Below are 41,243 nucleotides of genomic sequence, written 5' to 3'. Positions count from 1 at the left end.
ATCAAGATCATTTTTACCATCAAGCTTATCCATTAATTTCTGCTTATCTTGCTGAATATCAGCCATTTCTTTATCAACTTTATTAATGACTTTCTCCTTACCTTGTGCATCTTCAATTTGGTGATTATAGGCTTTCATTTCACCTTTATCTGTCGTACAACCTGCGAGAAGTACTGCCGAAGCTAGGATGGCACTCATACCATATCTTAATTTCATTATGTTTACTTCCTCCTTTTTTATCAGTGTAATCGTAAAAAATTTTTCTTGCAAAAGCAACTAGAATACTGTATCTTGTCGCGTCAAATTTGGTATAGTGGATAATTAAGGAAGGTGTATGACTAATGTTAACTATGAAAGATATCATTAAAGATGGACATCCTACATTACGTGAGAAAGCGAAAGAAGTTGAACTCCCATTATCAGATGAGGAACGTGAAACGCTACAAGCAATGCGCACGTTCTTGATTAACAGTCAAGATGAGGAAACTGCGAAGAAATATGGCTTACGCTCAGGCGTTGGTTTAGCTGCGCCTCAAATCAATCTCTCTAAAAGAATGATTGCAGTTTATTTACCTGATGACGGTAACGGTAAATCCTATGATTTAATGTTAGTTAATCCTAAGATTATGAGTCACAGCGTTCAAGAAGCTTATCTGCCAACTGGTGAAGGGTGTCTCAGTGTAGATAAAGATATTCCAGGATTAGTCCATCGTAATTACCGCATCAAAGTTAAAGCGTATGATATCGATGGAAACGAGTTGAAATTGCGCCTCAAAGGCTACCCAGCTATCGTAGTACAACATGAAATCGATCATCTTAACGGTGTGATGTTCTACGATCATATCGACGATGATCATCCACTCACACCTCATGAGGGTGCGATCGAAGCATAAAATGACAAAACAACGCGCTAAAGAGGACTATAATAGCCTCCTTAGCGCGTCTTTCATATTGATACGTTATTTCTCTCTTATTAAACTGGCATTACATAAAAACGTCACGTCGCTCACTATAAGGAATATGTAATTCTACTAATTTCTGCTTAATTGCTTCCATATCCTCTAATTCAATAAATTCAGGATCATGATGATGCTTAACTGCATACTGATTTCCATGAATATTGTCGACCACTTCATCATATTCGAAAAACATGATGACCTGTTGTTCTCTCACTTCAAATATAATTTTTTGCAACAGTTTATCCTTGCGCCCTTTTTCCCATTCGATGTCCTCGATCAGTTGTTTCAAAGTTGCCATTATAATCCCCTTCTTTCTCAGGATACCAATTATAGGAATAGTCTTATCATAGCGGATACGCTCGTCCATTTACAAGCAATCTTCTACGCGAACGACTATGTTCGGTCGTTGGGTATATGTAGAAATTGTCATTCCATCATTTCCTCTTTGCATTTTAAAATAAGTGTTCAAAACCTTGTAGTGTATGGGTTTCGGAGAATTTTACAGAAACGAGTTGTAATATTCTGAACATTAGTGTAATATAACTTTAATAATATACGCTTGAACAATAGGGGTATGTTCACTCATAAACAAAGTATATTATTCACTCTAAAGTGACTGTGGAGAAAAACAATGGCAAAACATCTAAGAAGAGAACTGAGCAACCGTCATATCCAACTCATTGCGATTGGCGGTGCTATCGGGACAGGGTTGTTCTTTGGATCAGGGAACACCATTGCTAAAGCAGGTCCCTCAATACTCTTTACGTACATGATTGTAGGATTTTTCTTATTCTTATTTATGCGAGCAATGGGAGAAATGTTACTCGCTAAGACAGGTTTCAATACGTTCACAGATATTGCACATGAATATTTAGGACCATTCGTAGGATTTGTGGTCGGTTGGTCATATTGGATGTCGTGGGTCATCACAGTTATGGGTGATTTAACGGCTATCGCACAGTATATCAATTACTTCAATCCCAATATACCGAACTGGCTGACGTGTTTCTCTGTATTAATATTTTTACTCGTACTTAACTTATCAAGTACGAAGATCTTCGGAGAACTCGAATTCTGGTTCTCGATTATCAAGGTTGTGACTATCCTTGCCTTAATCGTTGTAGGAATAGTGTTAGTGGCGTTGGCATTCAAGACGCCAACGGGTGCACACGCTTCCTTCTCTAACCTATACTCACATGGCGGCATGTTCCCACATGGTATGAGCGGCTTCTTGATGTCATTCGAAATGGCGGTTTACGCGTTTATGGGTATCGAATTCATCGGTATCACAGCGGGTGAGACGAAAGATCCTGAGAAGACGTTACCACGTGCTATTAACAGCGTACCGCTGCGTATCATTATTTTTTACGTCGGTGCCCTCGCTGTCATTATGATGGTAGTACCTTGGACGCAAATTAATCCTGAGAACAGTCCGTTCGTTTCATTATTTGCATTGGCAGGTGTGCCTTTTGCAGCACTACTTATCAACTCAGTAGTCTTAACAGCTGCTGCTTCATCTGCTAACAGTGGTATTTTTACGAATAGCCGTATCCTATTTAGTCTAGGAGATAAGCAACAAGCACCTAAGATGATGGTCGCTTTGTCGAAACGCGGCATCCCTCAGAATGCGCTCATCGTGACATGTATCTTGATTTCAATCACGGTGATTCTAAACTTCATCATTCCTGATGGTGAGAAGGTCTTTGTTTATATCAGCTCTGTCGTTACATCCATCACGATTGTAGTATGGGCGCTCATCGTTTGTGCTTATATTAGTTATGTGAAAAAGGATAAAGCTTTGCATCAAGCAAGTAAGTTCAAATTACCAGGCGGTGTCTTCGCTGCTTACTCAGTAATCATCTTCTTTATCTTTATCGCGATTATCTTGCTATTCGATCCTGAAACGCTGATTGGCTTTATCTTATCGCCAGTATGGTACAGTGGTGTTGCTATCGCTTACTACTTCCATAAGCGTGCACTTTCTAAAGATCCCGATCGGTTGGCAAAACTATAAGTTGCAAGGCTGAGTATAACAGTAGATTTGAAATAATGATTTAAGCTATGAAGCGCTCGAACATGATGAGTTACTTCATAGCTTTTTTAAAATGCGAAAGAGGCTACTTCAAGTTTGCAACTTGTTCTTTATTAAAGTATGAAGTAACACAGACACCTCCATGTTACCGTGTCTTCTAAGGAGAATTCTCTGTCCTATTGCGAACATAACCCCTCCTTTTTTAATTTCGACTCCTCCTAACTCAAACAGCTCTATAAATCATAGATTTCTGTTCTACTCTCCCTCCTATTAAAATAAAACTGCTTTATTTATTTATTCACATAATGTAAAATAAGAACTAACTGAAATTGAGATGAGTAACTCAAACACTTACGCTTTTGCACAGATAGCATCACTCATTTTATCTATCTTAAATGATGATTAATGATATACGATAAATGCATCTATTTATATCAGTTGCAAAGCATCACGAGTTTATAGCTCATTTCACTACGAACGACATCAATTATCCCTGGAAACATACTGGGCAGAAAGCTGGTATGTTCTCTTTCTTTTTAGTAACATTACCTATTTTGATAGAAATAAGTTCAATTTATTTCGTACCAAGTATTCAACCAGGGAGTTAACTTTAATTATTTTTAAAAATATAAACAAGTAATATATAGGAGGAACTGTAACAAATGGCAGTATTTAAAGTATTCTTTCAACATAATCGCAATGAAGTAATCGTACGTGAAAATACACAAACGATTTATGTTGAAGCGCAAACAGAAGAACAAGTTAGACGTTATTTGAAAGATCGTAATTACAATATCGAATTTATCACTAAATTAGAGGGCGCACATTTAGATTACGAGAAACAATCTGAAGATTTCAATGTGGAGCAAGCTGAATAATGAAGCAAATTCACAATAATGAAGTTGCGGTATACGCACTTGGTGGCTTAGGTGAAATTGGTAAGAATACCTATGCCGTCGAATACAAAGATGAGATTGTCATCATTGATGCGGGAATTAAATTCCCGGATGACAACCTTCTCGGTATCGACTATGTGATCCCTGACTATACTTATCTTGAACAGAACGAAGATAAGATTGTCGGTTGTTTCATCACACACGGACACGAAGACCATATAGGTGGTGTGCCCTATTTACTTAAACAAATTAATGTACCTATTTATGGTGGTCCACTCGCTCTCGGTTTAATCCGCAACAAACTTGAAGAGCATCATTTATTACGCACGACGTCTCTCAACGAGATTGATGAGGATAGTGTGATTAAATCTAAGCATTTTGAAATTTCATTCTACCTCACTACGCACAGTATTCCTGAGGCTTACGGTGTGATTGTTAATACACCTGAAGGTAATATCGTTCACACAGGTGACTTTAAATTTGATTTCACTCCAGTAGGCGAACCTGCGAATATGGCTAAAATGGCTAAATTAGGTGAAAAAGGCGTACTTTGTTTGATGTCCGACTCAACCAACTCTCTCGTTCCAGATTTTACACTTAGTGAAAGAGAAGTTGGGCAAAACGTTGATAAAATTTTCAGAAACTGCACAGGACGTATCATCTTTGCAACGTTTGCATCGAATATTTATCGTGTGCAACAAGCGGTTGAAGCAGCGATTAAATATGATCGTAAAATCGTGACGTTCGGTCGCTCTATGGAAAATAATATCAAGATTGGTATGGAACTCGGTTACATTAAAGCACCGCCAGAAACATTTATTGAACCGAATAAGATTAATAGCGTGCCGAAGCATCAGTTGCTCATCCTTTGTACAGGATCTCAGGGTGAACCGATGGCGGCGCTCTCAAGAATCGCGAATGGTACACACAAACAGATTAAGATCATTCCTGAAGATACTGTTGTGTTTAGCTCTTCACCTATCCCAGGTAATACGAAGAGTATCAACCGTACAATCAATGCGCTTTATCGCGCAGGTGCTGAAGTGATTCATAACAAAGTATCGAATATCCACACATCTGGTCACGGTTCTAAAGTCGACCAACAATTGATGTTACGTTTACTCAGACCGAAATTCTTCTTACCTATTCACGGTGAATATCGTATGTTGAAAGCTCATAGTCAAACAGGTATTGATTGTGGTGTGGATCCGGACAATGTCTTTATCTTTGAGATTGGTGACGTACTTGCGCTCACTCACGATTCTGCTCGTTACGCTGGTCGCATTCCATCAGGCAATGTGCTTGTCGATGGTAGCGGTATTGGCGATATTGGTAATGTCGTGATCAGAGACCGTAAGTTACTATCAGAAGAAGGTCTGGTCATTGTAGTCGTAAGTATTGATTTCAATACCAATCGTCTGCTTTCTGGTCCAGATATTATCTCTCGTGGTTTCGTTTACATGCGTGAGTCAGGTCAACTCATTTACGATGCACAGAAGAAGATTAAGACCGATGTCATTGGCAAGTTGAATCAGAACAAAGATATTCAATGGCACCAAATCAAATCATCTATCATTGAAACGTTACAGCCTTATCTTTACGATAAGACAGCACGTAAACCGATGATTCTTCCGGTGATTATGAAAGTGAACGAACATCAATCAGGTTCTCATCATCACAAGAAAACGTTCAAACCTTCTTACAAAGGTTTCCGTAAAGGTAAAAATAAAAAACAAGATAAATCATAGTGAAAAAAGGTCGCAAACCCATTCGAGAGTTTGCGACCTTTTACATGATATAACTTAACCTCTAACGACTTTCTTCTCGAAGCGACTCAAATCATTGTCGTGACCAATCATGATTAAGATATCTCCAAATTCAATACTAATATTCGGATCCGGCGAAACGATAATATCACGTCCACGTTTAATCGCTATGATACTAATACCATATTGTGCACGAATATCCATATCGATGATGGACTGACCTGCCATCTTCTCGCTCGCTTTAATTTCAACGATGGAATGTTCATCCGCAAGTTCAAGATAGTCTAAGACACTTGCGCTCGCCACGTTATGCGCGATACGTCGTCCCATATCACGTTCAGGATGAACGACAGTATCTGCACCAATTTTATTAAGAATCTTCGCATGATAATCATTCTGCGCCTTCGCAGTGACCTTCTTCACACCAAGCTCTTTCAATATCAAGGTAGTTAACGTACTAGATTGAATGTTCTCCCCTATTGCGACGATGACGTGATCAAAGTTACGAATCCCTAAACTTTTCATCACCGCTTCGTCAGTCGTATCCGCGACCACTGCATGTGTAGCAATATCGCTATATTCGTTGACGCGATTCTCGTTGAAATCAATCGCCATAACATCCATATCTAAAGCATTCAGTTCTCGGACGATACTGCCACCGAAACGTCCAAGACCGATAACGACGTACTCTTTATCCATAAGTTGCCTCCATAATAAATAAGATGAGAATGATTTATCTGTGAGTATTCTAACGTCATTAGCGTATAGTAAAACACATCATATTTCAATCATTCTCACCTTAAAAGTTCAAATTCTATTTTTTACCTTTCACATAACCTTTATCGAAAATAAACAAACGCATCAAGAATAAAAGTGATGGCAAGAGTAGCAAGAAACCAGCTATAAACGCAATGATTAAGGCTAATGCCATGCTACCGTTGGCTGCACCATGTTCTATGCTAACGTATGGATAAAGAATGTAAGGCATTTTACTCAATCCATAACCAAGGAAAGCAAAGAACACTTGTAAGATGACCATGATAAAGGCAAAGCCATGCGCAACTTTAAAGAGCGCAAGTAACATCGCGATGACGAAACATATTAAGCTTAACGCAAACATCCACCAATAATCTTGCACTGCGGTTAAGAAGTGAGAATGGTTCTGAATTCTTAATGTTAAAAGTACGAATAAAGACATCGCAATCATCGGTGGTCCCCAGAAGATGAACCAATATCTCACAAGTTTATACGCCTTCCAATCCTCTGCCTTGGCTGCATAATACGTTAGGAACCCTGCTGAAATGTAAAGCACGGTAAGTACAGCGAGAAAGACGACAGCCCATGAGAACGGACTTAAAAAGAGTTCTGTCCAATCTAAATCAATATGATGCGCATACTCGTGAATATAGCCCCCTTCTGATACGGTGAAAGCAACCGACAGAGAAGCTGGTATAAATAAACCCGCTAAGCCATAGAGGGCAAGCCACGGTAATTTCGTGTCAGGACCATAGTTCTCAAAGGCGTAGAAACCGCCGCGAATCGATAATAGAATGAGCGAAATAGACGCTGGTACGAGTAGAACGGTGCCCATATATTTCGCTGTATCTGGAAAGAACCCAACTATTCCGACGAAGAAGAAGACGAAGAAGACGTTTGTCACTTCCCAGACCGGATTTAAATAGCGCGCAATCAGGTGATTAATACGTTTATCTTGATGTGTAATCTTCGCATGCAACGTAAAGAATCCTGCTCCATAATCTATTGAACCGATGATGATATAGCAGAATAAGAATAGCGATAAGACTAATATTCCTACGTGTGCGTAATCCATTAGTGGTCACCTCTTTCTGAGGAAAGTTCGTCGATCTCTTTGTAAGCAGGTTTGTTTCTGAACATGCGTATGAGCACGTAAGACGCCGTAACGAGAAGGACTAAATAAAGTAATCCAAACAGAATCGTTACTAACGTGAGTCCACCTGCTTGTGTAGCTGCCTGTGCTACTTTCATATAACCTCTAATTATCCATGGCTGACGTCCCTGTTCAGTTAAGAACCAACCAAACTCAATCGCTAAGAGTGCAGCTGGCCCAGTTAGTATCGCTGCATAAAGCAATGGTTTCTTGAAAGTCCATCGACGTAACCGTTTAAAGATCATCGTAATAATAAATACGGCTGACACAATAAAGCAGAATACGCCCATTGCGACCATCAAGTCAAAGTAGTAATGGACAATCATCGGTGGAAGTTCACTTGCTTTAAAGTCATTTAAACCTTTGACTTTCGTATTGACGTTATTGTCGGCTAAGAAGCTCAGCAACCCTGGTATTTTAACTGCGCCTGAAACTTCCTGTTTATCTTCATCCAACACCCCGAAGAACACGAGGTCAGACTTACTTTGTGTATCAAAGTGCCATTCATACGCAGCAAGTTTCTCCGGTTGTTCTTGATGTAGGAATTTCGCTGACATATCTCCAGCAAGCATTGAACCTAACGTGAAGATCAAACCGAGAATCATCGTTAATTTCAAGGCTTTCTTATGATAAGCAGCATCTTTTTTAAATTTATTCTTTAACAGTTTGAAAGCAGCAATCGTTGCGAGCACGAAAGCCATCGTCATCAAGGCCGTTGCGACGACGTGGAATGATCTCACTAAGAACGAATCATTAAACATCGCAGCCCACGGTTCGACGTTAATCATTCTGCCATTCTTCATTTCAAATCCTGCGGGTGTATTCATGAAGGAGTTAACTGAGGTGATAAACAATGCTGAGAAGGAACCACCTAGTATCACTGGGATACTAATAATGAGATGGGTCCATTGACTTTTGAAACGATCCCATGTGTAGAGGTAAATACTCAAGAAGATCGCTTCAAAGAAGAATGCGAACGTCTCCATAAAGAGTGGTAATGCGATGACGTGTCCACCAATCTTCATAAAGGACGGCCATAAAAGAGAAAGTTGCAAGCCTATAATCGTACCTGTGACAACACCTACGGCAACGGTAATCGTGTAGCCTTTCACCCACCGTTTCGCTAAAGTTAAATATTCAGGATCTTTCTTCTTAATCCCTAGAAATTCAGCGATAGCAAACATGAGTGGCATACCTACACCAATCGTTGCAAATATAATATGAACTGCTAACGTCATTCCTGTGAGAAAACGTGCAATTTCAACTGAATCCATAATATCACCTATATTTATATAAATATCATTGAGTTCTTACTCATGATTCTGTTAAATTATAAATCGACTACTATGCTAAATGAAATCATTTTGTTCATAAATTAAATGACAAATCTTTGACAACGCGCGGTTCAGACTACTTTCGTCTGTTCAGTGATTATGCTAATCTGTAATTATTCTACGCTTAAAAGGAGTATCACTATGAGTGAAATTGTTATTTATACCCAAGATGATTGTCCACCTTGCACATTTGTTAAAAATTACTTAACTGAACATAACATTGATTATACTGAGAAAAATATTAATCACGGTCCATATCGTAATGAGATGATCGATTATGATGCATTTGCGACACCATTTATTCTGTTAAATGGAGAGCCTATGTATTCTGTAGATATAGATAAAATCAATCACGCGTTTGGCATTGAGTAGAAGATTCAACCTCTGTTCGACAGAAATGAATATACTTATGTTATTCCTGATTATAAATGGAGCTAAACGTTGAAAAGTTTCAAAGCGGTTGATACTTTACTTGTTTTTAAATGTTTCATCCTCCCTTGCCAAACGAAACATCATTATCTCACTAAAAAAGAGCTTAAGTTGAATCTCTACACATTCAACTTAAGCTCTTGTTATATCAATCATAGTAATTGGAAATGTCTATTTTGTATAAGATTGAACTAAATCTTCTACTTCATCAGCAGAAACACAATCAATCGCACGATTAGCGAGTTCACGCATTTCGTTCTGACTTAATCCTTTGATTTGGCGACGTGCTTTGAGTACGGATGTCGCACTCATAGAGAATTCATCTAAGCCGAGACCGAGTAATACTGGAATAGCAGTAGCATCGCCAGCCATTTCCCCACACATACCTGTCCATTTACCTTCTTGATGTGAAGCATCAATAACTTGTTTAACAAGGCGCAAGATAGATGGATTATATGGTTGGTAGAGATAAGATACACGTTCTGACATGCGGTCAGCTGCCATCGTATATTGAATCAAGTCGTTCGTACCGATACTGAAGAAGTCTACTTCTTTCGCAAAGACGTCTGCTAAAGCGGCTGTAGCTGGAATTTCTACCATGATACCTAGTTCGATATCCTCAGCCACTTCTACGCCTTCTTTAATTAACTTCTCTTTTTCTTCATTTAAAAGTGCTTTCGCATCTCGGAACTCTTGAACTGTTGCAACCATTGGGAACATGATGCTCAACTTACCATACGTGGACGCACGTAATAACGCACGAAGTTGAGGTCTGAATATTTCAGGTTCGTTCAGACATAGACGAATGGCTCTATAACCTAAGAATGGATTCATTTCTTCAGGCAGATTTAAATAAGGTAACTCTTTATCTCCGCCGATATCCAACGTACGAACAACGACACGTTTTCCATCCATTTCTTGTAATACAGATTTATACGCTTCAAATTGTTCATCTTCTGAAGGCATTTCGTCTCTACCCATATATAAGAATTCTGTACGGTATAAGCCAATACCTTCAGCACCATTGTCCATTACACCATCAAGATCTTTAGGTGTACCAATGTTTGCCGCAAGCTCAACGTTTACGCCATCTACTGTAGTAGTTTCTTCGTCGCGTAATTTCTTAAGTTCTTCTTTATCTTTAAAGAAACGTTCACGCTTATTCTGATAAGCAATAACTTCGTCTTCTGTCGGATTGATAATGACTTCACCAGTTAAACCGTCTACGATAATCATATCACCTTGTTGTACTTCTTCAGTGATTGATTTCGTACCTACGACTGAAGCAATTTCTAAAGAACGACTCATAATTGCAGAGTGTGACGTTCTTCCACCGATATTCGTAACGAAACCTTGGACGAAGTCTTTGTTTAATTGAGCTGTATCAGAAGGTGTTAAGTCATTACCGATGATAACTACATTCTCATCAATCATACTTGGATTAGGTAATGTCACACCAAGAATGTGCGCTAAGACACGTTTAGATACGTCTCGAACGTCTGCGGCACGCTCTTTCATATATTCGTTGTCCATAGATTCAAAGATTGTTACAAATTGTGAAGTCACATCTGTCAATGCCGTCGGTGCATTCACTTGTTCGTTAGAAATCTTCTCCTCTACGGGTTTAATAATTTCTGGGTCGTCCAGAATGAGTAAATGCGCGTCAAATATCGCTGCTTTATCAGGACCAATATTTGCTTCAGCATTATTTCGAATCTTAGTTAATTCAACTTTAGAAGTATCGATAGCGTTTCGAAACTTGTTGATTTCTGCATCAACATCTGCAACCTTATCGCGTTCAAAGGATAAGTCTGGTTCAACGAGTAAATATGCTCTTGCAATTGCGACGCCGTCTGAAGCCGCAATTCCGTTCATACGTTGTGACATATTATTCTGTTAAACCTTCTTTAGATAAGATTTCAGTGATTGCTTCGATTGCGTCCGCTTCGTCGCTACCATCAGCATAGATTGTAATTTCAGCATCTTTGCCTACACCTAAGCTCATAACACCCATGATTGATTTAAGGTTAACTTTCTTACCGTTGTATTCTAATTGAATATCTGAATCGAATTTTGAAGCTGTTTGTACAAGCATTGTAGCTGGACGTGCATGAATACCTGTTTCGTCAATAATTACATATGATTTTTGTTCCATAATATGATGTCTCCTTCGTATAGTTAGAATCGTTCAGTTTAATTAAACTTTCTTAGCCTTATAACTAAACATTACCAAAATTGATATTGAAATTCAATTTGTTAAACCCTAGCTACGATAATATTTGTAGCACTTTTGACTATTTTATGAAACGGGTTCCATTACCATAGAGATTTGATGACACTTTCACATTTTTTCATATGATCTTCGCCGACTTTTTTCATAAAGTAAAAGCTAATTGAAGCTGAGATCGCTTGACCTACTACTGGGAACCATTTCGTTTGTTTCGCCGCTGCACGTTTGGCTACATCACGAATGACGACTTTCAAGATGGCGTTAGACACCTTTTTACCGATAAATTGGCTACCTTGAATCGCCGCAGCAGAGAAGATACGTTGTTTCGTGTCATCGCCTAGAGAATTCACTTGTTTGTGGTCTAAACCATACAATTTGTTTAAATCTTCGATGATATCGCGCATTAATTTAATATCTACGCCGAAGTCTAAGCCAGGAATCGGCACGACACTCATTCCAGAAGAAAGTAGAGATTTCTTCTTCACTAATGACATCGCACGACGATGACGTTCCTTTAACTCTGCTTTCGTAGTAGGAATATTGCTTTTCTCTTTAATCTCTTCAATATTGAGAACTTTATTTCCAATCTTACTAGTGACATCGTTTGTAATCTTATTAGTAAAACTCATGATCATCGCTCCTCATAGTTAATTATTCACAAGACTACATACCCGATTCAACACAATTTATTTAAGTTGGACGAAAATTGCTTTCAAATACTTAGATGGTTTGTAATGTGGATGTGTCTTAAAGTCTTTAGGTAAGCCCATCACTTCAGCAAACTCAAAGTCCACGCCTGCATTATTTAAAGTCTGTTTAATCACTGATTTAAATTGTTTCTTCGTAAACTCACTGTGATTTGTACATAAGAGTAACGTTCCTTGAGGGGCAACAATATTCAGCGCACCTTCGATTAATTTGTCGTAGTCTTTCTGAACTGAGAATGTTTTCTTTTTATTACGCGCAAAGCTTGGCGGATCAATAACGATAGTGTCATACGTGATGCCGTGACGTTCAGCATAGCGGTAATAATCAAAGGTATCCATGACATAGATGTACTGCGTTTCAGGATCGATGCCGTTAATGCCGAAATTCTCTTCAGTGAGCTCGCGTGAACGATTAGCGAGATCCACACTTGTCGTCGTCTTAGCTTCGTTCGCTGCCACTACTGAAAATGCACCTGTGTAACTAAAGAGATTCAACACATCACGTTGTGACGCAAAGTGATCACGGAGCTTCTTACGCACATCTTTCTGGTCAAGGAAGAGTCCTGTCATCATGCCATCATCAAGATTGACGTTATAGAATGTGAAGTTCTCCTCAATGATAATAGGAAATTCCGGCGCATCGCCTTCAACAAAGCCACCTTCATGAGTGTGGTTAGGGAAGCGCATCTTCTCGTAAATAGACGTGTAATCAAACACTTGTCGAATCGCTTGTAGAATTAAATATCTAAATTTGTAAATCCCTTTCGAATACCATTGAATCAGCAAGTGGCCATCGTAATTATCGATGGTTAAACCACCGACACCGTCTCCCTCTGCATTAAAGAGGCGGAATGCATTCGTCCCTTCAATATGATAGAAATAATCTCTTTCTGCTTGCGCTTCTTCAAATAAATTCACGAAGAATGAGGCATTAATATCTTCTGTTTGATCGTAACTCAATACCCAGCCAAGCCCTTTATGTTGATGACCAACGTAGGCCGTGGCAATATAACTTCCAGCGTCTGTCACAAGTTGAAAGATGTCCACCTCTTTCAAATGATCGTGTGCATAGAGATCCGCTTGATCTATTAACGGATAGTGATTTAAATACTTCTTCTCTTTACCTTTATTCAATGTCGCTGTCTTCATCTCTGACACTTACATCCTTTCTATTTATGCACTGTTATTGTGTGATTACTTTAGATTTCAATTCAACAATATCATATTCTACGTTCACATAGTTTATCATTCTTTGGTGAGCTTATCCTATGATTTTTCATATTCTTACTCGTTACTTCTATCCTCTCCTATTCCCCACTGGAATTCAATTCTCTCTTTAAAGTTGCAATGTTGTAGGAGAGACTTTAACAGTTTTTAAAAAAGCAGATACAGAAACCGAGTTGATTTCCATATCTGCTACTCATACTCAATTTTAATTTTTAAAATTAACAACTTACTTCGAATCTAAAGATTCCATTCTCTCTTTATCATTACGATCAGGTTCACGTAACTTAATCACGAAAGCGACGATAACTGCGATGAGCATAATGAACAGAATTGGCGTGATGAATGTTGAGAATAATTGACCGTGAATCATGATATTCGCAAACTCTGTAAATAACTTGAAGAAGAGTATGCTAATAATAAATAGATGTAAATAATAGAATCGATTTTTAAAGTAATTGGTTAGCGTCAGTAAGACGTAAACAACCATAATTAACATCAGTAAGAATAAAGTTATCCATTCAATAACGTATTGCGTTTGTGATAACTCCCAATTTCCTGACATAAACAGTGAACTTCTGTTGTGCAATTCGATGAGTGTAAAGAAGAGCATAATGCCTGCACAAATCAATTCAATATATAATGATTTCAACCATTTCGGTTTGCGCATCCATTTAGGTACATCGTCTTCTTGAATATCGATACGTTGTTTCCATTTATCCACGAATTGATCTTTCTTGTTACGCATTTTTTCAATATCCATGCTACGACGTGTCTTGTGTGTAATCTCAGTCGTTTTATCTTGTAAATGTTTAATACGTTCTTTCGTTTGGTTCGTCACTGACTCTTTGTTAGTTCTTGATAATTCTGGTTCTTCTTCACCTAACTCTTGCTTAGTTAATGGAAGAGAACGACGTAAGAATAAGAAGTTCCAAATTGCCATCTGACCGAGTAACCACATGACTAAGAAGAACGCATTCACACTTAGAATGTCGATCGGAATAATATCATTGTTATCTACACGGCCGTATAGCACCACTTGCGTGATAAGATAAGAAATACCGTAACTAAAGATAATCCATAAATAGTGATATTTACGATGATTAGGATTTAAATCGTCTTTATAAACGATATAACCGATATGAATGATAAATGGAATCACAAAGATAATCGCAAAGAAACTATAAACTTGTGTCATTAAGACGAGTGTAATGATAAAGAATAATATTCCAATTACTAAGAAGAACACTGAAATATCGTAGTCATAAGATGTTGTTCTAAATAACAGAATACCTATACCGATAACTAACAAACCGAACAGGATGATGATAATCGCACTGACGATTGGAAAGTTACCAATAAACGTACTCATGACTCGGATAATTTCGGCAAAGAATGCGTTAATAAAGTCCCATACATTATGTATGTGTAAATTAATCTTATCTTTCCCATTAAGCATGTGAATGAAAGATAAATTGAGTAATATAATAACACCTATTAACAGTGCGACTGCACCGATAATATAGCTGTATATAATTTCGGCGTGTTTTTTAAGGAAAGACATTCATTTCACCTCAAAACAATTATATATGAACATATCCATGTTGTCTCTATATCGTGCAAGAAATAGGTCTAGAGACCGAAATTTCTTACACTTTTTCTCACTTATAAATGTGTAACCGACATTGCGCATTTCAGTATGTAAAAACACTGACAATGAGTGACGACGGTAACAGTACTTCGTCACATCCATTTATAAATTGAGTTTCTTTTCTATAAACAAGCTAAGTTGCGAGTTGAAATCGCACTACACGCTAATTATGTAGTAATGAATAAAGTGCACAAGCCAATAAGTAGTTGGTCTTGCGCCCCACCTTTCACAGTTACATATGACCTCTTCGTTCGAATGTGAGATAAGTATGTAAATTATAACGCACGCGACCTATCAACACAACTTACTTCTTCTATTTCCATTTCACCCGTTAAAGAAACAGATTTTACAACATAATTGTGTATAAATCATTTAAAACGGGTATAATACTAATGGTAAGAATAATCAACAAAGGAGTCTGATTCCTATGACAAGTGAAGATAAGAACAAACAAGCAGCTGAACAAGCTAAAGAACAAGAAGAACAGTTAAAGGATAAGAAAGAACAAGCTGAAGATAACGTTAAAGAAACAAAACAAAACGTCCAAGATTCTTTAGATTAATATCCAAACATCGTTCAAATTCTACACATTTTATTCGTAAGATAAACACTAACCCTATAATTACTAGTCGCAAAGCACACGTCATGTACCTCTTATTTCATGTGGCGTGTGCTATTTTAATGTAATTATACCACTTAACGAAGTGCCCACACCTCACTTCTCTCACATATCTCAAGAAAGCCTTGACAATCGTTCTCAACCAGTCTACATTAGAATTAAATTACAAATCAATCTAACGCACTAGGGGTGTTATGTTATAACTGAGATGAGGTAGAACCTCAAACCCTTTGAACCTGATCTAGATGATACTAGCGTAGGAAAGTGAGCGATTACTATTATGTTAAGCTCTGCCTTTAATGGCATGGCAGAGCCTTCATCCAATGTTTATTTCTTTCTGTTTGTTTTTCGCGCAACTTCTAGATGAGGTTGTGCGTTTTTTATTGGGAGGAAATAGATATGACAAGAGCTTCAAGAGGTTTAAAGCTATCCGACATACTCGTCACAGTCTTAATCGCAGTGGTCTTTGCGATTATTTATAACGTTTGGCATTTCGTGTATGATTTTTCTAAAATATCTGGTTTACATGTGGAAGAAATCGTCTACGGCATGTGGTTTATGGCAGCAGTGGTTGCCTATCTCATCATTCCTAAACCCGGAATCGCAATTCTAGCAGAGTTTGCAGCAGGTGCTGGTGAAACAATCGTTATGGGTCGCTTTGATGTCCCTACGATGATTTACGGTTTACTCCAAGGTGTCGCATGTGAGTTTATCTTCCTCATCTTCCGCTACAAGTCTCGTTCAGCTGCAGTAGCTATGCTTGCTGGATTAATGGCTGCGATTATTACCTTGCCACTCGACTTCGCGTATGGCTACCTTAATGAGTTATCAGGTTGGAACTTAACACTGTACATTGTCTTCAGATTAATCGGTGGTCTGTTAGTCGCCGGTTTACTTTCATACTACATCATCAAAGCGCTAGATCAGACCGGAGTGACCAAACTCTTCAGACCTGCATCTAAAAAAGATTACGATAACTTGTAAGGAGACGATACTGTGCTATCGACTAAAAATTTACGTCTGAAGTACCCGAATGGTGAACATAAGATCTTCGACGGCCTCGATTTAACAATTCATGACAAAGAGAAAGTACTCTTACTCGGCCCCTCTGGGGCGGGTAAGAGTACCTTATTAAATGTGTTAAGTGGCATCGTTCCTGAATTAATTGAACTACCGATGAAATATGATGAGTTACATATTGATGCGCACTGCGGCATGATCTTCCAAGATCCTGATACGCAGTTCTGTATGCCGAAAGTGAAAGAAGAGTTGGGCTTTATTCTTGAGAATCGCCAAGTTCCACGCTCAGAAATGGATCAAGCGATTCAGCGTGCTTTAGATTCAGTGGGTCTCAATGTGGATCCCGACCAGTACGTGAATCAACTCAGTGGTGGTATGAAACAGAAATTAGCGATCGCAGAAACATTGCTACAACAAGCCGAAACCCTTTTCCTAGATGAGCCAACAGCCATGCTTGATACAGAAGCTACAGCTGAGTTGTGGAGCAAGATCAAAGATTTCTGGGAAGATCAAACTGTCGTGATTGTGGAGCACAAGGTTGAGCATATTTGGGAACATATCGACCGTGTAATCCTCCTCAATTACAACGCAGAAATTATCGCTGATGACAAACCAGAAGCGATACTCGCTCAACACGAGGAGCTGTTAACTGAGTACGGGGTATGGCATCCAAACGCGTGGGATTATGCACCTCAAGCACAGGATACATCCTCCACCACTACCGAACCTGTCTTTAGTTATCAAGATGGTGCTATTCGTCGCGGTAACAAAACACTGATTGCGCTCGACGCGTTTAACGTTTCCTTAGGTGAGTGGATTACAATTACAGGTAAAAATGGTACCGGTAAAACGACATTACTCGAATCGATGATGCAGTTGATCAAATATGATGGCAAGATGACCTATAACGGGCATTACTTAAAGAAGATCAAAGATGCAGCGCAACATATGTATCTAGTATATCAAAATCCAGAACTGCAGTTTATTACCCAATCCGTATATGATGAAATCTTTATTCAGTTTAGTCAAAAAGATAATAAACAAGCACAACAACAGACAGAAGACATGTTACGTTTACTCAATTTGGAACGCGTGCAGAACCAACATCCATTCGAATTGTCTATGGGGCAAAAGCGTCGTCTGAGTGTGGCAACTGCGCTAAGTTCGCCAGCAGACATCATCATGTTGGACGAACCTACCTTTGGATTGGATAGCCATAATACCTTTAACTTAATCCAACTCTTCCAAGAACGTGTAGCTCAAGGTCAGACGATTATCATGATTACCCATGATCCAGAAATTATTGCACGTTACCCCTCTCGACAAATTCACGTCGAAGATCAACAGTTACATGAAGTAAGAAAGACGGGTGATATGCATGTTTGAAGCATGGAAAGTACGCAATACCTTTGTCCATGACGTCAACGTAATTACGAAGATTGTGATGGCGATACTCTTATTCGTCTTCGTGATCTTTATACACCAATTCGATATCATGATTTATACAACAATACTGATGTTTCTGTTCTTAGTCTTGTTTAACGGAGTGCAGTTTAAAGTTGTTGGTATCTTTACGTTCTTCGCTATCTTATTTGCAATCATTTCATCTTTATCGATGATTTTCTACGGCGAAGGTACCCATACACTGTTCAAATTAGGATTTATCCATATCACGCGTGAAAGTTTCATTCGAGGCATTCACTTATCGTTACGTCTATTAACGGTCTCTTCTATGGGGATACTGATTTCATTAACATCTGAAATCGTTATGATCTTCTATAGTATGATGCAACACTTGAAAGTGAAACCGAAATTCGCCTATGCGTTTATGGCAGCCATTCGTATGGTACCAATAATGATTACATCATTTATCCAATTGCGTCATTCGCTCAAGATGCGTTATCAAGTTATTGATGCACATCACTATCGTGGGCTTAAACGTTTGAAACATTTGTTTATCCCATTACTCAGTCAGAACATCCGCCGTGCACATCAACTTTCTGTCGCGATGGAGAAGAAAGGTTTCCAAGATGGTCCACGAACGTATTACTACAAAGCACCATTTTCATACAAAGATCTCGTGTTTATCGTCGTGACCATAGCACTACTCGCCATCAGTTGCTACCTTGCTCATGTGCTACCACTGACAGGTATTCCTGATGTGCGTAGCCACAATTTCTAGCTAATTGTCTTACGTTTTGTAAAATGCAAACTGATGTTGCAATAAGAAAGCAGGATTGCTTGATAACAGCACTTATTGATAAGCAACACCAATTGTTAAAAATGTATTGCCTTAATTAATAGACTTCACGAAGATACGCGTGCTTCATTACAGCGTAAAAACCCCGCTCCATACTTGATATGGAACGGGGTTGTATTATGTCTCATTATAACTTTAACGTACAACTGCTATATTTAATCGCTACATTAGCTTAGCGTAACGCCTTGTCACTAATATCACTACGATAGAATAAAGCATCGTTAGCTACGGGTGCTACTGCTTCATAAGCAGCTTTCTTCGCTTCAGCAATATCTTTGCCTTCTCCTAAAGCCAGGATGACACGACCACCTGAAGTGACGAAGTGGTCGCCTTCTTTTTTCAAACCACTAACGAAATATCTACCTTCATCTAAAGTAAAGCCAGAGACTTCTTTACCTTTCTCATAACTACCAGGATAGCCTTTAGATGCAAGCATCACACCGACAACAGCTTGATCTTTCCACTTGAAGTGAATCGGTTGTTTCGCATCTAAGTCGAGGATGTGTTGCATCAAGTCACTTTCCATGCGTGTGAGTAAGACTTGCGCTTCAGGATCGCCGAAACGAGCATTAAATTCAATGACTTTCGGACCTTCTTTCGTGAGAATGGCACCGATGTACAATAGCCCGAAGAAATGATACCCTTCTTGCTCCATCGCTTGAACAATAGGTTGTGCAATTTTACGATTCGTTTCTTCGTTTACATCTGAGCTGACATGTGGCACAGGACAGTATGCCCCCATTCCGCCAGTGTTCGGACCTTGATCATTATCGAACGCACGTTTATGATCTTGCGCAATGCAATCGAATGGCACGGCATAGTCACCATTAACGAAAGTCATCAATGAGAATTCTTCACCCTCAAGGAAAGTCTCGAAAACTACAGTTTCGTCGTCAGTAGGATATAATTTTTCAACTGCATCTACTGCTTCTTCGTAATTCTCTGCAATAATAACACCTTTTCCTGCTGCAAGACCATCTTTCTTTAATACCACTGGGTAGTCGCAAGATTGAATATATTCCTGCGCTTCTGCCTTGCTAGAAATTTCACGATAGTCAGCCGTTGGAATATCGTACTTAGCCATCAATTTCTTCGCAAACGATTTAGAGCCTTCAATTTGCGCTGCAGCTTGAGTTGGACCAAAGACTTTAATATCTACGTCTAACAAGCGATCTGCTAACCCTTCAGTCAATGGCTGTTCCGGACCTACAACGACCCATTCAATACCCTGTTGTTGCGCGAAATTAACGATGTCATCATGTGCATTTTCAGCAATATCAGTGTGAACTTCAGCGACTTGAGCCATCGCGTCACTGCCTGGAATCGCATGAACTTCGTCAACGAGTGGCGATTGATTTAACTTATGTGCAAGTACATGTTCACGCCCACCTGCACCAATCACTAACACTTTCATCTTTCTACCTCCTGTAGTTGAGATTAATGTTTAAAATGACGTTCTCCTGTCGTTACCATAGCAATGCCATGTTTGTTCGCCATATCGATAGAATCTTGGTCTTTGATTGAACCACCTGGTTGAATAATTGCTTTGATACCATGTTTCGCAGCGAGTTCTACAGTATCATCCATCGGGAAGAAACCGTCTGAAATCATCGCGACGTTATCATCAATACCGATAGCTCTTTCAATTGCAATTTCAGCAGAACCTACTCGGTTCATTTGCCCTGCACCAATGCCGACTGTTTGTTGCGGGTTGCTCAAGATGACAGCGTTACTTTTAACTGCTGCAACGACTTTCCAACCTAAGAGCATCGCATCCCATTGTGCTTCAGTAGGCTCTGCATCAGTTACGACCTTCATATCTTCACGAGTGATTGTTGAATGGTCTTTCTCCTGAACGAGGTAACCGCCAGAAACAGAGACGAACTCTTCTTCATCATCATTGACTGACATATCAATTTCTAACAAACGGATATTCTTCTTCTGTTGTAATACATCAAGTGCATCTTGAGAGAATTCCGGTGCAATAACGACTTCTAAGAAGATACTGTGCAATTGTTCAGCAAGTTCTTTGCCTACTGGGCGGTTGAGCGCAACGATACCACCAAAGATTGATTGACTATCCGCTTCATAAGCACGGTTGTAAGCTTCTTCAATAGTGTCACCCACACCTACGCCACATGGATTCATATGTTTCACCGCTACTGCAGCTGGCTGTTCAAAGGATTTCGCCAATGTTAACGCTGAGTCTGCATCTTTAATATTATTAAAGCTTAATTGTTTACCATGAAGTTGTTTTGCTCCTGCAATCGTATTCGGAGCTTCAGATTCACGTACGAAGTAAGCGGATTGTTGCGGATTCTCACCGTAGCGTAGTGATTCTTTACTATCTTTGAAAAAGTTAACAATCGCATGATCGTAAGCATTCGTATGTTCGAAGACTTTAATCATTAATGATTTACGATATGCTTCATCTAACTCGTCGTTGCGTAGACGTTGAATCACTTCAGCATAATCTTCAGGATGAACAATTGTCGTCACGTGTTTGAAGTTCTTCGCTGCGGCACGTAACATCGTTGGACCACCGATATCGATGTTCTCAATCGCATCCATTTCAGTGACATCTGGGTTCGTCACTGTTTCTTGGAAAGGATAAAGATTGACAACCACCATATCGATCAGGTCAATATCTTGTGCTTTCAATTGTTCAAGATGTTCAGGTTTATCACGATCAGCAAGTATACCGCCGTGAACCGCTGGATGTAATGTCTTAACACGTCCATCCATAATTTCGTCGAACTGCGTTAACTTTGAGATAGATTGCACAGGTACACCGGCTTCTTCAATCGCACGCATCGTACCTCCAGTAGAATACAATTCGTAATCTAATTCAGTTAATGCTCGCGCGAAATCTACGATACCTGCTTTATTCGATACACTTAATATTGCTTTCTTCATTACGTTATTTCGCCCCTCTTATTGAATAATTTCAGCTATGACTTTCGGATAAAGTTCATATTCAAGTGATTTCACTCGTTGTTCTAAGTCTGCTTTCGTATCATCTTCATAAATTGGGCACTGACGTTGTTCAATAATTTGGCCCGTATCCATACCACTATCAACATAATGGACAGTAGTTCCTGTTTCTTTATCACCACTAGTAAAAGCTTGACCAATGGCATCGACGCCCTTGTACTTCGGTAACAATGACGGATGGATATTCAATATTCTACTTTCATAAGCATCCAGGATAGTAGCACTAATCAGTTTCATGTATCCTGCTAGAATAATCCATTCCACACCTTCACGTTCTAGCTGTTTGAGCATTGCTCGTTCATAATCTGCTTTTGTGGCGTAATCTTTCAATTCAGTGATGTGAACATCTAAATTGAATGGTTGTGCACGCTGAATGCATTCCGCTTCAGCTTGATCTGTATAAAGTGCTGTTACTTCAATATTCGGTAACTCTCCTGCTGTCACACGTTGCATGATATTTTCGAAATTTGTGCCTGAACCAGAGGCAAAGATCGCTACTTTAACCATAGATTAAACTCCCTTTACCGTAATTGGTTCTTCTGCTTCAGTAATGTTACCGATATGGTACGCCTCAACATCTTCTTTAGCTAAAATGTCTATCACACGTTCAACATCTGATTCATCGACAACTAACGTAAAGCCGATACCCATATTGAAGACATTGTACATTTCTTCTGTCTCAATTTGTCCTTGTTGTTGAATCCAATCAAAGACTGGCGGTGTTGGGAAAGTCGTCACATCGACTTCAGCTGACTTGCCTTCTGGTAAAGCTCTAGGAATGTTTTCGTAGAAACCGCCACCTGTAATATGCGTCATCGCATGAATCTTCACTTGTTCTTTAACTGCTAGTACAGGTTTAACATATAGACGTGTCGGTTCAAGGAACACATCTAAATAAGATTTACCATCAACGAAAGTATCATTTAAATCAATATCTGATTGTGCAATTAAACGACGAACGAGACTGTAACCGTTAGAATGTACACCGCTTGAAGCTAAGCCAATAATTGCTTGTCCTGCCTGTACACTACTGCCGTCGATGTAGTCATCCTTTTCAACAGCTCCTACAGCAAATCCAGCTAAATCGTACTCACCTTCATGGTACATTTCGCCCATTTCTGCAGTTTCGCCACCGATCAATGCCGTATTCGTTTCTTCACAACCATCACTGACACCTTTGACAATCTGTTCGATCACTTCGGGAACGACCTTATTTGTCGCGATATAGTCTAAGAAGTAAAGTGGTTCTGCACCTGTCGTTAAGATGTCGTTCACACACATCGCGACTGCATCGATACCAATCGTATCGTGTTTGTCATGATCAATCGCAAGTTTCAGCTTCGTTCCTACACCATCTGTACCTGAGACCATTACTGGCGCTTTCATATTGAGTTGAGATAAATCAAATGTCGCACCGAAACCGCCAAGGCCACCGAGTACTTCTGGACGCATCGTTCTCTTTACATGGCTCGACATACGTTCTACTGCTTCATAACCTGCGTGAATGTCCACGCCAGCTTCTTGGTATGATTTAGACATTAAGATTCCCCTCACTATCAAAGTATTGTTTGTTTTGATCTAAATATGCTTTCTGTCTGTCACTTAAGTTTGCTTTGTAATCCGCTTCGTAATCATATAAACCTGCAGGATAATCGCCAGTAAAGCTTTCTACACATAGTCCACTATATGGCGAATCAACATCAAGTCCGATGGAATCAATTAATCCATCTACTGAGAGATAAGCTACTGAATCCGCACCGATGTGTTCACAGATTTCTTCTGGTGATTTATTGGCTGAAATAAGTTCAGCTGTCGTTGATACATCGATGCCATAGAAACTTGGGAACATAAATTCTGGAGAAGCGATGCGCACATGAATTTCTTTAGCACCTGCTTCTTTCAACATACGTACGATACGTTTACTCGTTGTACCGCGTACGATCGAATCATCGACGAGCACGATATTTTTACCGTGCACAATGTCCTTAACGGGTGATAACTTCGTACGAACACCTTGTTCACGTAGTTCTTGTGTCGGTTGAATAAACGTACGTGCCACGTATTGGTTCTTAACTAGTCCCATTTCGTAAGGCAATTTCATCTCTTCAGCATAACCAGATGCTGCTGATAGTGAAGAGTTCGGCACGCCGATAACCATATCCGCAGTTTCAGCTGGACTCTCTTGAGCCAATCGTTTACCTGACGCTTTACGCACCGCATGCACGTTCTTCCCTGCAATCGTTGAATCTGGACGTGCAAAGTAGATGTATTCCATTGCAGAAATCGCTGTGTTCGTATGTTCTGTATAACTTTCCACGCGGATACCTTCGTCATTGATCACCACATATTCACCTGCATGAATATCACGGACAAATTCTGCACCGAGCACGTCAATCGCACATGTTTCACTTGCGATGATATATGCACCATTTGGCATTTGTCCTACGACTAATGGGCGAATTGCGTTCGGATCTACTGCGCCGTAAAGTCCTTCTTTAGTTAAAATGGCAAACGTAAAGCCACCTTTAATAATACGTAGACTTTCTTTTAAAGCTTCTTCAAATGTAGGCTGCTTACTACGACGAATTAAGTGCATGATTACTTCTGTATCAGATGAAGAATGGAAGATGGCACCTTGATGTTCTAACTCTTGGCGTAAGCTTTGTGCGTTGATTAAGTTACCATTGTGGCACACCCCTACACTCATATCGTAAAAGTGATACAAGAACGGTTGAATGTTCTCAATACCTTTGTTGCCTGATGTTGCATAACGGACATGACCAATGGCATATTGATAGTCTTGTAAGTGACTCATCTTCGTCTTATTGATGGCATCTGTCAGCAAACCTAAACCACGTTCACTGACAAATTCTTTACCATCTGAACAAACGATACCTGCACCTTCTTGACCACGATGTTGTAAACTGTGTAAACCCATGTAAGTCAGTTGCGCTGACTCAGGATGATTCCAAATACCAAACACGCCACATTCTTCATTTAATCCGTTGAAGTCATACATTGAGGAATTGCTCCTTCCCAAGCTTGTTTTAATTGATCAGCATTGCGTGAAATTGTAGTTGAACCGTTCTTCACAGTGAAGGATTGATCGTTAGTGATGTGACCAATTTTAACTGCATCTGGCATATCAAATGACTGACCTTCTTTAACTGTGACTAAGTAACGTCCTTGTGTTTCACTGAAGAGTTGTGCATCTGAAACGTCTACTTCGACATCTAAACCTAAATCGTAGTGTGCACTGAAACGAGCGAGTGTGATAAGCAAGCCACCTTTACCTACTGTTTGAACATGTGATAAGGCGCCGTCTCTAACTGCTTGTGCGATGTGTTCCCCTTTAGCTACTTCGTCAGATAGATCAATCGCTTCAAATTCGTGGTTCACTGAGCCGTGGAGTAACTTCTCGATTTGGCTGCCACCGAAATCATTACGTGTACCACCTACGAGATAAACTTCTTCGCCTTGAGATGGATGGAAGTCTTTCAAGTAATCGATGTCTTCGATTAAACCAACCATACCTACGACAGGTGTTGGGAAGATCGACGTCTTCGGTGTTTCGTTATAAAGCGAAACGTTACCGGAAACAACAGGTGTCTTCAATGTTTCACAAGCTTCAGCCATACCTTTCGTAGAATCGATGAGTTGTTGATAGATTTCTTTCTTCTCTGGAGAACCGTAGTTTAAGCAGTCTGTCATCGCTAGCGGTTTCGCACCTACTGCAATTAAGTTACGGTACGCTTCTGCTACGACCATCTTACCGCCTTCGTAAGGTTGATTGAATACGTAACGTGCTTCACCGTCAATTGTTGAAGCAATCGCTTTATTCGTACCTTCAACACGTACGACAGAAGATTGTAAACCTGGCTTAACAATCGTATTCGCACCTACTTGTTGATCGTATTGTTCATAAAGATAACGCTTAGAAGCAATCGTTGGATGTGTAAACAATTGATCAAATGTTTGTTCAACATCCACTTGGCTGTAGTCATTTTTACTCGTATTATACTCTTTCTCTTCGCCTTCAAGAATGTATTCAGGCGCTTCGTCAGCAAGTGGTTGAACTGGAATATCTGCGTACACTTCATCTTCGTAAGTGAGGACGAAGCGGTCCGTATCTGTCACTTCACCAATTACTGCACTGTCTAGCTCATGATCTTCAAAGAGATCTAAGAATTTTTGTTCTGTACCCTTTTCAACTACAAGCAACATACGTTCTTGCGTTTCGGATAACATCATTTCGTAAGGAGAGATACCTTCTTCACGAACAGGTACTTGGTCCAATCTTAGATGCATACCACTGCCACCTTTAGCAGCCATTTCAGAAGAAGATGATGTCAGACCTGCAGCACCCATGTCTTGAATACCAACGAGTTCTTTATATGTAATGGCTTCAAGTGTAGCTTCCATCAATTTCTTACCAACAAATGGGTCACCGATTTGTACAGAAGGACGCTTGCTTTCACTTTCTTCGTTTAACTCTTCTGATGCGAATGTCGCACCATGGATACCATCGCGACCTGTCTTCAAACCGACGTAAATCACTGAGTTACCTTTCCCTTTAGCTGTACCTTTCTGAACCATATCGTGATCGATGACACCGACACACATCGCGTTAACGAGGGGGTTACCATCATAGCGTTCGTCGAATTCGATTTCACCTGCTGTTGTAGGAATACCGATACAGTTACCGTAACCACCGATACCTGCGACTACGCCACGTAATAAACGACGATTCTGCTTCTCAGTTAACTCGCCGAAACGTAAACTGTTAAGCAGGTTGATTGGACGCGCACCGATAGACACGATGTCACGGATGATTCCGCCGACACCTGTAGCTGCACCTTGGTACGGTTCAACTGCGGATGGGTGGTTGTGAGATTCAACTTTGAAGACGACTGCTTGTTTGTCGCCAATATCCACTACGCCTGCACCTTCACCAGGGCCCATGAGAACATGTTCGCCTGTCGTTGGGAACTGTTTCAAGAACGGTTTAGAGTGTTTGTAGGAGCAGTGTTCACTCCACATTACTGAGAAGATACCAATTTCTGTAAAATTCGGTTGGCGTCCAAGAATTTCGCATACTTTGTCGTATTCAGCGTCTGTGAGTCCGAAGTCTTTATATAGCTTCTCTGTTCTAATTTCTTCACTGCTTGGTTCGATAAATTTAGACATTTTGTTCCCTCCAACTTTTCACCATGGCTTCGAATAACTTCATACCACTATCAGTACCTAAGATTGCTTCAAGCGCACGTTCTGGGTGTGGCATCATACCGCAAACATTACCACGTTCGTTGACGATACCAGCGATATCTTCGTGTGAACCATTTGGATTATCAACATATTTCAAGATGACTTGATTGTTGGCATGTAAGTCATTGTATATTTCATCCGTACAATAGTAGTGACCTTCACCGTGAGCGACTGGGTAAACGACAACTTCATCTTTATCATAGAGATTTGTAAAAGCCGTATCGTTATTCACTACTTGTAATTCTTCGTTTCTGCTGACGAATAAATGCGAATCATTATGTAGCAAAGCACCTGGTAGCAAGCCAATTTCTGTAAGAATTTGGAAACCATTGCAGACACCAAGCACAGGCTTACCTTCTTCAGCTAAACGTTTCACTTCTGTGATGACTGGCGCAACACTTGCTACTGCGCCTGAACGTAAATAGTCACCGAACGAGAAGCCGCCAGGGATGAGTACACCATCGAAACCTTCAAGTGATGTTTGACGATAATCTACGTATTCTGCATCGACACCTGCTTTAAGCGCAGCATTGAGCATGTCACGGTCGCAGTTCGATCCAGGGAATCTAAGCACTGCAAACTTCATTAGAATTTCTCCCCTTCTTCAACAACTTTGTAGCTATATTCTTCAATGACTGTATTCGCAAACAATTTCTCACTTAATGTTGTCACGATATTATCCACCGCTTCATCTGACGCTTCGTCTACAGTTAGGTAAAGTACTTTACCAACGCGAATATCGTTGACTTGTTCGTAACCTAAATCATGTACGGCACGTGTTAAAGCTTGTCCTTGCGTATCTAATACTTGCGGTTGTAATGTGATGTGTAATTCGATTTTTTTCATTATTCAACGTCCTCCAATTTAGTTAAAAATGCTTGATAAACATCTAAGATTGAACCTCTATCTTCACGGTAAACGTCTTTATCAAAGTTCTCGTCACTGTCCAACGCCCAAATACGGCATGTATCTGGAGAGATCTCATCAGCGAGAATAATTTGGCCATCTTCTGTGCGACCGAATTCAATCTTGTAATCCACGATTCTTAAATCCATCTTAGCCATCAATTCTTTTAAATGTTGGTTGATACCTAACGCTGCTTCTTTTAACGTAGCGATTTCATCATCATTCGCTAAGTTAAGTAATTTCACGTGATCGTCTGTGATAAGCGGATCGTTAAGGTCATCATTTTTATAGAAGAATTCCACGAGAGGTTGTTCAAATTCGTGACCTTTGTCGAAACCAAGGCGTTTAGTGATAGAGCCTGCTGCGATATTGCGAACCACGACTTCTAGTGGAATAATTTCTACTTTTTTAACTAGCTGTTCAGTGTCAGAAAGTTGTTCGATAAAATGACTTTCAAGCCCTTGATCTTTTAGGTATTGAAAGATTTTAGACGTAATGAGGTTGTTCAAACGACCTTTACCTTCTAAATGATCTTTCTTAGCTCCGTTGCCAGCTGTCACTTCATCTTTATACTCCACGCGAAGTACATCATCTTGATCTGTAGTGAATATACGTTTCGCTTTACCTTCATATAATAAAGACATTATTGGTTTCTCCCTTCAAAACGTTGTAGCATTTCTCGTTCAGTTTGGTCGACATCGTTTGTTAAGATCGTCATGTGCCCCATCTTACGGTCAGGTTTACGTTTTGTCTTACCATAGATGTGCACGTGCCATTCTGGATGGTCGCCAAATTGATCTTCAAGTAAATCTAAATCACGGCCAAGTAAATTCATCATTACTGCCGGTTTTAAAATTTCAATTTCTTGAGGCAATTGTTGTCCTGTTACTGCAAGGATATGCGTATCGAATTGAGAATAATCACACGCTTCAATTGAATAATGACCTGAATTATGAGGTCTTGGCGCAATTTCATTTACATAGAGATGATTATCTCGATCGATAAAGAATTCAACAGTGAACGTACCTACGAAATGGATATAATCTGTAATCTTCTTCACTTCATCGCGAGCTTCAGCTTCTTTATCTGAGCGCGCAGGTACAATTGTTTTAAAGAGTATTTGGTTTTGGTGTTCATTCTCTTGGAGAGGGAAATAAGTGATCTGATTATCGTTACCAATCGTTACAGTTAACGATACTTCTTTAGCTAAATCGACAAATTGTTCGGCAACACATTCTTGATTCTCAATTAATGTACGTGCTTCGTCTAAATCGTCTTCGCTTTGAACCAAGATTTGTCCTTTTCCGTCGTAGCCACCAAAGCGCGTTTTCACCATAAACGGATAACCTAGTTTGTCGACCGCGCGTTCGATATCGCTAGGTTCAGTGAGCTGTTCAAATGGAACAATTTGCGTTCCAGCAGCTTGTAAAGATTGCTTTTCAGTCAAGCGATCTTGGAGTAATTCAATCGCTTGATAACCCTGAGGAATATTGTAGCGTGAAACGAGCGCTTTCAATTGTGGAGCAGAAATATTCTCAAACTCGTATGTAATCACATCCGATTGCTCACCTAATTGTTCGAGCGCTTCCATGTCATCATAAGGTGCATTGATAAATTCGTGTGCAACATGTTGGCATGGACACTCAGCATCCGGATCAAGCACGATTACACGGTACCCCATCTTCTGAGCGGATTGCGCCATCATCTTACCTAATTGACCGCCGCCGATAATACCAACTGTTGCACCAAAGGAGAGTTTATTGAAGTTCACTTTGCATTTCACTCACTTTCTCAGCTAAAGACTTTTCGTAATTTTGCAAGTTTTCTTGCACTGAAGTATCTTGAAGTCCTAATATTCTGGCAGCTAAAATACCTGCATTCTTCGCTCCAGACTTACCGATAGCTGTTGTAGCAACAGGAATACCACCTGGCATTTGTACAATAGAAAGTAATGAATCTAATCCTTGAAGTGCTTTAGATTCAATCGGTACACCTATCACTGGAAGTGTCGTCATTGAAGCAATCATACCTGGAAGGTGTGCAGCGCCTCCAGCTCCCGCAATGATAACGTCATAACCATTGAGTCGTGCTTCCGACGCGAAATCTACCATTAATTTAGGCGTACGATGTGCAGATACGACTTGTTTATCGTACGGAACGCCTAATTCTTCTAACATCTGACAACTTTCTTTCATCGTAGCCCAGTCAGATGAACTACCCATGACAACTGCCACTTTCATTATGAACACCCTTTCAAAGATTTGAAATTCACATTACATAAGTTGTATATTACATGTATAAGGATAACAACAATTCATGAGTATTTCAATTTAAAATCGAACTTTATCTGAATTTCTTGTGTCAATTTACGTTTATTGGTATAAATTTGATTGACCTACTCGGGAAATGTAAGGATAGAGTGAATCTAAACAAGGAGGATTTGGTTTATGTCTGCTAAGGTATTAGACGGTAAACAAATTGCAAAAGATTATCGACAAGGACTTAAAGATCAAGTTGAGGAATTAACTTCTAAAGGCTACACTCCAAAGTTATCTGTTATTCTCGTAGGTAACGATGGCGCAAGCTTAAGTTATGTTAAATCTAAGAAGAAAGCTGCAGAAAAAATTGGTATTACTTCAGAAATCGTACATTTAGACGAAGATACTTCAGAAGAAGAAGTGTTAAAAGAACTTGATCGTTTAAATAATGATGACTCAGTAAGTGGTATCCTCGTTCAAGTACCTCTTCCTGATCAAGTCAGCGAACAAAAAGTATTAGAATCTATCGACCCAGCGAAAGACGTAGACGGCTTCCATCCTGCTAACATTGGTAAACTTTATATCGATGAACAAACTTTCGTACCTTGTACTCCACTCGGTGTAATGGAATTACTTAATCACGCTGACATGGATTTAGAAGGTAAAAATGCTGTCGTTATCGGCCGTAGTCACATCGTAGGCCAACCTGTTTCTAAATTACTTTTACAAAAAAATGCGACAGTAACGATCTTACACTCACGTACGAAAGACATGCATGCACATCTTAAAGATGCAGACGTTATCGTAAGTGCGGTAGGTCGCCCAGGACTTGTAACGAAAGACGACGTTAAAGAAGGCGCTGTAGTTATCGACGTAGGTAACACACCTGATGAGAACGGTAAACTTAAAGGTGACGTTGAATACGACGAAGTGAAAGAAGTTGCCGGCGCGATCACTCCAGTTCCTGGCGGTGTAGGCCCAATGACAATCACTATGGTGCTTAACAATACGTTATTAGCTGAAAAAATGCGTCGTGGAATTGAATAATTCCTCTCATTATATGAGGAAAGCAATTAAGTATAATTCGTAATTGCATTTTAGACCTTTCATAGTATTTATAATAGAAAGGCACACATTGTTCTAATACGAATTAAATATTTGCGTTTCATTATGTATATAAGGATAGAATTAGGATTGAATTAACTTTCCAATTCTATCCTAATTTTTTTGTTAATATTTCTATTATCATCTTCTATAATAGTTGAAACGCATTATTAATATATTAGATGTGTGTGATTACTATCTGATTAATATCAAAACCTTATACTTTTATAAAGTTTGTTATTCAATACCTCACTAAACTTTATTTCACTACATTAATATATAAGTATTTGTATTATCGTTAATACATTAGCGAGTTCTTTCATATTATATAGATGTAGTTTTATGCTTCATCCAAATTTATTCAAAAGGATTTTAAATTATTACCATCGCCTTTTCAATATTGTTATTTCAGTCATTCCCCCTACTTTTCTATATTAAGACCATAGTATGATGTATTTTCAATTCGCATAAAGTATAGTATAGTTAAGACTAAGTTGTGACTTGATACGGAGGTAAATCGTTATGAACAAATTACTACAGTCATTATCAGCTATTGGAGTCTCAGCAACATTGGTTTCTCCTAACTTAAATGCCGAAGCCACAGATAATTCTACGCCTGAAATCAAAGGCGCTAAAGACGTCGTTGTAGAAAAGGGTTCAGAATACAACGTACTCAATGGTATTACAGCCTTCGATAAAGAAGACGGCGATTTAACCGATCAAATTACCGTAGAAGGTCACATTAATACGAACCAAACAGGCAGATATAAAATTGCTTATCAAGTGAAAGATTCAGACGGTGGCGTTGACACTTCAACGCGTTATATCGAAGTTAGATAAGTCTGTCAGACCTCGTTAAACCTGTCCGTTTAATTCATTCATTATGAATATCATCATTTTAGAATACAATTTCTATCGCAAGTTAAAACGCGCATTTACGCTGTCGCAATAAAGTGTGATGAGTTAGTATTTGACGCTATGTATCGTCAATTTTATAAAATTGACGATAGTCACAAAATGTACACATAAATTTAACAATTGCTTCAAAGCCCGTCAGACGCCGTGTCTGTAGGGCTTATTTTAAATTTACAACAATTTTTTTGCCGTAAGTACTTGTAAATATTCCGTAATATCTTAAAATTGATGGTAAGCCCTACAATTGTAGTATTAGGAGGTCAAAAAAGTGTCAAAATTTAAGTCTTTGCTTCTATTATTTGGCTCACTAATTTTACTTAGTGGCTGTTCAAACGTAGAAGTCTTAAACCCAAAAGGGCCAATAGCAAGCGACTCTAAATTCTTGATTATGTATTCAATCATTTTCATGCTTGTTATTGTCGCAGTGGTGCTTATCTTATTCGCTGTTTTCCTTTTTAAATACCGCTTAAAAGGAAATGACGAATCAGGTAAAATGCATCACAACTCTTTAATCGAAACAATTTGGTTTATTGTTCCGGTTCTTATCGTAACTGCTTTAGCGATCCCAACTGTTAAATCGCTTTACACTTACGATGCGCCACCGCAAAAAGATAAAGATCCAATCGTTATCTACGCAACAAGCGCTGGTTATAAATGGTTCTTCTCTTATCCAGAAGAAAAAATTGAGACAGTTAACCATTTAACAATCCCTAAAGATCGTCCTGTTGTCTTCAAGCTCCAATCAATGGACATGATGACAAGTTTCTGGGTACCACAACTCGGTGGTCAGAAATACGCAATGACAGGAATGACAATGGATTGGACATTAACTGCGGATCAAACTGGTACATTCCGTGGACGTAACTCAAACTTCAATGGTGAAGGTTTCGCACGTCAAACATTCGATGTACATTCAGTAAGTCAAAGTGACTTTGACAAATGGGTAAAAGATGCTAAGAAACACAAAACACTCGATCAAGATACGTTCGACAAACAACTTTTACCTACTACTGAGAACAAGAACCTAACATTCAGTGGTACACACATGGCATTTGTTGACCCAGCGGCAGATCCAGAGTACATCTTCTACGCTTACAAACGTTATCACTACGTTCAAAAAGATCCTAACTTCAACTCTGAAGAAGAGATCAAGAAAGATGTATTGGACAAACCAGATAAAGACAAACCTGCTCGTAAACATCAAATCACAAATGCTAACTACAAACGTCACGGTATGTCAGAAATGATCTTACCAAACGACAAACCATATAATAATGAGTTCAAGAAAAAAGAACATCATAATATGGATGAAATGGAAAAAATCTCTAAAGGTGCTAAAGATGACAAAGAGTCTAAGCACGACAAAGATCATGAACATGGAGGTGGACATTAATGAATTTTCCATGGGATCAATTGATAGTACAAGGTAACTGGATGATTACGGCGGCTCAAATTGCTGCGCCATTTTTAGTCATCGCGCTAATCGCTGTAATTAGTTACTTCAAATTATGGAAATATCTATTTAAAGAATGGTTCATGTCCGTTGACCATAAGAAAATCGCGATCATGTACTTAGTCTGTGCTGTATTAATGTTCGTCCGTGGTGGTATTGATGCGATGCTCATTCGTACTCAATTAGTAATGCCAGACAATAAGTTCTTGGAATCAAACCACTACAATGAAATCTTTAGTACACACGGTGTTATCATGATTATCTTTATGGCAATGCCTTTCGTATTCGGTTTATGGAACGCTGTTGTTCCACTTCAAATCGGTGCACGAGACGTTGCCTTCCCAGTACTTAACAACGTAAGTTTCTGGTTATTCTTCTCAGGTATGGTATTATTCAACCTTTCATTTATCGTAGGTGGTTCACCTGCTGCAGGTTGGACTAACTATGCACCACTTGCAGGAGAATTCAGTCCAGGACCAGGTGTCAACTACTACTTAATTGCGATTCAGATTTCTGGTATCGGTACATTGATGACTGGTATCAACTTCTTCGTAACAATCTTAAGATGTAAGACACCTACTATGAAATTTATGGAAATGCCAATGTTCACTATCACAACGTTCATTACTACATTGATTGTTATCTTGGCGTTCCCAGTGTTAACAGTAGCATTAGCATTATTCACTATCGATAGAATCTTCGGTACTGATTTCTTCACTGTTGCTAACGGCGGTATGCCAATGCTCTGGGCAAACTTCTTCTGGGTTTGGGGGCACCCCGAAGTTTATATCGTTATCTTGCCAGCATTCGGTATCTACTCAGAAATTATCCCGACATTTGCGCGTAAACGCTTATTCGGTCATAAGAGTATGATTTGGGCAACAGCAGGTATCGCATTCTTAAGTTTCTTAGTATGGGTTCACCATTTCTACACAATGGGTAATGGTGCGTTAATCAACTCATTCTTCTCAATTACAACAATGATGATCGGTATTCCTACCGGTGTTAAATTATTCAACTGGTTATTCACTTTATTCCAAGGTCGAATTACCTTTGAATCACCAATGCTATTCTCACTAGCATTTATCCCTAACTTCCTACTCGGTGGGGTTACAGGTGTAATGCTAGCGATGGCAGCAGCCGACTTCCAATATCACAACACTTACTTCCTAGTGGCACACTTCCACTACACATTAGTTACTGGTGTTGTATTCGCTTGTCTAGCTGCATTAATCTTCTGGTATCCTAAGATGATGGGATACAAACTCAACGAGACATTAAACAAATGGTGCTTCTGGTTATTTATGATCGGATTTAACGTTTGTTTCTTACCACAATTCGTTCTCGGTTTAGATGGTATGCCACGTCGTCTATACACTTACATGCCAGAAGACGGATGGACTACACTTAACGTGATTTCATCTATCGGTGCACTATTAATGGCTCTAGGTTTCTTATTCCTAGTAGCAAGCATCGTTTACAGCCATATCAAAGCACCACGTGAAGCTACTGGTGACAACTGGAATGGCTTAGGACGTACTTTAGAATGGTCAACAGCATCAGCTGTACCACCTAAATATAACTTCGCAGTTACTCCTGATTGGAATGACTACGACACATTTGTCAACATGAAAGAACACGGTCGTCACTTCTTAGACAACCGTAACTATAAAGACATTCACATGCCTAACGACACATCAGTCGGCATTTGGATGTGTCTCTGGTTCACAGTCGGAGGTTTCTTCTTAATCTTCGAAACAATCGTTCCAGCTATCATCTGTCTCTTAGGTATCTTTGGTACTATGATTTACAGAAGTTTCCAAATCGATCATGGTTACCACATCCCTGCTTCAGAAGTAGCTGAAACTGAAGAACGTCTACGTGAAGAACGTAGAAAAGAAAAGGAGGCTGTAAGTTATGAGTCATAATACAACAACTATTGATTCACGTTCACATGAAGGTAATTTGAATAAACTTGGCTTCTGGATCTTCCTTACAGCTGAATTTGCATTGTTCGGTACCTTGTTTGCAACGTTGCTTACGTTGCAACATGGTGGCGACTATGCCGGCAAAATGACTACAGAACTATTTGAATTACCATTAGTATTAATAATGACTTTCGCATTGTTAATCAGTTCTTACACTTGTGGTATTGCAATTTACTACATGCGTAAAGAACAACAAGGCAAAATGATGTTCTGGATGATTCTCACTTTACTTCTAGGTGCAGTCTTCGTAGGATTCGAAATTTACGAGTTCGCGCACTATGCATCTGAAGGTGTGAATCCGACAATCGGTTCTTATTGGTCAAGCTTCTTTATCCTATTAGGAACTCACGGTTGTCACGTAACATTAGGTATATTCTGGATCATTTGTTTATTAATCCAAATCGGTATGCGTGGATTAGACTCATACAATGCTCCAAAATTATTTATCGTAAGTTTATACTGGCACTTCTTAGATGTTGTTTGGATCTTCATCTTCACTGCCGTATATATGATAGGGATGGTGTATAGCGGATGAATACAATAGCAAAACACACAGTTGGTTTCATTGCCTCTATTGTTTTAACGATTCTCGCAGTATTTGTAACACTATACACATCTATGACTTTAAATGCTAAGATAACTATCATCTTTGGTTTCGCCTTCATCCAAGCTGCAGTTCAATTACTCATGTTCATGCACTTAACTGAAGGTAAAGATGGTAACTTACAAAGTTTCAAAGTTATCTTCGCCATCATCATTACGCTTGCGATCGTTATCGGTACGTACTGGGTAATGCAAGGTGGTCACTCTCACCACTTATAAGATGTATAAGCTGTGAGTATAGAAGGCTTCTCTTCGGAGGAGCCTTTTTTCTTATGCTCAAAATTGCTTGATTCCTCGATTTCCTTTTTCTTTTGTCCTTTCTTCGCTTAGTTAGGTAAAAATGAATGCAATTCCCCTATTGCTTCTAATTGATAAATCTTAAGAAGAATCTGAGATAATTTTAAAAATATTTAATTTTCAATGTTTAAACTCTCGCTTGCTTATGGGACCACACTCAACTAATTCTTTTCGCTCAAAGAGCTCTAAGAATGGATTTTCGTTGTGGTCTAGTTCCATCAAGCGTCTCGAGTACACATTGAAAATCTATTCGAAATAAAATATTCAAGATGATACCGAATCGTCTCTTTTTCACTCCCTCTAACAGGAAATCCCACGCACAGTTCTTATCCTTTCCTAACTTCAAATCATCTCTCTTGCGCCCTATCTTAAAAAATTCAGCAAAACTCTACATTTTTACTATTAATCAAAAGTCATGCTTCTACAAATTTTTTCATTAAACTAACTACTAATAACAATTGCTCTTCTTAGCATTCGTAAATCTATTCGTTGTACAATGAAGGTAAGTTTAACGTTCAAGGAGGATGACTTATGCAAATGAAACAACCGATAATTATAGATACAGATCCAGGTATTGATGATGCAGCCGCAATTAGTATTGCGCTCAATCACCCTCAGTTCGATTTAAAAATGATAACTACAGTGAATGGCAATGTAGGCATCGAGAAGACCACAGCTAACGCTTTGAAACTAAAGAAATTCTTTAATAGTAATGTTCCAGTTCACCGAGGTGCTTCACAACCGCTTATGGCGAATATTGTTGATGCAAGTGAAGTTCATGGAGAATCAGGAATGGCTGGTTATGAATTCGAAGACGTCAATGAAACTGAATTATCGTCTACCCATGCAGTGGAAGCTATGAGAGATGCATTACTTCAAAGTGATGAACCGATTACGCTCATCCCTATAGGTCCGCTGACAAATATTGCCCTTTTACTCAAAACCTATCCTGAAGTGACTGCACATATTAAAGAAATCGTCTTGATGGGTGGTAGTGCTAACAGAGGTAACATCACGCCTGCAGCTGAGTTTAATATGTATTGCGATCCAGAAGCAGCACAAATCGTCTTTGATTCTGGATTACCATTAACGATGGTTGGTCTTGATGTGGCACGTAGCTCAACGCTCCTACACGAACATGTCGATGAACTCAAGGATTTGAATCAAACTGGAGATATGTTGCATCAAATGTTCAAACATTATCGTGGAGATGATTTTGAAAAAGGCATTAACGTCTACGATGCATATACGTTACTCTTCCTACTCCACCCTGAACACTTCAAAGTAGAAGAGGCTCATGTACAAATTGAAGTTCAAGGCGAGTTAACGAAAGGTATGACTGTCACAGACTTTGACTCAGAGTTTCCTAATACGAGTGTCGTAATGTCTATCGACCCAGAACGTTTCAAAGACTTATTCTTCGATGCATTACGTCATGCGAAGTAATCTACTTACACTACCTAGTTCATAAAAAATAGCCCTAAGATGATTTCGCCATGAAATCGTCTTAGGGCTGTATTTTGATTTAAGTTCTATTTAACAAGTTCCTTTGAATTATTACTTATTTTACATAAGTCTCTTTAAATTCTTCTATTATTGCGTCAAGATCTTCCACATTTAATGAGAAATAAAGTTTAATCTTAGGTTCAGTACCTGAAGGACGTACCGCTATAAAGCCTTCATCAAAAATAAAACGTACAAGATTGGCTTTAGGTAAGGATAACTCACGTTGTTCTCCTGTTTGAATATCCTTCTTCACACCTTCATTGTAATCTTCTATCGCGCGTACATTTAAACCACAGATATTCTGAATCGCTTGGCCTTTGAATTGATTCATAATATTCTCGATACGTGCTCTACCTTCAGTGCCTTCAAATGTTGGTGATACTGTTTTATCTTTAAAATGACCTATCTGTTCGTAAATATCATCAAGCGTATCTTTAATCGTTAAACCGTTATCTGCTAGCATGTTCTTATATTTAATGAGTAATGGTACCATTTGAATCGCATCTTTATCACGTGAGAACGGTGCCGCTAAATAACCGTGGCTTTCTTCAAAGGCTAATAATAACGTCTCTTCTTCAGTTGATTTCTGTTCAAGCAATTCGGAAATATATTTAAATCCTGTTAAGACGTTATTTACTTCGACATTCAATGCACGTGCTAAACGTTCAGCGAGCTCACTCGTTACGATTGATTTCGCCATATAAAGCTGCTTACCGCTTTCTAATGCCTCTTGATAGCGCAACTTCATGAGCAATAATCCAATCTCATTACCATTAAAGTAAGTGGTTGTGCCATCTTCGTAGCGTTCGATGAACCCGAAACGATCCGCATCTGGATCGGTAGCGATAATGAGGCTCGCATTTTCCTTCTTCGCAAGTTGAAGACCTAAATCAAATGCTTCAATCTCTTCTGGGTTGGCACGTTCAACAGTTGGAAATCGACCATCCGGCGTCGACTGTTCCTTTTCCACTACAAAGTTAGAATAATTGAGTTCAGTTAAGATGTCTGACAAGATAGGCAAGCTTGTGCCGTGTAAGCTCGTGAGCACAACTTTGGTACTATCACTATCAATATTCCCTACTAACTCTTTCACCGCATCTTTATAAGCCTGTGTGACTTCGCTCGGAAGATACGCAATCATATCGTCTTTCAATAATTGCTCGAAATCCCCTTTTTCAATAGTTAAAGGATCTTCAATCGCATTAATGTACTGACTCAAATCTTCAGAGGCTTCTGGTAGTAACTGGCCACCGTGCTGATCGTAAACCTTAATGCCATTATAATCTTTAGGATTATGGCTCGCAGTAATCATCACACCCGCATCGGTCTTCAATTGACGGACCGCGAACGATAATTCAGGTGTAGATTTATAATCTTGTGAAATCGTCACATGAACATGATGATGCGCAAGTACGGCTGCCATTTCTTGTGCGAAATCTTTAGAGAGAAATCTCGTATCATAATGAATGACGATACTTGGGGCTTCATGTTGCTGAGTTAAATATTGTGCTAACCCTAACGCGACCTTTCTCACTGTAAAGGCATTGAGTCGCCCTGGACCTATACCAAATGTACTTCGTATTCCTGCTGTGCCAAACGCTAAAGTTTCATGAAAGCCTTCTTCACGTGCGTTAGTATCTTGTTCTTCATAGAAATGACGTACTAAACTTTCATCTAAGTGGTCTAACCAAGCCTGTTTATTGACCATGATCTCAAGTCTCCTTTATAACTCCAATTCAACATTTTAATATTTAGACCTAGACTGCGTGACTTTAATTATTAATCGTCGTGAGTATGTTATAATGCGTTACGCTAGCCTAGTTTAATTGACTCATTTTGTTAATCATATTGTATGGTTCATTATAGCTTATCTGTACTGAGAATTCATGTGTTTATCCGCTCAGCTAAGTTATTTAAGGAAGCAGTTTTGTTCTTTTACCTTTTAAAATGCCAGCAATAGATGTAGGACGAAACATGCTTAACATTAAGCTTTAGCTCAAATAGGACATTACTGCTAACAGTTGATATTTTTAGTGGAGAGTAATAAAATAATTATTTATAGTACAATTTCGTCTTTACAATAACTTAACATTTATTTTTGTGAGTTATTGTAAAAATGTTAAAAGCTGTATTTAAGTTAAAACCGGTTGTATGAAGTTATGAAAACACTTATTATCGCGTAAAGTTATGATACTTACATAGAGAGATTGCATATGTCTCTGTAGTCATATCACATAACAAGACTAAACTAATATTTGGGAGCTTCAATCATGAATAAATTGTTTAAATATCTTCTCATACTTTTATCATTAGTATTGATTGTCATACCGATTATCTTTGCGGTAACTTTACTCAAATCTTCGCAAAACGCTTTTGAAAGTTCTCATAATGAAAACGATACAGGACGTCAATCGAATTTGCGTGAAGGCAAAGTGAATGCGTCTAAAGATCCGATTTCTATCCTCTTCTTAGGTATTGATGAGAACGAGAACCGTAAAAAGAGCGGTCAAAATAGCGAGAACTCAAGAACAGACTCCATGATTCTTTCTACTTTTAACCAAGATAAGAAGCAAATCCGTTTACTCAGCATTCCGCGTGATACGATTAGTTATATTCCGAAAGTCGGTTACTATGACAAAATCACTCACGCACATGCATATGGTGGTCCCACAGCCTCTATGGATGCCGTAGAAGCGACGATGAACGTGCCAGTGGATTATTATGCCAGAGTAAATATGGATGCCTTTGTCGATGCTGTAGATGAGCTTGGCGGTATCGAGTACGATGTGCCTTACAATATTAATGAAGTGAATAAAAATGATGATGGACGTACAAAAATCAAAAAAGGCCGTCATAAACTCAACGGTGAAGAAGCTTTAGCTGTAGCACGTACACGTCATAAAGACTCTGACTTGAAG

38 protein-coding genes, 1 pseudogene and 1 riboswitch (1 of these 40 running past the window's edge) are annotated in these 41,243 nt (G+C 39.1%); of the genes and pseudogenes, 17 read left to right on the top strand and 22 right to left on the bottom strand.

Features of this window, described 5'->3' with window-relative positions; all coding sequences use genetic code 11:
- Positions 1–216: pseudogene (locus tag CD039_RS02850) on the bottom strand (YkyA family protein); the annotation flags it as partial.
- 125 nt (positions 217–341) lie between these two features.
- Between CD039_RS02850 and def the strand changes: the two are divergent.
- Entirely contained in the window at positions 342–893 is a 552-nt protein-coding gene (gene def / locus CD039_RS02845) for a peptide deformylase (RefSeq protein WP_103371037.1), read from the top strand.
- A gap of 91 nt (positions 894–984) precedes the next feature.
- On the opposite strand, the gene CD039_RS02840 is transcribed toward def, so the two are convergent.
- The gene (locus tag CD039_RS02840) at positions 985–1,257 is read right to left on the bottom strand and encodes a hypothetical protein (protein WP_103371589.1); all 273 of its coding nucleotides are present in this window, start codon (positions 1,255–1,257) and stop codon (positions 985–987) included.
- Between the two features lie 333 nt (positions 1,258–1,590).
- On the opposite strand from CD039_RS02840, the gene CD039_RS02835 reads away from it, so the two are divergent.
- From CD039_RS02835 to rnjA, 3 genes are all read left to right on the top strand, one after another.
- Positions 1,591–2,973, top strand: a complete 1,383-nt coding sequence (locus CD039_RS02835; protein ID WP_103371036.1) for an amino acid permease — start codon at positions 1,591–1,593, stop codon at positions 2,971–2,973.
- Positions 2,974–3,653: 680 nt separating this feature from the next.
- Entirely contained in the window at positions 3,654–3,869 is a 216-nt protein-coding gene (locus CD039_RS02830; RefSeq protein ID WP_002471871.1) for a DNA-dependent RNA polymerase subunit epsilon, read from the top strand.
- Positions 3,869–5,635, top strand: a complete 1,767-nt coding sequence (gene rnjA, locus CD039_RS02825) for a ribonuclease J1 (RefSeq protein ID WP_103371035.1) — start codon at positions 3,869–3,871, stop codon at positions 5,633–5,635. The genes CD039_RS02830 and rnjA overlap by 1 nt, the downstream gene beginning before the upstream one ends.
- A gap of 54 nt (positions 5,636–5,689) precedes the next feature.
- On the opposite strand, the gene CD039_RS02820 is transcribed toward rnjA, so the two are convergent.
- From CD039_RS02820 to CD039_RS02810, 3 genes are all read right to left on the bottom strand, one after another.
- Complete coding sequence (locus tag CD039_RS02820; protein WP_002471883.1) at positions 5,690–6,352, bottom strand: potassium channel family protein; 663 nt, start codon at positions 6,350–6,352, stop codon at positions 5,690–5,692.
- A gap of 115 nt (positions 6,353–6,467) precedes the next feature.
- Positions 6,468–7,484, bottom strand: coding sequence for a cytochrome d ubiquinol oxidase subunit II (locus CD039_RS02815; RefSeq protein ID WP_103371034.1), 1,017 nt, complete (start codon positions 7,482–7,484; stop codon positions 6,468–6,470).
- Positions 7,484–8,836 (bottom strand): cytochrome ubiquinol oxidase subunit I, encoded by a 1,353-nt coding sequence (locus CD039_RS02810; RefSeq protein WP_103371033.1) that lies wholly within the window; start codon positions 8,834–8,836, stop codon positions 7,484–7,486. The genes CD039_RS02815 and CD039_RS02810 overlap by 1 nt, the downstream gene beginning before the upstream one ends.
- 201 nt (positions 8,837–9,037) lie before the next feature.
- On the opposite strand from CD039_RS02810, the gene CD039_RS02805 reads away from it, so the two are divergent.
- Positions 9,038–9,268 (top strand): glutaredoxin family protein, encoded by a 231-nt coding sequence (locus tag CD039_RS02805; protein WP_103371032.1) that lies wholly within the window; start codon positions 9,038–9,040, stop codon positions 9,266–9,268.
- A gap of 228 nt (positions 9,269–9,496) precedes the next feature.
- Here CD039_RS02805 and ptsP read toward each other — a convergent pair whose 3' ends face one another.
- From ptsP to auxA, 5 genes are all read right to left on the bottom strand, one after another.
- The gene (ptsP, locus tag CD039_RS02800) at positions 9,497–11,212 is read right to left on the bottom strand and encodes a phosphoenolpyruvate--protein phosphotransferase (protein ID WP_103371031.1); all 1,716 of its coding nucleotides are present in this window, start codon (positions 11,210–11,212) and stop codon (positions 9,497–9,499) included.
- 1 nt (position 11,213) lies between these two features.
- Positions 11,214–11,480: a phosphocarrier protein HPr gene (locus CD039_RS02795; RefSeq protein WP_002471864.1), complete on the bottom strand. Its 267-nt coding sequence runs from the start codon at positions 11,478–11,480 to the stop codon at positions 11,214–11,216.
- A 161-nt stretch (positions 11,481–11,641) separates the two neighbouring features.
- Entirely contained in the window at positions 11,642–12,184 is a 543-nt protein-coding gene (locus CD039_RS02790) for a hypothetical protein (protein WP_049406862.1), read from the bottom strand.
- A gap of 57 nt (positions 12,185–12,241) precedes the next feature.
- The gene (locus CD039_RS02785) at positions 12,242–13,411 is read right to left on the bottom strand and encodes a class I SAM-dependent rRNA methyltransferase (protein WP_103371030.1); all 1,170 of its coding nucleotides are present in this window, start codon (positions 13,409–13,411) and stop codon (positions 12,242–12,244) included.
- Positions 13,412–13,715: 304 nt separating this feature from the next.
- Positions 13,716–15,050: a lipoteichoic acid stability factor AuxA gene (gene auxA, locus CD039_RS02780; RefSeq protein WP_103371029.1), complete on the bottom strand. Its 1,335-nt coding sequence runs from the start codon at positions 15,048–15,050 to the stop codon at positions 13,716–13,718.
- 514 nt (positions 15,051–15,564) lie between these two features.
- Between auxA and graF the strand changes: the two genes are divergently transcribed.
- The 4 genes from graF to CD039_RS02765 all read left to right on the top strand — a co-directional run bounded on the left by graF (position 15,565) and on the right by CD039_RS02765 (position 18,958).
- Positions 15,565–15,699: a glycopeptide resistance-associated protein GraF gene (gene graF, locus CD039_RS11925; protein WP_206169766.1), complete on the top strand. Its 135-nt coding sequence runs from the start codon at positions 15,565–15,567 to the stop codon at positions 15,697–15,699.
- A gap of 232 nt (positions 15,700–15,931) precedes the next feature.
- A riboswitch (TPP riboswitch) is annotated at positions 15,932–16,036 on the top strand.
- A 119-nt stretch (positions 16,037–16,155) separates the two neighbouring features.
- Positions 16,156–16,740, top strand: a complete 585-nt coding sequence (locus CD039_RS02775) for an ECF transporter S component (RefSeq protein WP_103371028.1) — start codon at positions 16,156–16,158, stop codon at positions 16,738–16,740.
- A gap of 12 nt (positions 16,741–16,752) precedes the next feature.
- Positions 16,753–18,162: an ABC transporter ATP-binding protein gene (locus tag CD039_RS02770; protein WP_103371027.1), complete on the top strand. Its 1,410-nt coding sequence runs from the start codon at positions 16,753–16,755 to the stop codon at positions 18,160–18,162.
- Positions 18,155–18,958 (top strand): energy-coupling factor transporter transmembrane component T family protein, encoded by an 804-nt coding sequence (locus CD039_RS02765; protein WP_103371026.1) that lies wholly within the window; start codon positions 18,155–18,157, stop codon positions 18,956–18,958. The genes CD039_RS02770 and CD039_RS02765 overlap by 8 nt, the downstream gene beginning before the upstream one ends.
- 250 nt (positions 18,959–19,208) lie before the next feature.
- On the opposite strand, the gene purD is transcribed toward CD039_RS02765, so the two are convergent.
- The 11 genes from purD to purE are packed head-to-tail and all read right to left on the bottom strand — an operon-like array spanning position 19,209 to position 30,441.
- Positions 19,209–20,450 carry a phosphoribosylamine--glycine ligase gene (gene purD, locus CD039_RS02760; RefSeq protein ID WP_103371025.1) on the bottom strand — a complete coding sequence of 414 codons (1,242 nt, stop codon included), beginning with the start codon at positions 20,448–20,450 and terminating at the stop codon, positions 19,209–19,211.
- 23 nt (positions 20,451–20,473) lie between these two features.
- Positions 20,474–21,952, bottom strand: a complete 1,479-nt coding sequence (purH, locus tag CD039_RS02755; protein WP_103371024.1) for a bifunctional phosphoribosylaminoimidazolecarboxamide formyltransferase/IMP cyclohydrolase — start codon at positions 21,950–21,952, stop codon at positions 20,474–20,476.
- 18 nt (positions 21,953–21,970) lie between these two features.
- Entirely contained in the window at positions 21,971–22,537 is a 567-nt protein-coding gene (purN, locus tag CD039_RS02750; RefSeq protein ID WP_103371023.1) for a phosphoribosylglycinamide formyltransferase, read from the bottom strand.
- A 3-nt stretch (positions 22,538–22,540) separates the two neighbouring features.
- Complete coding sequence (gene purM / locus CD039_RS02745) at positions 22,541–23,569, bottom strand: phosphoribosylformylglycinamidine cyclo-ligase (RefSeq protein WP_103371022.1); 1,029 nt, start codon at positions 23,567–23,569, stop codon at positions 22,541–22,543.
- Complete coding sequence (purF, locus tag CD039_RS02740) at positions 23,562–25,049, bottom strand: amidophosphoribosyltransferase (RefSeq protein WP_103371021.1); 1,488 nt, start codon at positions 25,047–25,049, stop codon at positions 23,562–23,564. The genes purM and purF overlap by 8 nt, the downstream gene beginning before the upstream one ends.
- Entirely contained in the window at positions 25,028–27,217 is a 2,190-nt protein-coding gene (gene purL / locus CD039_RS02735; protein ID WP_103371020.1) for a phosphoribosylformylglycinamidine synthase subunit PurL, read from the bottom strand. Before purL ends, purF begins: the two co-directional genes overlap by 22 nt.
- Complete coding sequence (purQ, locus tag CD039_RS02730; RefSeq protein WP_103371019.1) at positions 27,210–27,881, bottom strand: phosphoribosylformylglycinamidine synthase I; 672 nt, start codon at positions 27,879–27,881, stop codon at positions 27,210–27,212. Before purQ ends, purL begins: the two co-directional genes overlap by 8 nt.
- Entirely contained in the window at positions 27,881–28,141 is a 261-nt protein-coding gene (gene purS / locus CD039_RS02725; protein WP_103371018.1) for a phosphoribosylformylglycinamidine synthase subunit PurS, read from the bottom strand. Before purS ends, purQ begins: the two co-directional genes overlap by 1 nt.
- Positions 28,141–28,845: a phosphoribosylaminoimidazolesuccinocarboxamide synthase gene (purC, locus tag CD039_RS02720; protein ID WP_103371017.1), complete on the bottom strand. Its 705-nt coding sequence runs from the start codon at positions 28,843–28,845 to the stop codon at positions 28,141–28,143. Before purC ends, purS begins: the two co-directional genes overlap by 1 nt.
- A complete protein-coding gene (gene purK / locus CD039_RS02715; RefSeq protein WP_103371016.1) occupies positions 28,845–29,972 on the bottom strand; it encodes a 5-(carboxyamino)imidazole ribonucleotide synthase in 1,128 nt (375 codons plus the stop codon). Before purK ends, purC begins: the two co-directional genes overlap by 1 nt.
- Positions 29,959–30,441 carry a 5-(carboxyamino)imidazole ribonucleotide mutase gene (gene purE / locus CD039_RS02710; RefSeq protein ID WP_002471940.1) on the bottom strand — a complete coding sequence of 161 codons (483 nt, stop codon included), beginning with the start codon at positions 30,439–30,441 and terminating at the stop codon, positions 29,959–29,961. Before purE ends, purK begins: the two co-directional genes overlap by 14 nt.
- Positions 30,442–30,648: 207 nt before the next feature.
- On the opposite strand from purE, the gene folD reads away from it, so the two are divergent.
- From folD to rihC, 7 genes are all read left to right on the top strand, one after another.
- Positions 30,649–31,506, top strand: a complete 858-nt coding sequence (folD, locus tag CD039_RS02705) for a bifunctional methylenetetrahydrofolate dehydrogenase/methenyltetrahydrofolate cyclohydrolase FolD (protein ID WP_002471878.1) — start codon at positions 30,649–30,651, stop codon at positions 31,504–31,506.
- A 579-nt stretch (positions 31,507–32,085) separates the two neighbouring features.
- The gene (locus tag CD039_RS02700) at positions 32,086–32,403 is read left to right on the top strand and encodes a DUF5011 domain-containing protein (protein ID WP_103371015.1); all 318 of its coding nucleotides are present in this window, start codon (positions 32,086–32,088) and stop codon (positions 32,401–32,403) included.
- Positions 32,404–32,746: 343 nt separating this feature from the next.
- Positions 32,747–33,871 carry a cytochrome aa3 quinol oxidase subunit II gene (gene qoxA / locus CD039_RS02695; RefSeq protein WP_002471887.1) on the top strand — a complete coding sequence of 375 codons (1,125 nt, stop codon included), beginning with the start codon at positions 32,747–32,749 and terminating at the stop codon, positions 33,869–33,871.
- Complete coding sequence (qoxB, locus tag CD039_RS02690; protein ID WP_103371014.1) at positions 33,871–35,859, top strand: cytochrome aa3 quinol oxidase subunit I; 1,989 nt, start codon at positions 33,871–33,873, stop codon at positions 35,857–35,859. Before qoxA ends, qoxB begins: the two co-directional genes overlap by 1 nt.
- Entirely contained in the window at positions 35,849–36,454 is a 606-nt protein-coding gene (gene qoxC, locus CD039_RS02685; protein ID WP_103371013.1) for a cytochrome aa3 quinol oxidase subunit III, read from the top strand. The genes qoxB and qoxC overlap by 11 nt, the downstream gene beginning before the upstream one ends.
- Positions 36,451–36,741, top strand: a complete 291-nt coding sequence (gene qoxD, locus CD039_RS02680) for a cytochrome aa3 quinol oxidase subunit IV (protein WP_040806519.1) — start codon at positions 36,451–36,453, stop codon at positions 36,739–36,741. Before qoxC ends, qoxD begins: the two co-directional genes overlap by 4 nt.
- Before the next feature lie 615 nt (positions 36,742–37,356).
- Positions 37,357–38,265: a ribonucleoside hydrolase RihC gene (rihC, locus tag CD039_RS02675; protein WP_103371588.1), complete on the top strand. Its 909-nt coding sequence runs from the start codon at positions 37,357–37,359 to the stop codon at positions 38,263–38,265.
- 115 nt (positions 38,266–38,380) lie between these two features.
- On the opposite strand, the gene CD039_RS02670 is transcribed toward rihC, so the two are convergent.
- A complete protein-coding gene (locus CD039_RS02670) occupies positions 38,381–40,033 on the bottom strand; it encodes a phospho-sugar mutase (protein ID WP_103371012.1) in 1,653 nt (550 codons plus the stop codon).
- A gap of 562 nt (positions 40,034–40,595) precedes the next feature.
- Here CD039_RS02670 and CD039_RS02665 point away from each other — a divergent pair.
- Positions 40,596–41,243 carry the 5' portion of an LCP family protein gene (locus tag CD039_RS02665; protein ID WP_103371011.1) on the top strand. The gene runs 618 nt beyond the window's last position, so 648 of the gene's 1,266 nt are visible here — the first part of the coding sequence; the start codon lies at positions 40,596–40,598; its stop codon lies beyond the right edge, outside the window.

The organism is Staphylococcus argensis (assembly GCF_002902305.1).
Lineage (GTDB): Bacteria > Bacillota > Bacilli > Staphylococcales > Staphylococcaceae > Staphylococcus > Staphylococcus argensis.
The sequence above is the reverse complement of the archived record's forward strand: the minus strand, read 5'-3'. Positions and strand labels throughout refer to the sequence as shown.

Excerpts from the sequence above, each read along its gene's own strand:
- def (WP_103371037.1), top strand. The coding sequence starts at position 342 with ATGTTAACTATGAAAGATATCATTAAAGATGGACATCCTACATTACGT.
- CD039_RS02840 (WP_103371589.1), bottom strand. The coding sequence starts at position 1,257 with ATGGCAACTTTGAAACAACTGATCGAGGACATCGAATGGGAAAAAGGG.
- CD039_RS02835 (WP_103371036.1), top strand. The coding sequence starts at position 1,591 with ATGGCAAAACATCTAAGAAGAGAACTGAGCAACCGTCATATCCAACTC.
- CD039_RS02830 (WP_002471871.1), top strand. The coding sequence starts at position 3,654 with ATGGCAGTATTTAAAGTATTCTTTCAACATAATCGCAATGAAGTAATC.
- rnjA (WP_103371035.1), top strand. The coding sequence starts at position 3,869 with ATGAAGCAAATTCACAATAATGAAGTTGCGGTATACGCACTTGGTGGC.
- CD039_RS02820 (WP_002471883.1), bottom strand. The coding sequence starts at position 6,352 with ATGGATAAAGAGTACGTCGTTATCGGTCTTGGACGTTTCGGTGGCAGT.
- CD039_RS02815 (WP_103371034.1), bottom strand. The coding sequence starts at position 7,484 with ATGGATTACGCACACGTAGGAATATTAGTCTTATCGCTATTCTTATTC.
- CD039_RS02810 (WP_103371033.1), bottom strand. The coding sequence starts at position 8,836 with ATGGATTCAGTTGAAATTGCACGTTTTCTCACAGGAATGACGTTAGCA.
- CD039_RS02805 (WP_103371032.1), top strand. The coding sequence starts at position 9,038 with ATGAGTGAAATTGTTATTTATACCCAAGATGATTGTCCACCTTGCACA.
- ptsP (WP_103371031.1), bottom strand. The coding sequence starts at position 11,212 with ATGTCACAACGTATGAACGGAATTGCGGCTTCAGACGGCGTCGCAATT.
- CD039_RS02795 (WP_002471864.1), bottom strand. The coding sequence starts at position 11,480 with ATGGAACAAAAATCATATGTAATTATTGACGAAACAGGTATTCATGCA.
- CD039_RS02790 (WP_049406862.1), bottom strand. The coding sequence starts at position 12,184 with ATGAGTTTTACTAATAAGATTACAAACGATGTCACTAGTAAGATTGGA.
- CD039_RS02785 (WP_103371030.1), bottom strand. The coding sequence starts at position 13,411 with ATGAAGACAGCGACATTGAATAAAGGTAAAGAGAAGAAGTATTTAAAT.
- auxA (WP_103371029.1), bottom strand. The coding sequence starts at position 15,050 with ATGTCTTTCCTTAAAAAACACGCCGAAATTATATACAGCTATATTATC.
- graF (WP_206169766.1), top strand. The coding sequence starts at position 15,565 with ATGACAAGTGAAGATAAGAACAAACAAGCAGCTGAACAAGCTAAAGAA.
- CD039_RS02775 (WP_103371028.1), top strand. The coding sequence starts at position 16,156 with ATGACAAGAGCTTCAAGAGGTTTAAAGCTATCCGACATACTCGTCACA.
- CD039_RS02765 (WP_103371026.1), top strand. The coding sequence starts at position 18,155 with ATGTTTGAAGCATGGAAAGTACGCAATACCTTTGTCCATGACGTCAAC.
- purD (WP_103371025.1), bottom strand. The coding sequence starts at position 20,450 with ATGAAAGTGTTAGTGATTGGTGCAGGTGGGCGTGAACATGTACTTGCA.
- purH (WP_103371024.1), bottom strand. The coding sequence starts at position 21,952 with ATGAAGAAAGCAATATTAAGTGTATCGAATAAAGCAGGTATCGTAGAT.
- purN (WP_103371023.1), bottom strand. The coding sequence starts at position 22,537 with ATGGTTAAAGTAGCGATCTTTGCCTCTGGTTCAGGCACAAATTTCGAA.
- purM (WP_103371022.1), bottom strand. The coding sequence starts at position 23,569 with ATGTCTAAATCATACCAAGAAGCTGGCGTGGACATTCACGCAGGTTAT.
- purF (WP_103371021.1), bottom strand. The coding sequence starts at position 25,049 with ATGTATGACTTCAACGGATTAAATGAAGAATGTGGCGTGTTTGGTATT.
- purL (WP_103371020.1), bottom strand. The coding sequence starts at position 27,217 with ATGTCTAAATTTATCGAACCAAGCAGTGAAGAAATTAGAACAGAGAAG.
- purQ (WP_103371019.1), bottom strand. The coding sequence starts at position 27,881 with ATGAAGTTTGCAGTGCTTAGATTCCCTGGATCGAACTGCGACCGTGAC.
- purS (WP_103371018.1), bottom strand. The coding sequence starts at position 28,141 with ATGAAAAAAATCGAATTACACATCACATTACAACCGCAAGTATTAGAT.
- purC (WP_103371017.1), bottom strand. The coding sequence starts at position 28,845 with ATGTCTTTATTATATGAAGGTAAAGCGAAACGTATATTCACTACAGAT.
- purE (WP_002471940.1), bottom strand. The coding sequence starts at position 30,441 with ATGAAAGTGGCAGTTGTCATGGGTAGTTCATCTGACTGGGCTACGATG.
- folD (WP_002471878.1), top strand. The coding sequence starts at position 30,649 with ATGTCTGCTAAGGTATTAGACGGTAAACAAATTGCAAAAGATTATCGA.
- CD039_RS02700 (WP_103371015.1), top strand. The coding sequence starts at position 32,086 with ATGAACAAATTACTACAGTCATTATCAGCTATTGGAGTCTCAGCAACA.
- qoxB (WP_103371014.1), top strand. The coding sequence starts at position 33,871 with ATGAATTTTCCATGGGATCAATTGATAGTACAAGGTAACTGGATGATT.
- qoxC (WP_103371013.1), top strand. The coding sequence starts at position 35,849 with ATGAGTCATAATACAACAACTATTGATTCACGTTCACATGAAGGTAAT.
- qoxD (WP_040806519.1), top strand. The coding sequence starts at position 36,451 with ATGAATACAATAGCAAAACACACAGTTGGTTTCATTGCCTCTATTGTT.
- rihC (WP_103371588.1), top strand. The coding sequence starts at position 37,357 with ATGAAACAACCGATAATTATAGATACAGATCCAGGTATTGATGATGCA.
- CD039_RS02670 (WP_103371012.1), bottom strand. The coding sequence starts at position 40,033 with ATGGTCAATAAACAGGCTTGGTTAGACCACTTAGATGAAAGTTTAGTA.